At 52.8% G+C, this 57,671-nt stretch carries 46 protein-coding genes and 2 tRNA genes (2 of these 48 only partly in view); 23 read left to right on the top strand and 25 right to left on the bottom strand.

Annotated features, from left to right (window positions below; genetic code table 11):
• Window positions 1-257, top strand: partial view of a hypothetical protein gene (locus GS398_RS18460; protein ID WP_160908281.1) — the end only. 1,813 nt of this gene lie to the left of the window's left edge; 257 of the gene's 2,070 nt are visible here — the last part of the coding sequence; the start codon falls outside the window, past its left edge; the stop codon is at window positions 255-257.
• A gap of 17 nt (window positions 258-274) precedes the next feature.
• Here the strand turns inward: GS398_RS18460 and GS398_RS18455 are convergent, their stop codons facing one another.
• The 5 genes from GS398_RS18455 to carA form a co-directional block, all read right to left on the bottom strand.
• Window positions 275-589, bottom strand: a complete 315-nt coding sequence (locus GS398_RS18455; protein ID WP_160908280.1) for an FtsB family cell division protein — start codon at window positions 587-589, stop codon at window positions 275-277.
• Between the two features lie 88 nt (window positions 590-677).
• Window positions 678-1,973 (bottom strand): phosphopyruvate hydratase, encoded by a 1,296-nt coding sequence (eno, locus tag GS398_RS18450; RefSeq protein WP_160908279.1) that lies wholly within the window; start codon window positions 1,971-1,973, stop codon window positions 678-680.
• Between the two features lie 129 nt (window positions 1,974-2,102).
• Window positions 2,103-3,200, bottom strand: a complete 1,098-nt coding sequence (locus GS398_RS18445; RefSeq protein WP_160908278.1) for an ABC transporter permease — start codon at window positions 3,198-3,200, stop codon at window positions 2,103-2,105.
• Between the two features lie 92 nt (window positions 3,201-3,292).
• The gene (locus GS398_RS18440) at window positions 3,293-4,054 is read right to left on the bottom strand and encodes an ABC transporter ATP-binding protein (RefSeq protein WP_160908277.1); all 762 of its coding nucleotides are present in this window, start codon (window positions 4,052-4,054) and stop codon (window positions 3,293-3,295) included.
• Window positions 4,055-4,159: 105 nt separating this feature from the next.
• Window positions 4,160-5,266 carry a glutamine-hydrolyzing carbamoyl-phosphate synthase small subunit gene (carA, locus tag GS398_RS18435; RefSeq protein WP_160908276.1) on the bottom strand — a complete coding sequence of 369 codons (1,107 nt, stop codon included), beginning with the start codon at window positions 5,264-5,266 and terminating at the stop codon, window positions 4,160-4,162.
• A 460-nt stretch (window positions 5,267-5,726) separates the two neighbouring features.
• On the opposite strand from carA, the gene panB reads away from it, so the two are divergent.
• Both panB and GS398_RS18425 read left to right on the top strand, forming a co-directional pair.
• Window positions 5,727-6,542 (top strand): 3-methyl-2-oxobutanoate hydroxymethyltransferase, encoded by an 816-nt coding sequence (gene panB, locus GS398_RS18430; protein ID WP_160908275.1) that lies wholly within the window; start codon window positions 5,727-5,729, stop codon window positions 6,540-6,542.
• Between the two features lie 9 nt (window positions 6,543-6,551).
• On the top strand, window positions 6,552-7,280 hold the full coding sequence (locus tag GS398_RS18425; protein WP_160908274.1) for an RluA family pseudouridine synthase: 729 nt from the start codon (window positions 6,552-6,554) through the stop codon (window positions 7,278-7,280).
• A gap of 22 nt (window positions 7,281-7,302) precedes the next feature.
• Here GS398_RS18425 and GS398_RS18420 read toward each other — a convergent pair whose 3' ends face one another.
• Genes GS398_RS18420 through ileS form a run of 3 tightly spaced genes read right to left on the bottom strand, consistent with a single transcriptional unit; the run spans window position 7,303 to window position 11,775 of the window.
• Complete coding sequence (locus GS398_RS18420; RefSeq protein WP_160908273.1) at window positions 7,303-7,953, bottom strand: lipoprotein signal peptidase; 651 nt, start codon at window positions 7,951-7,953, stop codon at window positions 7,303-7,305.
• The gene (locus tag GS398_RS18415) at window positions 7,953-8,339 is read right to left on the bottom strand and encodes a TraR/DksA family transcriptional regulator (protein WP_160908272.1); all 387 of its coding nucleotides are present in this window, start codon (window positions 8,337-8,339) and stop codon (window positions 7,953-7,955) included. Before GS398_RS18415 ends, GS398_RS18420 begins: the two co-directional genes overlap by 1 nt.
• 1 nt (window position 8,340) lies before the next feature.
• Window positions 8,341-11,775, bottom strand: a complete 3,435-nt coding sequence (gene ileS / locus GS398_RS18410; RefSeq protein WP_160908365.1) for an isoleucine--tRNA ligase — start codon at window positions 11,773-11,775, stop codon at window positions 8,341-8,343.
• 457 nt (window positions 11,776-12,232) lie between these two features.
• On the opposite strand from ileS, the gene GS398_RS18405 reads away from it, so the two are divergent.
• Complete coding sequence (locus GS398_RS18405; protein WP_237488243.1) at window positions 12,233-14,935, top strand: alpha-L-rhamnosidase; 2,703 nt, start codon at window positions 12,233-12,235, stop codon at window positions 14,933-14,935.
• Between the two features lie 105 nt (window positions 14,936-15,040).
• On the top strand, window positions 15,041-15,757 hold the full coding sequence (locus GS398_RS18400; protein WP_160908271.1) for a carboxypeptidase-like regulatory domain-containing protein: 717 nt from the start codon (window positions 15,041-15,043) through the stop codon (window positions 15,755-15,757).
• 36 nt (window positions 15,758-15,793) lie between these two features.
• On the opposite strand, the gene GS398_RS18395 is transcribed toward GS398_RS18400, so the two are convergent.
• The gene (locus GS398_RS18395; protein ID WP_160908270.1) at window positions 15,794-15,940 is read right to left on the bottom strand and encodes a hypothetical protein; all 147 of its coding nucleotides are present in this window, start codon (window positions 15,938-15,940) and stop codon (window positions 15,794-15,796) included.
• A gap of 246 nt (window positions 15,941-16,186) precedes the next feature.
• On the opposite strand from GS398_RS18395, the gene GS398_RS18390 reads away from it, so the two are divergent.
• Window positions 16,187-16,345: a hypothetical protein gene (locus tag GS398_RS18390; RefSeq protein WP_160908269.1), complete on the top strand. Its 159-nt coding sequence runs from the start codon at window positions 16,187-16,189 to the stop codon at window positions 16,343-16,345.
• A 54-nt stretch (window positions 16,346-16,399) separates the two neighbouring features.
• Here the strand turns inward: GS398_RS18390 and GS398_RS18385 are convergent, their stop codons facing one another.
• Window positions 16,400-17,095, bottom strand: a complete 696-nt coding sequence (locus GS398_RS18385; protein ID WP_160908268.1) for a LytR/AlgR family response regulator transcription factor — start codon at window positions 17,093-17,095, stop codon at window positions 16,400-16,402.
• Window positions 17,096-17,108: 13 nt separating this feature from the next.
• Window positions 17,109-17,513 carry a hypothetical protein gene (locus GS398_RS18380; RefSeq protein WP_160908267.1) on the bottom strand — a complete coding sequence of 135 codons (405 nt, stop codon included), beginning with the start codon at window positions 17,511-17,513 and terminating at the stop codon, window positions 17,109-17,111.
• Between the two features lie 167 nt (window positions 17,514-17,680).
• Between GS398_RS18380 and GS398_RS18375 the strand changes: the two genes are divergently transcribed.
• From GS398_RS18375 to GS398_RS18320, 12 genes are all read left to right on the top strand, one after another.
• The gene (locus tag GS398_RS18375; protein ID WP_160908266.1) at window positions 17,681-18,829 is read left to right on the top strand and encodes a helix-turn-helix domain-containing protein; all 1,149 of its coding nucleotides are present in this window, start codon (window positions 17,681-17,683) and stop codon (window positions 18,827-18,829) included.
• A 104-nt stretch (window positions 18,830-18,933) separates the two neighbouring features.
• Complete coding sequence (locus GS398_RS18370) at window positions 18,934-19,713, top strand: C10 family peptidase (RefSeq protein WP_160908265.1); 780 nt, start codon at window positions 18,934-18,936, stop codon at window positions 19,711-19,713.
• Between the two features lie 184 nt (window positions 19,714-19,897).
• Window positions 19,898-20,956 (top strand): cellulase family glycosylhydrolase, encoded by a 1,059-nt coding sequence (locus tag GS398_RS18365; RefSeq protein WP_160908264.1) that lies wholly within the window; start codon window positions 19,898-19,900, stop codon window positions 20,954-20,956.
• Between the two features lie 97 nt (window positions 20,957-21,053).
• Window positions 21,054-22,772: an arylsulfatase gene (locus GS398_RS18360; RefSeq protein ID WP_160908263.1), complete on the top strand. Its 1,719-nt coding sequence runs from the start codon at window positions 21,054-21,056 to the stop codon at window positions 22,770-22,772.
• A 69-nt stretch (window positions 22,773-22,841) separates the two neighbouring features.
• Window positions 22,842-25,301 carry a glutaminase family protein gene (locus GS398_RS18355; protein WP_160908262.1) on the top strand — a complete coding sequence of 820 codons (2,460 nt, stop codon included), beginning with the start codon at window positions 22,842-22,844 and terminating at the stop codon, window positions 25,299-25,301.
• Between the two features lie 154 nt (window positions 25,302-25,455).
• Complete coding sequence (locus GS398_RS18350) at window positions 25,456-26,277, top strand: 3-keto-disaccharide hydrolase (RefSeq protein WP_160908261.1); 822 nt, start codon at window positions 25,456-25,458, stop codon at window positions 26,275-26,277.
• A gap of 100 nt (window positions 26,278-26,377) precedes the next feature.
• Window positions 26,378-28,075 (top strand): M1 family metallopeptidase, encoded by a 1,698-nt coding sequence (locus tag GS398_RS18345; RefSeq protein WP_160908260.1) that lies wholly within the window; start codon window positions 26,378-26,380, stop codon window positions 28,073-28,075.
• A complete protein-coding gene (locus GS398_RS18340) occupies window positions 28,072-30,246 on the top strand; it encodes a S9 family peptidase (RefSeq protein ID WP_202406124.1) in 2,175 nt (724 codons plus the stop codon). The genes GS398_RS18345 and GS398_RS18340 overlap by 4 nt, the downstream gene beginning before the upstream one ends.
• Before the next feature lie 34 nt (window positions 30,247-30,280).
• Window positions 30,281-31,216 carry a dihydrodipicolinate synthase family protein gene (locus tag GS398_RS18335; protein WP_160908259.1) on the top strand — a complete coding sequence of 312 codons (936 nt, stop codon included), beginning with the start codon at window positions 30,281-30,283 and terminating at the stop codon, window positions 31,214-31,216.
• 9 nt (window positions 31,217-31,225) lie between these two features.
• Window positions 31,226-32,227, top strand: a complete 1,002-nt coding sequence (locus GS398_RS18330; RefSeq protein WP_160908258.1) for a 4-hydroxyproline epimerase — start codon at window positions 31,226-31,228, stop codon at window positions 32,225-32,227.
• Window positions 32,228-32,230: 3 nt separating this feature from the next.
• Complete coding sequence (locus GS398_RS18325) at window positions 32,231-33,472, top strand: NAD(P)/FAD-dependent oxidoreductase (protein WP_160908257.1); 1,242 nt, start codon at window positions 32,231-32,233, stop codon at window positions 33,470-33,472.
• Between the two features lie 88 nt (window positions 33,473-33,560).
• On the top strand, window positions 33,561-34,442 hold the full coding sequence (locus tag GS398_RS18320) for an AraC family transcriptional regulator (protein ID WP_160908256.1): 882 nt from the start codon (window positions 33,561-33,563) through the stop codon (window positions 34,440-34,442).
• Between the two features lie 28 nt (window positions 34,443-34,470).
• Here GS398_RS18320 and GS398_RS18315 read toward each other — a convergent pair whose 3' ends face one another.
• The 11 genes from GS398_RS18315 to GS398_RS18265 all read right to left on the bottom strand — a co-directional run bounded on the left by GS398_RS18315 (window position 34,471) and on the right by GS398_RS18265 (window position 47,607).
• Window positions 34,471-35,262: a carbon-nitrogen hydrolase family protein gene (locus GS398_RS18315; RefSeq protein WP_160908255.1), complete on the bottom strand. Its 792-nt coding sequence runs from the start codon at window positions 35,260-35,262 to the stop codon at window positions 34,471-34,473.
• Window positions 35,263-35,415: 153 nt separating this feature from the next.
• On the bottom strand, window positions 35,416-36,180 hold the full coding sequence (locus GS398_RS18310; protein ID WP_160908254.1) for an SDR family NAD(P)-dependent oxidoreductase: 765 nt from the start codon (window positions 36,178-36,180) through the stop codon (window positions 35,416-35,418).
• A gap of 125 nt (window positions 36,181-36,305) precedes the next feature.
• The gene (locus GS398_RS18305) at window positions 36,306-36,743 is read right to left on the bottom strand and encodes a VOC family protein (RefSeq protein WP_160908253.1); all 438 of its coding nucleotides are present in this window, start codon (window positions 36,741-36,743) and stop codon (window positions 36,306-36,308) included.
• 209 nt (window positions 36,744-36,952) lie between these two features.
• A tRNA-Cys gene (locus GS398_RS18300) sits at window positions 36,953-37,024 on the bottom strand.
• A 13-nt stretch (window positions 37,025-37,037) separates the two neighbouring features.
• Window positions 37,038-37,108 (bottom strand) — tRNA-Cys (locus GS398_RS18295).
• 118 nt (window positions 37,109-37,226) lie between these two features.
• Entirely contained in the window at window positions 37,227-42,029 is a 4,803-nt protein-coding gene (locus tag GS398_RS18290) for an Ig-like domain-containing protein (RefSeq protein ID WP_160908252.1), read from the bottom strand.
• 420 nt (window positions 42,030-42,449) lie between these two features.
• Window positions 42,450-42,944, bottom strand: a complete 495-nt coding sequence (locus GS398_RS18285) for a DinB family protein (protein ID WP_160908251.1) — start codon at window positions 42,942-42,944, stop codon at window positions 42,450-42,452.
• A gap of 12 nt (window positions 42,945-42,956) precedes the next feature.
• On the bottom strand, window positions 42,957-43,976 hold the full coding sequence (locus GS398_RS18280; RefSeq protein WP_160908250.1) for an oxidoreductase: 1,020 nt from the start codon (window positions 43,974-43,976) through the stop codon (window positions 42,957-42,959).
• 59 nt (window positions 43,977-44,035) lie between these two features.
• Window positions 44,036-46,204 (bottom strand): TonB-dependent receptor, encoded by a 2,169-nt coding sequence (locus GS398_RS18275; protein ID WP_160908249.1) that lies wholly within the window; start codon window positions 46,202-46,204, stop codon window positions 44,036-44,038.
• A 161-nt stretch (window positions 46,205-46,365) separates the two neighbouring features.
• Window positions 46,366-46,671 (bottom strand): DUF6660 family protein, encoded by a 306-nt coding sequence (locus GS398_RS18270; RefSeq protein ID WP_160908248.1) that lies wholly within the window; start codon window positions 46,669-46,671, stop codon window positions 46,366-46,368.
• Between the two features lie 75 nt (window positions 46,672-46,746).
• Window positions 46,747-47,607, bottom strand: coding sequence for an SDR family oxidoreductase (locus GS398_RS18265; RefSeq protein ID WP_160908247.1), 861 nt, complete (start codon window positions 47,605-47,607; stop codon window positions 46,747-46,749).
• Between the two features lie 29 nt (window positions 47,608-47,636).
• Here GS398_RS18265 and GS398_RS18260 point away from each other — a divergent pair, with 29 nt between their 5' ends.
• Together GS398_RS18260 and GS398_RS18255 are read left to right on the top strand one after the other, a co-directional pair.
• Window positions 47,637-48,071, top strand: a complete 435-nt coding sequence (locus tag GS398_RS18260; RefSeq protein WP_237488242.1) for a winged helix-turn-helix transcriptional regulator — start codon at window positions 47,637-47,639, stop codon at window positions 48,069-48,071.
• 101 nt (window positions 48,072-48,172) lie between these two features.
• Window positions 48,173-49,438, top strand: a complete 1,266-nt coding sequence (locus tag GS398_RS18255) for a cation:proton antiporter (RefSeq protein WP_160908246.1) — start codon at window positions 48,173-48,175, stop codon at window positions 49,436-49,438.
• A gap of 30 nt (window positions 49,439-49,468) precedes the next feature.
• On the opposite strand, the gene GS398_RS18250 is transcribed toward GS398_RS18255, so the two are convergent.
• Genes GS398_RS18250 through GS398_RS18240 form a run of 3 tightly spaced genes read right to left on the bottom strand, consistent with a single transcriptional unit; the run spans window position 49,469 to window position 52,512 of the window.
• Window positions 49,469-50,032, bottom strand: coding sequence for a helix-turn-helix domain-containing protein (locus tag GS398_RS18250; protein WP_160908245.1), 564 nt, complete (start codon window positions 50,030-50,032; stop codon window positions 49,469-49,471).
• A 10-nt stretch (window positions 50,033-50,042) separates the two neighbouring features.
• Window positions 50,043-50,258, bottom strand: coding sequence for a heavy-metal-associated domain-containing protein (locus GS398_RS18245; RefSeq protein WP_160908244.1), 216 nt, complete (start codon window positions 50,256-50,258; stop codon window positions 50,043-50,045).
• Between the two features lie 10 nt (window positions 50,259-50,268).
• Complete coding sequence (locus tag GS398_RS18240) at window positions 50,269-52,512, bottom strand: heavy metal translocating P-type ATPase (RefSeq protein WP_160908243.1); 2,244 nt, start codon at window positions 52,510-52,512, stop codon at window positions 50,269-50,271.
• A gap of 433 nt (window positions 52,513-52,945) precedes the next feature.
• Here GS398_RS18240 and GS398_RS18235 point away from each other — a divergent pair, with 433 nt between their 5' ends.
• The 3 genes from GS398_RS18235 to GS398_RS18225 all read left to right on the top strand — a co-directional run.
• On the top strand, window positions 52,946-53,311 hold the full coding sequence (locus GS398_RS18235; protein ID WP_160908242.1) for a hypothetical protein: 366 nt from the start codon (window positions 52,946-52,948) through the stop codon (window positions 53,309-53,311).
• Between the two features lie 106 nt (window positions 53,312-53,417).
• Complete coding sequence (locus GS398_RS18230; RefSeq protein WP_160908241.1) at window positions 53,418-54,500, top strand: efflux RND transporter periplasmic adaptor subunit; 1,083 nt, start codon at window positions 53,418-53,420, stop codon at window positions 54,498-54,500.
• 180 nt (window positions 54,501-54,680) lie between these two features.
• Window positions 54,681-57,671, top strand: the 5' portion of a protein-coding gene (locus GS398_RS18225) for an efflux RND transporter permease subunit (protein ID WP_160908240.1). 177 nt of this gene lie beyond the right edge of the window; the window shows 2,991 of its 3,168 coding nt (coding positions 1-2,991); its start codon is at window positions 54,681-54,683; its stop codon lies beyond the right edge, outside the window.

The following is a 57,671-nucleotide window of genomic DNA, read 5'->3' as shown; positions in this document are numbered from 1 at the left end:
AGCAGGCCGAATTCCAGCGTACCACTGCGAATCACCAGCTGCTGTACGAAATGGCGGCGCAGAGTACCGGTAAGATGGTATACCCTAACCAGCTCGATCAATTGCCGGCGATGATCCGCGCCAATGAGCAGGTGAAAACGATCTCTTACGAAAACAAGCGGTACGAGGACCTGATCGACCTGAAAGTATTATTCTTCCTGATCGCCGGACTGTTAACGATCGAGTGGTTTGCAAGAAAACGGAGCGGGGAAGTTTAAAAAGAACCGTTAAAAGGTTAAAACAACGATTTCTCTTCTTTAGGTTTTTCTGAAACGATCACATACACATCTTCATTGTCTTTCTTCATGTGATAGCGTTCGCGGGCAAATCGCTCGAGGCTGGCGCGATTGGTGGTAAGCTCGTCCAGTTCTTTACGTGCCTGGTTTGTTTGGTCTATGTAGAATTGCTTTTCCGCCTTCAGCGTGTTTAATTGCGTATGGTAGTCATACTGCGTCATAAAGTCGTTCCTGTCGAAAAAGAGCATCCAGGTAAGAAATGCCACTGTTGCCAGGAAATATTTATTACGTAACAAGCTGATCAACCGCTTCATAATGTGAAGGTAGGGAAAAAGTTTTGGAAAATGGAATAGCTATTAGCCGATTACCGTCAGCTAATGGCTATTCCGGTATTCCTGTTATTTACTTCTTAACAAATTTAAAGTTCTTGCCGATGAACTTCGCGGCTGAACCCAATTCCTCCTCGACACGCAGTAACTGGTTGTATTTCGCGATCCTGTCTGAACGGGAAGCGGAACCGGTTTTAATCTGCCCGCAATTAAGTGCCACGGCAAGATCGGCGATGGTATAATCTTCGGTTTCACCGGAGCGGTGACTCATTACCGAGGTATAACCATTGGTTTGTGCCAGCGTCACCGCATCGATCGTTTCGGTTAACGACCCGATCTGGTTTACTTTTACCAGGATGGAATTGCCGATCTGGTTGTCGATGCCTTGCTGTAAGCGTTTTACATTAGTTACGAACAGGTCATCGCCTACCAGCTGCACCTTATCGCCCAATTTATCTGTTAATAATTTCCATCCGTCCCAATCATCTTCGGCCATGCCGTCTTCAATAGAAACGATCGGGTATTTGGACACCAGTTCTGCCAGGTATTCTACCTGCTCGGCGCTGGTACGGATGGCACCTTTTGCACCTTCGAACTTGGTGTAGTCGTATTTTCCGTCCTGGTAGAACTCGGAGGCTGCGCAGTCGAATGCGATGTAAATGTCTTCTCCTGGCTTGTAGCCTGCTTTTTCGATGGCCTTCAGGATGGTTTCTACGCCGTCTTCGGTACCTTCGAAGGTAGGAGCGAAACCACCTTCGTCGCCAACCGCCGTAGAAAGACCGCGATCATGCAGGATCTTCTTCAAGGTATGGAATACTTCGGCGCCCCAGCGCAATGCTTCGCTGAACGACGGTGCCCCGATAGGCATGATCATAAACTCCTGGAACGCAATAGGCGCATCCGAATGTGAGCCGCCGTTCACGATGTTCATCATCGGGATCGGCAGGGTATTCGCGTTTACGCCGCCGATGTAACGGTATAACGGCTGACGGCTTTCCTGTGCAGCTGCCTTTGCTACCGCTAAAGAAACTCCCAGGATCGCGTTTGCGCCAATGTTGCCTTTGTTTTCCGTGTCATCAATGCTAAGCATCAATTTATCGATCGCATTCTGCTCGAAAACGTCCATCCCTTTTAATTGGGGAGCTAATTTTTCGTTTACGTTGGCTACGGCTTTCAAAACGCCTTTTCCAAGGTAAACAGATTTGTCGTTATCACGCAGCTCTACGGCTTCGTGCATACCGGTTGAAGCGCCGGAAGGAACAGCAGCCCTTCCTAAAACCCCGTTTTCGGTGATCACATCTACTTCGATCGTAGGGTTACCGCGGGAGTCTAATATTTGTCTGGCGTGAACATCAAGAATTAAGCTCATTTCTTTTTAATTTATGGTTATGTGCGTTGGCTTTTCAAAAGATAGTGTAAACAAAACACTAAGTGTTTATGATCCAAAATTAACATTTTGAAATGAATGCACGAAACGGAAAGCGCTTTTTATGGTCCGTTATTCCCACTTAAATACTTTTACCGCTATAGCATAAACGCCTATGCCCCAGGCAAGGAGGATAAGCAGCTGGTGACCCACGTCTCCCAGTCCCGCACCTTCAAAAGCAACTTTGCGCATCGCATCATTTAAATAAGTGAGCGGAAGCGCCCTGCTGATGGGCTGTAGCCAGGCGGGAAATGCGCTGATGGAGAAGAATGTGCCGGAAAGCAGGAACTGCGGCATAGTGATTATGTTCGCGATAGGTGGCACCGAGCTCTCATTTTTAGCGATGCCGGATACTACGAATCCAAAGCCCATGAACACGATGAGCCCAAGCGTAGACAACACGAGCATGTTCAATACCGTGATGAACCCATGCACCAGTGTGAAGTTGAACAGGAAATGGCCGATCAGGATAATAAACAGCGACCCGATGAGCCCGAAAACGATTCTTGCGATGGCCTCACCCAGCACAATACTGAAACGCTTAACGGGTGTGGCGAAGAACCGCTTGATCACCAGGGTAACACGCAGACCCAGGAACACAAACGCGGTACCGAATACGCCGCTGCTGAGCAGGGAGAATCCCAATTGCCCGGGCAATATAAAATCGATGGTGCGGTAAATCCTGCCTTCTACGGTGGTTTCCCTGAGCCTGGCCATGCGGGGCGTTTGATTGGGCACTGCGTTTAATGCCACCATCATGTTATCGAGGGTTGATTTGAGGAACATCCCGTTCTTAATGGAAGCTTTCGTGTATTTGATGTTCACCGTGTAAGGAGGAACACCCGCATTTTTCCGGATATCCAAAATGGCATCCATCCGTCCCTTGGTGAGGTCGGCCTCCATTTCACGGGCAGACTGCTCCGTAACGAAATTCACTACCCCGCTTTTTTTCAATCCCTGGTAAACCGGGTTGATGGTATCAGATCCGGCGGCTAAGCCTACGTCCACCTTAATGCCCCCGCCGCCGATAAACCCAAAAACGAGGATAAATATCAGCGGGAACGCCAGGCTGAATACCACAGCCGACGGGCTCCGGATAATAGAGCGGAAACTGGCTTTGGCCATCGCCAGGGTGGCTTTGGTGTTGCTGTATGATTGGGTTGGGGTCATGGTGTTAATTGAATAAGGGCTGTTAGTAAATTCACAGGGCGATCAGCTGCCAGCTTTTTTATAGCGCCATAACGGAGCTTACAGCTGATAAGTTAGCTTTCGCGCCATTCTTTCCCGGTGAGGTTAATAAACACATCTTCGAGGTTGGCTTGCTTCACTTGTTTTTTTCGCTCAAAGCCGGAAGCCACGAGGTTATCGATAAACTGGTCCGGCGTATCGATCCCAATCACCCGGCCGGCGTCTATAAAAGCCACGCGATCACAAAGGACTTCCGCCTCATCCATATAATGCGTAGTAAGCACGATGGTGGTGCCGGCGGCGCGGATCCCGAGTATCAGGTCCCAGAGGTTGCGCCGGGCCTGCGGGTCGAGGCCGGTGGTAGGTTCGTCGAGGAAGATGATCCTGGGCTGGTTGATCAGCGTCGTGGCGATGGAGAAGCGCTGTTTCTGTCCGCCGGAAAGGTCCTTGTATTTAGCTTTCGCCTTGTCGGTTAACGCCACTTTTTCGAGGAGATCAAGGGGTTTAATATCGACCCCGTACAGGCCTGAAAACAACTCGATCAGTTCAGACAGGTTCAGGTTCGGGTAATATCCTGCCGCCTGAAGCTGCACCCCGATGATGTGTTTAATGGCTCCCGGGTCTTTGTCCAGGTCGAGCCCGTGGATGGTTACGCTGCCCGAAGTTTTATCGCGAAGCGTTTCCATGATCTCCAGCGTCGTGGTTTTCCCGGCACCGTTCGGACCAAGGAGGCCAAAGATCTCGCCGTTGAGCACTTCAAAGCTGATGTTGTCCACCGCCGTGAAATCGTCATATTTTTTTACCAGTCCTTTTACAGTGATGATTGGTGCTGTCATGCGGTAAAAATGGAACAATTGATCGAAAGAACAATGCTTTTTCGGGCGGGATGCCTAAAAAGGGTGATGAACGGGCAAAAGAGGATGATGAGAGAACAGAAAATCCTATTCCCCCTTTTCCATCGCGTCCACAAACTGATCGAACAAATACCTCGAATCATGCGGCCCGGGCGAAGATTCAGGATGATATTGTACAGAAAACGCGTTCTTGCCTTTTACCCTGATGCCTTCGATGGATTGGTCGTTAAGGTTTACATGCGTAACCTCTACCTTGTCCGACTTCAGGATATCATCTGCCACCACCCCAAAACCATGGTTCTGCGAGGTAACTTCGCAATGGTCGATAATAATGTTCTTCACCGGGTGATTAAGGCCGCGGTGCCCGTTGAACATCTTTTTGGTGCGGATGTCATTGGCAAGCGCCAGTAACTGGTGACCAAGGCAGATGCCGAACAATGGCTTGTCGGCCTCCAGGATCTCTTTTACGGTATCTATTGCATAAGGCATGGCAGCGGGGTCGCCGGGGCCGTTGGAGATGAAATACCCGTTAGGCGCCCATTCTTCCATTTCTTTAAACGTGGTCTTCGCCGGGAATACCTTCGCGTATACATCGCGGTGATCGAAATTGCGGAGAATGTTCTTTTTAACGCCGAGATCAAGCACCGCTACCCGGTTTTTTGCCGATTCGGTACCATAAAAGTAGGGTTCTGTGGTAGATACTTTTGAAGAAAGCTCCAGGCCATCCATGGATGGCACCCCGGCCAGCTTTTCTTTCAAGGTGTCGATATCTAATATTTCCGAAGAAATGATCGCGTTCATGGCCCCTTTATCGCGGATGTGGCGAACCAGTGAACGGGTATCTACATCAGAGATGCCTACGATATTTTCTTCCTGGAAATAGTCCTGGATCGATTTCGCCGCTTGCTTACGGCTGTACATGATGTTGAAGTTCTTGCAAACCAGCCCGGCGATCTTGATGTCGCCCGATTCGATCTCATCTTCATGAATGCCATAATTGCCGATGTGCGCATTGGTGGTTACCATGATCTGGCCAAAGTAGGAGGGATCTGTAAAGATCTCCTGGTAGCCGGTCATGCCGGTGTTAAAGCAAATCTCGCCGGTGGTAGTTCCAATCTTGCCTGCCGCTTTTCCATGGTAAACGGTGCCGTCTTCGAGAAGCAATATGGCGGGCAACTTAATATAATTAGTCATTACACTTAAAATTAAGATCAGGGATAAAAAAGAAAAACTGGCGTGTGATTTCCGGGACGGAGACCAATATTTTTAATGAGACTTGTGAAGCAGATGGATCAATTTTCACAGGGGACAAAGGTAGCTTTTTTAACAGAATATCCCGGGATTTTTTAAAGAAATGATGTCATGCTATTGTTTAAAAACATAAAATGCCCGACGGAGACCGCCCCTGACCACTTTTCATGCCCCCGGGTATTTCAATCCTAATTAAGGCGTTTTACTTAAGCTATTCCTTTGCTCATTGGCGCCATAAAAGAACGGTAGGCGCAGATAACGCAGCTTACCGCCGGGGTGGAACTGCTAAAGCTTCGCGCCAGCATAAGAGCCGGGTAACAGGAGCCTGGTATATCCGGCACCGGTACCGGGCGGGATATATTTTTACAATTTACTTTATACCTTTGAAGACAAAAAACATACCATGTCTGTAACCAGGGAAATCAAACGGGTGACCACTAAAACGCTTCAGGAAATGAAGCAGGGAGGCGAGAAGATCGCGATGCTTACCTCCTACGATTTCTCGATGGCCACCATCGTGGATGATGCCGGGATCGACGTGATCCTGGTAGGCGATTCGGCTTCCAACGTAATGGCCGGCCACGAAACCACGCTGCCCATTACGCTCGACCAGATGATCTATCATGCCTCGTCGGTAGTACGGGGCGCCAGGCGCGCGCTGGTGATCGTCGACCTGCCCTTCGGTTCTTACCAGGGAAATTCCAAGGAGGCGCTGAGCTCCGCCATCCGCATGATGAAGGAGTCGGGCGCACACGGCGTAAAGCTCGAAGGCGGTTCCGAGATCATAGAGTCGGTGAACCGCATCATCGCCGCCGGCATCCCGGTAATGGGGCATCTTGGCTTAACGCCGCAATCGATCTATAAATTCGGTACGTATACGGTTCGTGCAAAGGAAAAGGCAGAAGCCGATAAGCTCCAGGCCGATATCCTGCAACTGGAAGAAGCGGGCTGTTTCGGGGTAGTCCTCGAGAAGATACCCGCGCAATTGGCGGCGGCTGTAACAGCTAGTGTGAAGATCCCTACCATCGGCATCGGCGCAGGCGGCGGTTGCGACGGGCAGGTACTCGTGGTAAACGACATGATCGGCCTCACGAAAGGCTTTAAACCTCGTTTTCTTCGCCAATACCTCGATTTGTACGAAGAGATCAAAGGCGCGGTAAGCACCTATGTGAGCGATGTGAAAGGGAACGATTTCCCGAACGGGAAGGAGCAGTACTGAGCCCCAGGAATGAAGCCCAACCAGTCACACTTTAACTCTGTCTCCGATATCACCGATCGGGATGTGCTTTACGAGGACAATCACCTGATTGCCATTTATAAGAAATCCGGGCAGATTGTACAGGTAGACGAAACCGGGGATGAATCGCTTGACGAAAAAGTAAAGAAATACATTGCCAAAAAGTACGATAAGCCCAATGGTGCTTTTCTTGGCGTAGTGCATCGGCTGGACAGGCCGGTGAGTGGCGTGATCCTCTTCGCCAAAACAAGTAAGGCGCTCGAGCGCGTCAACCTGATGTTCAAGAACCGGGAGATGAAGAAGACTTACTGGGCGGTGGTGCGTCAGCGGCCCCCCCAAGAGGAAGGCACGCTGATCCACTGGCTGATCAAGAATCCCCAGAAAAATGTTACCAAACCTTACGATAACGAAGTTCCCGGCAGCCAGCGCGCGGAATTAAGTTACCGCCTGATCGGTGAGTTAAACGGCTATTACCTGCTGGAGGTCGACCCGTTAACCGGCCGCCCGCACCAGATCCGCGTACAGCTATCGGCTATGGGATGCCCGATCGTTGGCGATAATAAATACGGTTATCCAAGGGGAAGCCTGAAAGGAAGTATTTGCCTTCATGCCAGGAGATTGCGGTTTATCCATCCGGTGAAAAAGGAGCCGGTAGATATTTTTGCCAAGTTGCCGGCAGATGGTTTTTGGGATAAGTTCGAGGGGATGGGGAAAGAATAGGAAATAACTGATATTCCCTGTTTTACTCTTCCACCACCTCGCTGTGATAGCTCGGCTCTTCTTTCCTCTCCTCCTTAAAGTAACGTTTCTGGAAAATGAGGATCAGGATAACACCTATCGAGATCGCGGCATCCGCCACGTTGAATACCGGGCGGAAGAAGATAAATTCCTCGCCCCCCCAAACCGGTACCCACGAAGGGAAAGTGCCCTGCAGCAGCGGGAAGTAAAACATATCTACCACCTTGCCATGAAAGATCCCGGCATATCCCCCGCCTTGCGGCAGTAACTTGGCGGGCTCGAAATAACTGCTTTCGCTGAATAAGAGCCCGTAAAACGTGGAATCGATAATGTTGCCCAGCGCACCCGCGAAGATCATCGATACGTTGAGCGTTAAGCTGCGGTGATACTTTTTCTTTACCAGGTGAACCACCCCGTACCCGATGCCGCACACCGCCACGATCCGGAACAGGGTAAGAAACAATTTTCCCGAGGTACCGCCCAGCTCCATGCCGAACGCCATCCCGTTATTTTCGGTGAAATGGATAAGGAACCAGTTCCCGGCAATATGGAACTCCTGTCCCATATTCATGTGAAGTTTTACCCAAAATTTAAGCAACTGATCTGCAAGAAGGATCAGGGTGACAAGTAGTACCGGCCTGGTATATCCTTTCATTAAGACTGCTTCAGTTTTGCTTCCATGCTGAGGGTGGTATGCGGTACCGCTCTCAGGCGTTCTTTCTGGATCAGTTTACCTGTTTCGCGGCAAATTCCGTAGGTTTTATTCTGGATACGTCCTAAGGCGCTTTCCAGGTTCTCGATGAATTTCTTCTGCCGGGCGGCCAGCTGGTTGATCTGCTCTTTCTCCAGGGTGGCCGAGCCATCCTCCAGCGTTTTGTAAGTACCTGCGGTATCGTCTGTCCCATTCGAATTCGGACTGCTCAGCGATTGGGTCAATGCAGTAAGCTCCTCACGTGCCATTCTCATTTTTTCGAGAATGATCTCTTTAAACTCCTGTAGTTCGGCGTCGGAATACCTCGTCTTTTCGTTTTTGTTGTCCATTTTAAGCTCTCGTTATTAAAATCGTTAATTCAGTGCTCTCTATTGCGACGCTTTCTCCGCCATCCAGGCTGTTCACAAGCTCGAGGGTGTCGGCCAGAATTTCGGCGCAAATATAGGAGAAATTATTTTTTACCGCTTCCGAAATCAGCGGGTGGTCCGTTACGCGCACATGGATCTTATCGGTTACGTCAAACTCCAGGTCCTTACGGAGATTTTGTACCCGGTTTACCAATTCGCGCGAAATGCCTTCCTGTTTCAATTCGGTCGTAAGCGTAACATCTAAAGCAACGGTTAGTTTGCCGAGGTTTGCCACCTGCCATCCCGGAACGTCTTCCGCAATGATCTCTACTTCGCTGTCGAGGACCGTATATTTACCGTCCAGTATGGCGATCTCACCACTGGATTCCAGTTTCCCGATCTCCGACTGCCCCAAAGCGGTTAATGCTTCGCTTACGGCCTTCATGTCTTTACCCGCCTTCGGGCCAAGCGCTTTAAAGTTCGGCTTGATCTTCTTGCGGATAACGCCGGAAGTATCATTAATATACTCAATATTCTTGATGTTGGTTTCTGAGAGAATAAGATCTTTCACTTTTTCTACTTTCTCCTGGAACTTGTTATCGAGCACGGGCAGCAGTATCTTATTCAGCGGCTGCCGTACATTGATCCCTACCTTTTTGCGAAGCGAAAGTACCAGCGAAGAAATATCCTGTGCGATAGACATCCGTTCTTCCAGTGCTTCGTTCACCAGGGCGGCGTGGTATCCGGGGAAATCGGTAAGGTGTACGGATTCCTGGCTTTCCCTGCCGGTGGCGGCATTCAGGTCGAGGAACAGCCTGTCGCTAAAGAACGGAGCCACGGGCGACATCAGTTTCGACACCGTGTTCAGGCAGGTGTACAGCGTCTGGTAGGCCGAGACCTTGTCGTCGGTATAATCGCCCTTCCAGAAACGCCGGCGGCATAGCCGGACATACCAGTTGCTCAGGTGCTCGTCTACGAACTCCTGGATGGCGCGGGTGGCGCGGGTAGGTTCAAAGTCGGTGTAGAACCCGTCCACTTCGCTTGTTAAGGTATTGAGGCGCGAAAGTATCCACTGGTCTATTTCCGGCCGCTGCGCCAGCGGAAGATCGGCTTCGCGGTAGCTGAAACCATCGATATTGGCATACAAGGCGAAAAATGCATAGGTATTGTACAGTGTGCCGAAAAATTTGCGGCGCACCTCATCCAGCCCGTCCTCGTTAAACTTCAGGTTATCCCAGGGAGATGCGTTGCTGATCATATACCAGCGGGCCACATCAGCGCTATATTGATTGATGGTTTCGAACGGATCGATGGCATTGCCGAGCCGTTTCGACATCTTGTTGCCGTTCTTATCGAGCACCAGGCCGTTAGAAACCACGTTCTTAAACGAGATCCCTTCATTGCCGATCTCCGCGTTGATCTTTTTGATCTCCTCGCTGCTTTCGCTCAGCATTACCGCTATCGCGTGAAGCGTGAAGAACCACCCACGGGTTTGATCCACGCCTTCCGCAATGAAATCAGCCGGGTAGGCGTTTTTGAATTTTTCCCTGTTCTCAAACGGGAAGTGCCATTGCGCATAAGGCATGGCGCCCGAGTCGAACCATACGTCGATCAGGTCGGGCTCGCGGAACATCTGTTTACCGGCTTTCGATACCAGGACCACATCGTCTACAAACGGACGATGAAGGTCGCCTTCGCCGGCATCCAGTTTTTGCAGGTACGATCTGATCTTTTCAAGCTGGGCATCGGTATGTACACCCTTCGTATCGAGGCTTTCCCTGAGTTTTGTTTTCAGCTGCTCCACGGAACCGATACAGATTTCCTCAGCATTGTCGGCCGTGCGCCAGATCGGGAGCGGTGTGCCCCAAAAGCGGGAGCGCGACAAGTTCCAGTCTACCAGGTTCTCCAGCCAGTTGCCAAAACGGCCGGTACCGGTGGATTCCGGTTTCCAGTTGATGGTTTTGTTCAGCGCAACAAGCTTATCCTTCACGGCGGTGGTACGGATAAACCAGCTGTCGAGCGGGTAATATAGTACCGGCTTATCTGTGCGCCAGCAATGCGGGTAACTGTGTTCGTATTTCTTAACGTCGAACGCTTTGTTATCTTCTTTCAGCTTGATGGCGATCAGTACGTCCGTTGGTTTAAAGTCCGGATCGGCCCGTTCGGCATCGCTGTAATATTCTTCTTTTACATAACGGCCCGCGAAATCGGTTACCTCGGCAACAAATTGCCCGTGCCGGTCGACCAAAGGAACTTCAACGCCGTTTTCGTCTTTCACCAATACGGAAGGAACGCCATTTGCACGGGCCACCCTAAAGTCGTCTGCGCCGAATATAGAGGCGGTATGTACGATCCCCGTACCGTCTTCGGTGGTCACGAAATCCCCGGCGATCACGCGGAATGCGTTTGCTTCCAGGTCATCGTTCATTACATAAGGCATCAGTTGGTGATACCGGAGCTCCAGCAATTCGCTGCCCGTAAATTCTGCCGCCGGCTGCCAGGGGATCACCTTATCGCCGTTTTTATAATCCTGGAAAGAGGCGTTCTGCCCTTCGGCTTTGAAGTATTTGCCAACCAGGTCTTTTGCCAGCACCACGCTCACCGGCGCATAGGTGTACGGGTTAAAGGTTTTGATCTTTACGTACACCACGTTGGCGCCAACGGCCAGGGCGCAGTTAGATGGCAGTGTCCACGGCGTGGTGGTCCATGCCAGGATCGCAGTATCCTCAAACTCCTCTTCGAACAGCACCGGGATGATGGGGTGTACCTGGTCGCGTTTTACGTGAAACTGGGCAACCACCGACGTGTCTTTCACCATGCGGTATGTGCCCGGCTGGTTTAGCTCATGCGAGCTGAGGCCTGTTCCCGCAGCCGGCGAAAATGGCTGTACGGTATATCCTTTGTACAGCAGTCCTTTATTATAAAACTCCTGCAGGATCCACCAGAGCGATTCGATGTACTCGTTCTCGTAGGTTACGTAAGGGTTTTCAAGGTCTACCCAGTACCCCATTTTTTCGGTGAGGTCGTTCCATACGTCGGTATATTTCATTACCTCCTTGCGGCAGGCGGCATTGTATTCTTCCACGGAAATTTTCTTCCCGATATCGTCCTTGGTAATGCCCAGGGTTTTTTCCACGGCCAGTTCGATCGGCAGGCCATGGGTATCCCATCCGCCTTTGCGCTCTACGCGATAGCCTTTCAGCGTTTTAAAGCGGCAGAAAATATCTTTGATAGAGCGTGCCATGGCATGGTGGATGCCGGGCATCCCGTTAGCCGAAGGCGGACCTTCATAAAAAGTATACGGCTTCGAAACAGGCCTGTTAGACACGCTCTTCTCGAAGATGTTATGCTGCTTCCAGTAATGCAGTATCTCTTTGCCGGTAAGCGGTAGGTCAAGGTATTTATACTCTTTGTACATCAGCGCGTTATCTCCCCATTTTTGAGGATGCGAAGATAAGGAAATAAGCTTAAAGCTGAAAGCGCAAAGCCCGGTATGAGTCATTGCGCGGTTAAATTATCAGGTTCGTGCCGCCGGAGCGGTTTCGGGCGCCGAAGGGAAGCAAACAGAAACTGATATACGTAAAAACCAGTAATTGCGTACAATTTCTTACATAACGGCTTAGGCCATAACCAGATCGGGATCAGGCTGTTTATCGTCCCGTTACGGTTCGGAATCACGTCGCGCGCATTTATGGAAAGCTGCATATCACCTCCAACGCACCGGCGATAACCCGGCGGCGAAGCATAAGTGGTTTTAACGCGGCCGGGGCAGGATTTTACCCGTCGAAATTATTGTTAGATTGCAACGGTTTAGCAACCAGTTCCGACCTGCAATGATGAAATCTTCATGCTCCCGTTTAATGTTGTTGCCTGCCATGCTTTTATTGCCTGGCGGCCTGTTATTTGCTCAATCGCCAGCCAGGGTTACCAGCTTAAGGACCGAGTACCTCGAAAACCCGCTTGGTATCGATGCGCTCAACCCCAGGTTTACCTGGCGCATAGCAGATCCCCGGCGGGGCGCCAGGCAAACGGCTTACCAGGTATTTTTCGGGACGGATTCCGCTAAACTGCTGGACGCTAAAGCCGGCGGCGCCGGCATGGTGCCCTCCGCTTCGCAACTGGTTACTTATAAAGCCGGCCCTTTACGGCCTTTTACCAGATATTACTGGACCGTAGTGGCCTGGGACCGGGACCGCAAACCCTCCGCGAAAGCGAAAATCGCCAGCTTCGAAACCGGTATGCTTGGCAGCGAGAACTGGCAGGGTACCTGGATCAGCGACATTCTTCCCCTCGATTCGAGGCGCGCATCGACGGACCTCGATACCAAACGGGCGCCTTATTTCCGCAAGAAATTCACCGCCGGTAAAAGAATACGGAGCGCGCGGGCCTACATCGCCGCTGCCGGCTTGTACGAGCTCTACCTGAACGGCGCAAAAAGCGGCAACCATCGCCTCGACCCCATGTATACGCGGTTCGACCGCCGCAACCTGTACGTTACTTATGACGTGACGCCGATGCTGCGGCAGGGCGATAACGTGATCGGCGTGCTGCTGGGCAATGGATGGTACAACCACCAGTCTACCGCCGTATGGTTCTTCGATCGTGCGCCATGGCGCAACCGGCCCGCGTTTTGCCTCGATCTGCGCATTACGTACGAAGACGGCACTACGGAAGTAATAAAATCAGGCAACGACTGGAAAACCTCCCTCGGCCCCATCACCTTTAACAGCATTTATACGGCCGAGCACTACGACGGCCGCCTGGAGCAGCCGGGCTGGAATACGGTATCGTTCGACGATTCGAAATGGAAAGCCCCCGGCATCCGCAGCGCGCCTTCGCGGAATGTTGTGGCGCAGGCAATGCACCCCATCCGCGACGTCGAAATCATTCCCGCACGGAGTATGCGGAAATTTAACGACACCACTTATGTGTTCGATCTCGGGAGGAATATTGCAGGGGTAAGCCAGTTCACCGTAAAGGGCGAGGCCGGCACTACCCTCCGCCTTAAACACAGCGAGCGGCTGTACCCGAACGGCCGCGCTGACCTTTCCAACATCGATTACCATTACCGCCCCACAGATAAGCTGGACCCCTTCCAGGTAGATATTTTCATCCTTGGCGGCACGGGCACGGAAACGTTCAAGCCTAAGTTTAACTACAAAGGCTTTCAATACGTAGAGATAACGAGCGATAGACCAATTACTTTATCGCAAAGCGACGTTACCGGCTACTTTATGCATAGCGATGTGCCGCCGGCGGGCGTGGTGAGCTCTGCCAATGCGACCATTGATAAGATCTGGAGCGCCACGAATAATTCTTACTTGTCCAACCTGTTCGGCTATCCTACGGATTGTCCGCAGCGCGAAAAAAACGGCTGGACAGGCGATGCCCACATTGCCATAGAAACCGGCCTGTACAGTTTTGATGCCATTACCGTTTACGAAAAATGGATGGCCGATCACCGCGATGAACAACAGCCGAACGGGGTGCTGCCTTCCATTATCCCTACGGGCGGATGGGGCTATTCGTGGGGCAACGGGCCCGACTGGACGAGCACCATCGCCCTGGTGCCCTGGAACCTTTACCTGTTTTACGGCGACATTAAAGCGCTGCGCGACTGTTACCCTAACATCCGGCGCTACGTGGACCATATCGACCAGGAAAGCCCGTCGGGTCTTACCTCATGGGGACTGGGAGACTGGGTGCCCGTAAAGTCGAAATCGCCGGTAGAGCTTACCTCCTCCATTTACTACTTCACCGATGCCAGCATCCTGGCGAAGGCCGCAAAACTGCTGGGCCACGCGGCCGATGCCGAAAAGTACGCCGCACTGGCCGCAAAGATCAGGAACGCCATTAACGCCAGGTACCTCGACACAGCTACCGGCATTTACGGCAGCGGCATTCAAACCGAGCTCGCGGCGCCGCTTTGCTGGGGCGTAGTACCAGAGGCGATGAAGAGCAAAGTGGCCGCCCAACTGGCGAAACGCGTTGCTGCCGATAACTACCATTTCGATACCGGCATCCTCGGAGCCAAGGCGCTGTTAAATGCGCTGAGCGAAAATGGTTATGCCGATGTGGCCTACCGCGTAGCCGCACAGGAAACATATCCCTCCTGGGGATGGTGGATCGTGAACGGCGCCACCACCCTCTACGAAAACTGGGACATTAACGCGAAACAGGATATTTCTATGAACCACATCATGTTTGGCGAAATAGGCGCCTGGTTATATAAAGCGCCGGGTGGCATCAGGCCGGATCCCGCCAGCCCCGGCTTTAAAAATGTGTTGCTGGAACCGCATTTTGTGGCCGGGCTCGACCGGTTTGAAGCTAAACACGACGGCCCTTACGGATCCATCATATCTGCCTGGAAGCGGAACGGCGACAAGATCTATTATGGAGTCACTATCCCCGCTAACTCATCGGCTACGCTCAAACTGGCGGTGGGCAGCGGCGCAGCGCTATATGAAGGCGGCAAGCTGGTAACAAGCAATACAAAAGGTATTAAGCAATTGGCCGGTAACGGTAACACGCGCAGCTACCAGGTAGAAGCGGGGAATTACGGGTTTGAGATAAAGTAAACGCCAGTTTCAAGTGTTAAAAACCGTTAAACTGCCTGTTAAAGAAAGTTAAACGCTCGCCGGCCCGCGGGTTCCTCCATACTTTCGCGGTAAAATAAGCGAAGTATGAGGCATCTTTTCCTGTTCATGTGTATGATACTGCCGTTTTACGCAGCCGCGCAGTTAATAAGAGGTACGGTAACCGACCAGGAATCGCACCTGCCTGTACAGGGAGCAAATATCGTTTCTGCTTCCGGCACTACAATTACCGATGCGGCCGGCCGGTTTACAGCCAGGGCAAGGTTCCCTGATACGCTCAGGATCTCGTACATCGGTTATAAAAAGATGGTGATGCCGCTGGCGTCCGATCCCGGGACGGAGCTCCGGATCAGGATCACCAGGGGCACCATTACGCTGGATGAGATCTTTGTTGCCGGTACCCGCAATTACCGGAAGGACTCGCTCAGCTACCGTACCCAGTTTAAGAAGGAATTTAGCTACCAGCCGCCAAAGCTTACCGATGCGGTAGGGCCGGCCCGCTCCGGCGGTCGTGGCGCCTCGCTGATCACCATCAACCCGGTAGCCCTATACAGTTACCTTACCCGCAAAAGCGCCCGCGATGCCCGGCTGAAACGGCGCCTGCTGGATGACGAGGCCAATCGCTTTATCGATCACTGGTTTACAACCGGCAAGGTGGAGCAGGTTACCGCCCTCAGCGGCGACTCGCTGACCCTGTTTATGAACCGGTACCGGCCAACCTCAGAGATGGTGCGCAAGCTTAATGAGTATGAGATGATCGATTATATTAAGCGGTCTGCGGTAACGTTCAGGTCGGGGAAATAAATCTCCTGGTCCCGGGAAATGATTAGTAAAGCAAGTTTATTGTTTTCGCTGTTTCCCGATGTATTCGTCGTCGGTTTTACCGTCCCCATCGAAATCGATGATGCCGTTAAACCGGGCGATATTCCCGTTGATGGAGAGCTTGTATTTATAAGTTACGCCCTGTTTGGGAAAAGTGTCGGTCATGATCAGGCTGTCGCCGGTGATGGTCCACCTGTCCGAAGGGTTGAATACGATGCTGTCTTTCAGGTTGCGGTGTTCGGAGTTGTAGGTACCATCGGCCCGGAAAAAAGTGCGGACCGTTTTTGCCTGTAGCTTTTGCTCCCAGTTTTCCCCGGTGGCTTCGATAATATGTGTATCGCTGGCGGCTCCACCGCTTCTCTTTGAAGCTTATTTACCAGGAAATCTTCTACGAGCCTGAACTTTTCGGCTATGCTGCCTGCGGCGATCACCTCCCTGCGTACCTGGCTTCTTTGGCCGGTCCTGCATATCGAGCAGGATATTCACCGTGCCATCCGGCAGCATTTTTTCGATGGGATGTGCCGGGCAGTAATCTTCATAAAAAACGATGCCGGTAAGGTGATCGCCTAACGGCGGAGCAGGAAGGTGCGTTTACAAGATCATGGCAGGTTAAAGATACATTTCCTACAGCAGATCGATCACTTCGCGGTAATTCCGCCCCACAGGCACCTGGTGCGGCCCGACGAGGATACGGTTCCGCTCGATACGTGCGATCTTTTGCTTCGACACGATAAAGGATTTATGCACCCTGACGAACAAATTCGGGGGGAGGCGCTCCAGCACCTGCTTCAGTGAACCTTTAATCACTACTTTTTCTGCGGGTGTATAAATGATCGCGTAGTCTTTCAGCCCCTGGATGTGCGTGATCTCTCCAAAGTAAAGCTTCAGTCGTTTTACGCCGCTTTTTACGAAAATGTATTCCGGGGCAGGGTCGCCCGGTTCCAGCTGCGTGTTTTGAGCGCGGAGGCGGATAAAATCACGGACCTTGTCTATCGCGAGCGAGAATCGCGCAAAAGCGATGGGCTTTAGCAGGAAGTCGATCACCCCGAGCTCGAACCCCTCGAAGGCATAATCCCGGTAAGCGGTGGTAAAGATGGTAAGCGGCGGTACGGCCAGGCTTTTTAAGAACTGGATGCCGGTCATCTCGGGCATCTCGATGTCGAGCAATACCAGGTCGGCCTCTTGTCCCGCCAGGAAAGCGAGTGCTTCGGGCGCGTTGTTGAACTTTCCCAGCAGGGTAACATCCGGCATGCCGGAAACATGGGCTTCCAGCACGTCCTGCGCCAGTGGTTCGTCGTCGATAATTACACACCTGATCATCAATGGTCGGTCGTTAAGGTGAAGGAAAACCGGTTAGCCCGATGCCGCCCTTTTCGTTCCCATCCCTGAAGTCCAGGCGGTTATTTTCGATCCGGGAGGTCAGCGCCGCTGCGCGAATATCGATGGAAACATGCGGGTAAACATCGCTCATCATCCGGGGAATGATCCGCGCCACCACGAAAAACAAAACGGCAACGCACTTTTTCGTTAGCAGGTACCCCGGCATCAGCCAATGGATGTCCAGGTACGATGCCGAGACCGGCAGCATGGCGGGCAACACCGGGCACCCGATAAAATGCGGCGGCCCCGCCTTTTTTACAAGGTACGACCATTCGAACAGGAATACCGGCGTTACCACGATCCGGTAGGCGGGGTGGAGCATCGTTTTGCGGGAAAGCAGCGCCTGCGCTTTAAGCATGTACTAAAGTAGGCATGCCGGCAGGTGAACGCAAATACTTACGTCTATTATTCGGGTGGTTGATCTACTAGTTAATAAGGTGTTTGTCGCTGATTTTAACCGTTGTTAAATTCCGCCGTGCGAAAAATACCCATTGTGCAGCGTGAATATTTTCTTAGCTTTCGCTTATGTCTTTTAACTGGTTCGACCTGGTTGTATTATTTGGCATCCTGCAGGGAGTGATTTGTGCGGTGCTGCTGCTGGGCCGGCGGCCTGTACTGGCCGGCCGCAAGCTGCTGGTAGCCGTGCTGCTGGTTTTTAGTGTGCTCAGTTTTAAGATCCTGCTGCACACAACGGGCCTGTGGAACACTACGGCCCTGCGGTATTTTCCCCTGGCCGTCGACCTGCTGATCCAACCACTTTTGTACCTGTATGTGGCTTCGCTTACGCAGCCGGGATTTAAGATGACCCGAAAAACCTGGCTGCATTTCCTTCCGCCCCTGCTGTTTATGGTGCATGCGGTAGTGGTGTATGTGGCGGTAATGCAGCAGCAGAGCCTCCTGGAAAAGGATGTGGTAGCGGAGCAATGGCGTTTTAACCGCGTAAAAGTGACCGAGGACTTTTTATCCATTCTCAGCACCATCGGCTACGGTTTTCTCGGCCTCAAAAGCATCCTCTATTACCGCCGCTGGATGCAGCAAAATATTTCCGATACCAACTACCTCACGTTCACCTGGATAAAAAACCTGCTGATCGTAACCGGGATCCTGGGCATCGCGCTTTGTGTGAATATCATTCTCGACAATACGCTCGATTTCTCGGACCAGTTTTTACACTGGAAACTCTTTTATATCTACCTCGCAGTAGTGATCTACTATATCGGGCTGCGGGGTTACCTGGCCAGCCGCCACGTAATTAAGCACGGGCAGGATAAATCGTTTGACGAAGAGGCTGCGGCCGACGTCCCGCTCAAGTATAGCGGCGAAGAGCTCGAAAACGCTAAATCCGCCATCCTGCATGCGCTTATTACCAGGAAAGTGTTTCTCGACAGCGAGCTTACGCTGGGCAAACTGGCGGCGGATGTGGGGCTCAGCCCCGTATTGGTTTCGGTAACCATTAACCGCGAGCTGGGCAAAACATTCCGGATGCTGGTAAACGATTACCGCGCCGAGGAAGTGAAACGCAAACTTACCGACAGCAGGTATGCGCATCTTTCCATATTCGGTGTAGCCCTCGAATGCGGGTTCAACTCGGAAGCGAGCTTTTACCGGATCTTTAAATCGGCGACAGGCTTATCGCCGAAGGAATATGCCGAACAGGCGAAACTTCACGGCTAAACACCGCGTATCCCCCGGGATGCCTCCCGCAAATTACTCTCAAAACCTTTTTTGAGAAGTTTGCCGCTCCCCGGATCCATTGCTTTGTCTCAAAATAAAAAGCAATGAGAACAAGTATCAGGATCTTTTTGGGCGGCATACTGTTAACCGGTACCACGTATGTTTTTGCAGCCACCTCGTTCCCGTCATGGGATAAAGACAGTACCCCCCCGGACAGTACCCTCCTGAAAACAAAATGGAAGCAGATGGGCGGTTTTGAACAATATACGCCCGACCACCTGCGGCTGGGCTGCTGGAGCACGGCGCTGGCACAGGTAATGTATTACCACCGGCTGAAACCGTTCGGACACGTTAAATACCTTTCCACCAACGGTTACCAGGTTGATGAAACCATCGACAGCGCCTCCGTCGACCTTAACCTGGTAGTCAACCAGTTGGACAGTGCCACTGGTAAGCAGTATCGGGAGCAAACCGCCAGGTATAACTATTATGCCGCACTGGCTGTGCAAAAGAACTTCGGACGCGATAATTACATGTATAAGCTCGCTCCTGCAAATTTGCTTGAGCGGCATTACGACGTAAAAGTGAACCGGTATATTTCATGGAAAGGCCTGTTCCCGTACGCCACCGGCAAGCTTAAAAAAGTGATCGCAAAAGAAATCGCAGCACAGCGGCCGGTATTCCTGCACTTCGCTGACCTTAAGAACTTCGGCCATTCTGTGGTGATCGACGGCTGTTACCGGGAACATGGCAAGCTGATGGTGCACCTTAACCAGGGCCAGGGCGGACCACAGGATGGCTGGTATGATTTTGACGGAGAAATATTGCATGCTCACGATGACGCGCTGCGGGTAATCTATACGTTTAAACCGCTTGGTAACTAGCGATATATCCCGCGGCATCGGTGAAGGCAAAGCTTAAAGGACGGTGGAAGAAGAGATTAGCAGGCGGAATCCATGCGAACTAATCGGGCGTTCAGAAGCAGGACATTAATTCGTTCAAACATTGTTTCCTTTGCGGAAATTCTTTTCTTAATTTGTAGTGTACTGCTAACTAACCACTAAAAAAATGAAACGTACGCTATTTCTTCTCTCTTTGCTATTCATGGGCGTGGGAGCTTTCGCCCGACAGGGCATGTGGACCGCTCAAAAAGCTACAGCCTGGTATAAAACAGAGCCCTGGATGCGGGGCTGTAATTTTCAGCCTTCGTCGGCCATCAACCAGCTGGAGATGTTCCAGGGAGATACTTTCGACAGGCAAACTATCGACAAGGAACTCGGATGGGCGGAAGGCCTTGGGCTGAATACCATGCGTGTGTTTCTTCACCACGTGGCCTGGACGTCGGACAAGACGGGTTTTAAAAAACGGTTAAACGACTACCTGGCGATTTCTACCCGGCATGGAATTAAAACCATGTTCGTGTTTTTCGACGATTGCTGGAACGACGAGTACCACGCCGGGAAACAACCCGCTCCAAAAACAGGGGTGCATAACAGCGGCTGGGTGCGCGACCCGGGAACGGTTATCCGCAACAATGCCGATAGCCTGAAAATGCTGGAAAGCTATGTAAAAGACATTCTCACTACCTTTAAAAACGACAAACGTATTGTAATGTGGGACTTGTACAACGAGCCCGGTAACAGCCAGTACGTAGATAAGAGCCTCGCCTTGCTAAAATCCATTTTCAGTTGGGCACGCGAGGTGAACCCTTCGCAGCCGCTTACCTCAGGCGTATGGAATTATAGTCCCGCGTTTGATAACCTGAACAAATACCAGTTGGAAAACTCGGATATCATCACTTATCACCATTACGGGTATGTAGATTTCCACCAGGAAAAGATCCGTGAGCTTCGTAAATATAACCGCCCGATCGTTTGTACCGAATACATGGCACGCAGGAACGGCAGCCTTTTCCAGACGGTGATGCCGATGCTGAAACAGGAAAACGTTGGCGCCATAAACTGGGGTTTCGTATCCGGCAAAACCAACACGATCTATGCATGGGATACCCCGCGGCCTGATGGCAAAGAGCCGGAATTGTGGTTCCATGACATCTTCAGGAAAGACGGTTCGGTTTTTAGCGGGAACGAGATTAAGGCGATTAAATCACTTACCGGGAAGAAATAACCGGTTAACAATCATGTTTTTTGCGTGATCCGTTGTGCATAAAGCTAAATCATTTTAGCTTTATGCACTGTTCAACCCGCACAGAAACTGGCAAATTATGAAGAACACACGCAGCTCCCGGCTTTTGGTCACCGGGGTATCGTTATTCACCGGTGTGGTGGTATTCACCGCTTTTAAGCATATTCCTGTGGGCGCAAATGTGCCGGCACCGGGTTCCCGTCCGAACATCGTGGTCATTATGGCCGACGATATGGGTTTTTCTGATGCCGGTTGTTACGGTGGAGAGATCCGGACGCCAAACCTCGATTACCTGGCGAAGAACGGCATCCGGTTCACCAATTTTTACAATACTTCGCGGTGCTGCCCCACGCGTGCATCCTTGCTAACGGGCTTGTATAATCACCAGGCCGGGATCGGGAAAATGAGCGATCCGGAAGATACGCCTGGCTACCTCGGCCGCCTGGGAGACAACACGGTTACGCTGGCGGAGGTATTAAAGGCCGCAGGTTACCACACGGCGATGACCGGGAAGTGGCATGTATCCAATACCCTCGGGCAGAAAGATCCCAGGGACCAGCTTGACTGGCTGAGTCATAAAAAAGATTTCGGGAACTTTTCTCCGTTGGAGCAATACCCAACCAGCCGCGGGTTTGAGCGGTTTTTTGGTACGATATGGGGAGTGATCGATTTTTTCGACCCATTTAGCCTGGTAAGCGGCACTACACCCATCAAATCAGTACCGAAGGATTATTACCATACCGACGCAATTAACGATACGGCCGTGGCCTACATTAATTCGTACCGCGACTCCGGCAGGCCGTTCTTCCTGTACGTGGCCGAAAACGCGCCGCATTGGCCTTTGCAGGCGAAGCCGGAAGATATAGAGAAGTATAAGGACACGTATAAAGCAGGCTGGGATGCCATCCGCGAAGCGCGGTACAAAAAAATGGTGAGCCTCGGGCTGATCGATCCGGTTAAAACCAGGTTTTCCGCACCGGTTAAACGTGATGTAACCTGGGAGAATAATCCCGATAAAGAGTGGGATGCGCGGGCCATGGCGGTACACGCCGCTATGATCGACCGGATGGACCAGGGAATAGGGCGCATTATAGAGGCCTTGCGCAAGACGGGGAAACTGGATAATACCCTTGTTCTTTTTCTTTCGGATAACGGGGCAAGCGCTGAGGTAGCTGCCAATTATGGTCCGGGATTCGACCGTGCCGGCGAAACACGCGACGGTCGTAAAGTGATTTTCGCCACTAAGAAAGAAGTAATGCCTGGGCCGCAAACCTCCTATACGGCCATCGGCCCGCGCTGGGCCAATGTGGCCAATACGCCTTACCAGTATTGGAAAACGGAATCATATGAAGGTGGTTTGCATACGCCGCTGATCGCGTTCTGGCCAAAAGGCATCACCGCCAAAAAAGGCAGCTATAGCGCACAGGTAGGGCACGTGATGGATTTTATGAGAACTTTTACCGACATCTCCGGCGCGAAATACCCGGAGGTATTTAAAGGTAAAGCCATCACACCTACGCCCGGGATCAGCCTGGTGCCCTCCTTTAAAGGGAAGGCGTTTGCGGGTCACCGGGAGCTGTTTAACGAACATTTCGGCGCCCGTTATGTACGGTCGGGAAATTGGAAAATGGTTTCCCTGGCAAGAGATACCGCCTGGCACCTGTATGATATTGCCAACGACAGAACGGAATTGACCGACGTCGCGTCAGCGAATCCCGCCAGGGTGAAGGAGCTGGATAGCTTATGGAAGAAATGGGCGAACGCGAACGGGGTGTTTCCGAAACCGGGGAGAAGATGAGGCATTTTGGATTTATTGAATTGCCGTAAGGTACCGCCCCCGATAATTACAACTGAATGATTTTGACCTATGAAAAGATTTTTTTCCTGCCTGCTGTTGTCCCTGTCGTTAACCGGTTATGCCCAGGTTTCCAGGGCGCCTTCGTACCCGCTGATCACGCATACGCCTTATTTCAGTATCTGGTCGTCTACCGATCAGCTGAACGAATCGATCACCACCCACTGGACCGGGAAAGAGAACTCATTGCTGGGCCTGGTAAAGGTCGATAACGTAGTATACCGCTTTATGGGGACCGGGATCCCGCAGTTTAAGACCATCATTCCCGCGGGAGACGAAGAGGCGTACACTGCGCGGTACGAAATGTCGCAGGCCGGGGACGGCTGGCAGGATGCCGCTTTTAACGATGCCGGTTGGAAATCAGGTACCGCTCCTTTTGGTGACGACCGTATCACTAACGGTACTTCCTGGACAGGGAAAGATCTCTGGATCCGCAGGAAAGTAACGTTGAACGAAATTCCAAAGGGAAGGCTGGCGTTGAAAGTTTACCACGATGATGGCGTAGATGTTTACCTCAACGGGAAACTGCTCTTACATAAGGGCGGCGCTAACGGCGATTACGAGGTGGTTTTTCTCCCCGAAGAAGCCAGGAACATGTTAAAAACCGGGGATAACGTGTTCGCTATTCATTGCAGGAACACCGGCGGCGGCGCATTCCTTGATGCCGGCCTGGTGGAAGAGATCGTTGACCGAAGTACGGCGTCCATCAAACCCGCCGCGCAAACTGCGGTGAACATAACGGCCACACAAACGAACTACGCTTTTACCTGCGGGCCGGTGGCATTAAAAGTAACATTCACTTCACCCCTAATCCTATCTGACCTTAAATTGCTGAGCACCCCGGTATCGTATATTACGTATGCGGTAAAATCGACGGACGGAAAACGGCACCGGGTAAGCCTTTTCCAGGGAGTTTCGTCGCACCTGGCCGTAAACCAGCCGCAGCAGGAAACGCAGGCGATGGCTGCCGCCAATTCCGGGATCACGCTGGTAAAGGCAGGCACCACCGATCAGCCGGTATTGCAGCGCAAAGGCGACAACGTGCGGATTGATTGGGGCTATTTGTATGTAGCGGCGCCGCTGGGGGCGGGAACGAGACAATTTATCACCACCAATAACGCGGCTGCCGGGTCGTTCATCAATGGTGATAAAGGTTCCGCAAAATCCGCGGGTACACAGCTGATGCTGAATACGGTACTTTCATTTGGAAGTGTCGGGTCGGCCGAATTATCCAAATACACCATGCTGGGATATGATGAGCTGGAATCGGTTCAGTATTTTGGCACCAACCTTAAGCCATGGTGGCGTAATTCGCCGGGGGCGACGATGGAGAAGGTGTTGAATACGTCAGCTAAATCCTACCGGGAAGTGCTGATGCGCTGCAGGCAAACCGATACGAAGATCTACAACGATGCCCTGAAGGCGGGCGGCGATAAATATGCGCAGCTGTGCGTGTTGGGGTACCGGCAAAGCATCGCCGCTCACCAGCTGGTAAAAAGCCCGCAGGGCGACATCCTGTTCCTCTCTAAAGAGAACTTTAGTAACGGCTCTATCAATACGGTCGACATAACCTATCCTTCGGCCCCCTTGTTCCTGCTGTATAATCCCTCCCTCCTGAAGGGCATGTTAAACGGGATCTTTTATTACAGCGAGAGCGGTAAGTGGACCAAGCCTTTTGCTGCGCATGACCTGGGTACGTACCCCATCGCCAATGGCCAGACCTACGGTGAAGATATGCCGGTGGAAGAATGCGGAAATATGATCATCCTTACCACCGCTATTGTGATGGCCGATAAAGATCCCGCTTACGCACAAAAACACTGGCAAACGCTTACTACCTGGGCCAACTACCTCGCCGGGGCAGGTATGGATCCAGTTAACCAGCTTTGTACCGATGATTTCGCCGGTCACCTGGCACATAATGCCAACCTTTCTGTGAAAGCGATCGTTGCCATAGGAGGATACGCCCGATTGGCCGAGCTGTCAGGCAAAAAAGACATCGCCGAAAAATACCGGAAGATGGCGCTCGGGATGGCCGCCAGGTGGGAGGAAATGAGCCAGGCAGGCGACCACTATGCGCTTGTTTTCGACAACAAGAACACCTGGAGCCAAAAGTACAACATGGTTTGGGATAAGGTGCTAGATCTCGGGATCTTCCCGCAAAAGATCTATAATACCGAGATCAGCTACTACCTGGGTAAACAAAATGCGTTCGGGCTGCCGCTTGACAGCCGTAAAACTTATACGAAATCCGACTGGATCCTGTGGACCGCGGCGATGTCGGGAACACCGGCCGACTTCCAAAAATTTATTGATCCCGTGTACGAATTCGCGACCAAAACGACCTCCCGTGTACCGCTAACCGATTGGCACGAAACTACCAATGGCAGGCAGGTGGGTTTCCAGGCCAGGAGCGTGGTAGGAGGCTATTTTATGAAGGTGCTAAAGGATAAAATGACAGGAACGCACTAATGCCCGATGTTTCATGGCACCAAGATGCGGTTAATAAGTTATTGACATTCGTGGGCGTTTTGCCGGATTTCGGTATGTTGGTAATTGATATCGTTTTAGCAGGCTGTTTTCTGCCAAAAAAACGCTTTATTTGCTTTCAGCTAACTACTCTTAAATGAACTCACACCACCTTAAATGCCTGTCGGCCGTAGCCGCTGGCCTGTTACTCGCCGTCACGGCAAATGCACAGCAAACACCGGCAGCCTCTCAAACACCGCCCAGGCGCGGTAACCCGGCGGATACCGAAGAATGGGAACCGGTCCCGAAAGTAGTGCTCCCCGGCAAAACGTTTAGCGATGCGCCTTCGGATGCACTGATCCTGTTCGACGGTAAGAATATGGATCAATGGGTAACCACGAAGGACAAATCTGCGGTAAAATGGGATATCGCCAAAGGCGTGCTCACCGTAAACAAGGCGACCGGGGGCGGCAACATCGAAACGAAACAAGCCTTTAAGAATTACCAGCTGCACTTAGAATGGAAAGTCCCCGCAAATGTAACGGGAGAAGGCCAGGGCCGTGGAAACAGCGGGCTTTTCCTGGCGTCGACCGGTGGCGGCGATGCGGGTTATGAGGTGCAGATCATGGATTCGTACAACAACGAAAACAAAACCTATGTGAACGGCATGGCCGGGGCGGTGTATAAGCAATTCATTCCCCTTGCCAACCCGGCGCGTAAAAACGGCGAGTGGAACGTGTACGACGTAGCCTGGACAGCCCCGACTTTTAATGAAGATGGCACGCTGAAAACCGCCGCCCATGTTACGGTATTTTTTAACGGGGTGCTTGTGCAAAATAATGTCGAACTGTTGGGTGAAACCCTGTATATCGGCAAGCCTGTCTATAAGAAATATGATACGGCACCGATAAAGCTCCAGGCACATGGAGATAAGAGTGAGCCGGTTAGTTTTCGCAATATCTGGATAAGAGGATTGTAACCTATAAGGGCATATAAAATCCCTGTTGAGGTTAATATATGGGCAACTCCTGTTAATTAACGGTGAACCGCGGCAAGAGTTGCCCGCTATATTTGTGACTATGGCCAACCTGTTAAAGTCACTTTTTACCGGCGCTCTCCTGGCGCTGGTTTGTTTTGTTCACGGCGGCGCCCGGGCGCAAACAAAACCTAAAACGTATACGCATGCCGACACGCTGCGTGGAAGTCTTAATCCCGAGCGCACCTGGTGGGACGTAATGCGTTACGACCTTTCTTTTAAGCCCGATTTTAACAATAAGCGTATTACCGGATCGAACAAGATCACTTATAAGGTGGTAAAAGCCAGTGCCGGGTTGAAAATGCAGATCGACCTGATGGACCCGCTGGTGATCGACAGCATCGTTTACAATAACAGCTTACCGCTTAAATTCAGCAAGGAAGGCGCGGTGTGGCACGTGGCATCGCCCGCACAAAAGCCCGCGGCGATCAATAACGTTATTATTTATTACCACGGAAAAGTACACGAGGCGATCCGGCCGCCGTGGGATGGCGGGTTCATTTTTGCGAAAGACTCTATCGGTCGCCCGTACATGAGCGTGGCCTGCCAGGGGTTAGGCGCATCGGTCTGGTACCCCAATAAAGATCACCAAAGCGATGAGCCTGATAAAGGCGCTTCACTCACTATGACCGTGCCTGATACGCTGGTAGCTGTGGCAAACGGCCGGATGGAGTTCAAAAAGGACAACGGTGATGGAACCGTAACCTACAAATACGGGGTGGTAAACCCCATCAGTAACTATTGTATTATTCCTTACATCGGGAAATATGTGAACTTTAAAGAAATATATGCGGGAGAGAAGGGACCTCTTACGCTAAACTATTGGGTGCTCGATTACAATCTTGCCAGGGCCAGACCTTATATGCCTCCGCAGGTCCGCCAGATGCTGAAGAGTTTCGAATATTGGTTCGGGCCCTATCCTTTCTACGAGGATGGTTACCAGCTGATAGACGCCGCACATACAGGCATGGAACATCAAAGCGCGGTTTCGTACGGCAATCAATATAAATTCGGGTACCGCGGGAGGGATGGTTCAGGTACCGGCTGGGGAATGAAATGGGACTTTATCATCATCCACGAAAGCGGGCACGAATGGTTTGGTAATAACCTGACTACCAACGACCTGGCGGATATGTGGGTGCACGAGGGATTCACCAATTACAGCGAGACCCTGTTCGTCGATTATATTTTTGGAAAGGAAGCTGCCAACCAGTACAATAAAGGGATCAGGCGCGGCATCAGGAATGATATCACCGTGATCCCCGCATACGGCGTGAACGCCCAGGGCAGCGGCGACATGTACCCCAAGCCTTCAAATATGCTGCACGCCATCAGGCACGGACTGGATAACGACGAACAGTTCCGTGCTATTTTGAGGGGACTGAATAAAACGTTTTATCACCGGACGATTACCAGCGCACAGGTGGAACGCTATATTTCCGCACAAACGAAGTATGATTTCTCGAAAGTTTTTGACCAGTATCTCCGTACCGTTCAAATCCCCAGGCTGGAATATTACTTTAAAGAAAATGGCAGGCAACTCGCTTACCGGTATACAGGTTGCGTAAAAGGCTTTAACCTCCCTATTCTCCTGAAGAAAGCGGGAGCGCCCGTTCTCCGGATCATTCCCGGCGATGAATGGAAAACCCTCGACTTGAAAGCCGGGCAAAAAGAAATGTTCACCGCCGCGGCTGTAGAAGATATGTATTATGTAAAAACATTGGAGGTCACTCAGCCATGAATCGAATCGTAAAAGGCCTGGCGGGAATCACGGGCATCAGTTTATTGTCGCTTGCCGCGTCTGCCCAGTTGAACTGGAATAAAGACGGCAACAGCTATACCATGATGGAAAACGGCGCCATCGTACAGGTTTCCTTGCCAACCATGGCGAAAACACCGGTTGTTTCCGCCGACCAGCTGAAAATGCCGGCCACAACGGGAGGAGGGCGCTTTGGCGGAGCGCGTTACGCTTTTTCGGCCGATCAGCAGATCGTGCTGCTCATGAACACGCACCATCGCGAATATCACAATACTTTTTACACCGCGCAGGTACTCGACCGCACGACCGGGAAAGTAACCGCCATCGGTAAGGGATTGAAGGACGGTTACCTGCTTAACCCGGAACTTTCGCCGAACGGCACAAAAGTCGCCTTCGTTTACGATAATAATATTTACACGCAGGATGTAAAAACCGGTGCGATCGCCAGGTTAACCGCCGATGGTACGGATAAGAAGCTAAATGGCTGGTTTGATTACACCTACAGCGAAGAGCTGTTTTGTACGGACGGCATCAGCTGGAGCCCCGACAGCAAACAGGTCGCCTATTGGCAGATCGATATCTCCAAAGTGAAAACGCTGTACATGATCAATAACACCGACAGCAATTATGCAAAGCTGATCCCGCTGCCTTTCGCTAAACCTGGCGAAGAAATGGCGGCGGCAAAGATGGGCGTGGTAAATGTTGCCACAAAGAAAACGGTGTGGATGAAGATCGCCGGGCTTCCGTCCGCTAACTACCTGACACGCATGGACTGGCTTCCCGATGGCTCACAGCTCATCGTGCAGCAACTGAACCGCATGCAGAACGAAAGCAGGCTTGTGCTTTGTAACCCGTTTACCGGGTTGTCAAAAGTAATTTATAAGGAAAATGATGACGCCTGGATCGACGTCAAATCTTTTTGGAACCGCGGCACGGCAGGCTGGGACTGGATAGAGAACGGGAAAGCGTTTATCTGGGCAAGCGAGAAAGACGGATGGCGGCATTTATACCGTATCGGGCTCGACGGTAAAGAGACATTACTCACACCCGGCAGCTATGATATTACCGGCATCACCGGTGTTGATGAAGCCGCCGGGTGGTTGTACTTTATGGCATCGCCCGATAATGCCACGCAGCGTTACCTGTACCGGGCAAGCCTGAATGGAGCTACGGGAATTTCGCGGGTAAGCCCGGCGTCGTTGCCGGGAACGCATAGTTACACGATGTCGCCTAACGGCAAATGGGCCCAGCACAGCTTTTCGAGCTACCAGTACCTGCCGGCAAGCGAATGGCTCTCCCTGCCGGGAAATACACCGTTAACAGAAGCAGAAAGCATCGGGAAGAAATTAGCCCCCAATCCCGCGGCTAAAACCACCAGCTTTTTTAAAGTCACCACAGACGAGGGCATCGAAATGGACGGTTTTATGGTGAAGCCTGCCAACTTCGACCCAAAGAAAAAATACCCGGTGATATTTACCACGTATTCCGAGCCCTTTTCCACCACGGTGAATGACGGAGCCGGTATCGGCGGCAGAAGAGGCGGTTTCTTTAATGTAGACAGCGGGTACCTCTTTATGGCCGTTGAAGGACGCGGCGCACCAGCGCCGAAAGGCCGCGCATGGCGCAAAGCGATTTACCGGAACCTGGGATGGATAAACGCCAATGACCAGGCCGGTGCCGCTAAAAAAATCATCAGGTGGCCGTTTGTCGACTCTACCCGCATTGCGGTTTATGGTGGCAGTGGCGGCGCATCTACCACCATGCAGCTATTGTTCCGGTACCCGGAGATCTATCAAACCGGGCTTGCCAGTTCCGGCGTTCCTTCGCAATTCCTCTATAACAACGTTTACGAGGAACGTTACATGGGGCTTTTGCCGGAAAATAAAGCGGACTATACCCGGGTATCGCCCGTTACGTATGCCAAAAACCTGCGCGGGCACCTGCTGATCATGCATGGCACCGGCGACCATAACGTACACTACCAGGGCGAAGAAGTGCTGCTGAACGAGCTGATCAGGTACAATAAACAGTTCATGTTTATGCCGTACCCTAACCGCACGCACGGCATTTCTGAGGGCGAAGGCACCGCTTTACATAAAACTACGCTGATGGCTAATTTCTTGAAACAGTACTGTCCGCCCGGCGGAAGATGATGCGTAACAAAAATCGACAGGAAAACTAAATAAAATGAAAATAGACTGGACCGGGATCTTTCCCGCTGTAACGACCAAATTTACGGTTAACGACGAAATTGATTATGCCGCTTTCGACTACAACATTAAGGCGCAGCTCGACGCAGGTATCGACGGAATTATCCTGGGTGGTTCCCTCGGCGAAGCAAGCACCCTTACCGAACAGGAGAAGCTCGACCTGCTCTCACACACGCTCAAACTGGTGGACGGCGCCGTGCCCGTATTAATGAATGTGACCGAGCAGGCCACCAGCGTGGCTGTTTCCTTCGCCCAAAAAGCGGAAAAGCTGGGTGCCGACGGGCTGATGCTCCTTCCGCCGATGCGGTATAAGGCCGATGACGAAGAAACGCTAGCGTTTTTTATCAGCGTGGCTAAAGGTACTTCGCTGCCGATCATGATCTATAATAACCCGGTTGATTACAAGATCGAGGTAACGCCGGATATGTTCGAAAAGATGCTGCCTTATGAAAATATCCAGGCGGTTAAGGATTCCTCCCGGGACGTGAGCAACATTACCCGGATGATCAGCCGTTTCGGCGACCGTTACAAGATCCTCACCGGTGTTGACCCGCTTGCCCTGGAATGCCTCCTGATGGGCGCCTGCGGCTGGGTCGCCGGGCTCGTAAATGCGTTCCCGAAAGAAACCGTAGCTGTTTATCGTCTCGCGAAAGCGGGCAGGCTGGAAGAAGCACTCGCCATTTACCGCTGGTTTTTGCCGGTCCTTGAGCTGGATATCCATCCCAAACTGGTACAGTACATTAAGCTGGCTGAAGTGGTTACCGGCCTTGGGACCGAGAACGTACGGGCACCACGGCTGGCCATTAAAGGCGAAGAACGTGAAAAGGTGCTCCGGGTAGTAGGTGAAGCGCTGGCATCGTACCCGGGATTGCCGGAAGGAAGCTGGGGAATGAGCAAAGTGCTTGAAGTTTAAGAACGATTAATGGCCATTCACCTGTTTAACTGCATCGATGCGCATACGTGCGGTAACCCCGTTCGCCTGGTGGCGGAAGGAGGACCGCAGCTGCATGGCGCCAACATGAGCGAAAAGCGGCAGCATTTTTTAAAGGAATTTGACTGGATAAGGACCGGTTTGATGTTCGAGCCCCGGGGACACGACATGATGTCGGGCAGCATATTATACCCTCCGCATAACCCGGAAAATGACATAGCTGTATTGTTTATCGAAACCAGCGGTTGCTTACCTATGTGCGGCCATGGCACGATCGGTACCATCACCATCGCCATAGAGGAAGGATTGATCATTCCCAAAAAGCCGGGACTGGTACGTATGGAAGCGCCGGCCGGCCTGGTGCTGATCGAATACCAGCAGGAGGGCCGTAAAGTTACTTCCGTAAAGCTGGCGAATGTTCCTTCGTACCTCGCTGCCGAAAACCTGGAAGTGGAATGCCCTGACCTGGGAAAATTAACCGTCGACGTTTCGTATGGCGGTAACTTCTACGCAATTGTCGATCCGCAGGAAAACTTCCCCGGCCTGGAACATTATACGGCCGGGCAACTGGTATCGTGGAGCCGCGAGTTGCGCAAACGCATTAACGGCCTGTATTCATTCGTGCACCCCAATGATCCTACGATCAACGGTTGTTCGCATATCCTATGGGCCGGGGCCACGCTTTCCGCGGATGCGACCGCCCGTAACGCCGTGTTTTATGGCGATAAGGCGATCGACCGCTCGCCCTGCGGCACCGGTACTTCCGCACGGATGGCTCAATGGTTCGCTAAAGGAAGGTTAAAGAAGGGCGACGCCTTTATTCACGAAAGCATTATCGGGAGCAAATTCACCGGCGTGGTGGAAGATGTGGTAAAACTCGGCGAACGTGACGCGATCATCCCGAGTGTGGCGGGTTGGGCGCGTGTATACGGTTACAATAAGATCAGCATTGATACGGAGGATCCGTATGCTTACGGTTTCCAGGTAATTTAACGGATGGCAAAAGTAATCATCATTGGCGGAGGGATCATAGGCCTCAGCTCGTCTTATTACCTGCGGCGCGCCGGGCACGAGGTTACGGTGCTCGATAAAGGGAAGATAGAAGGTAATTGTTCGTACGGAAATGCCGGGATGATCGTACCGAGCCATTTTGTGCCCCTGGCCGCCCCGGGCATGGTACAGCAGGGCATCCGCTGGATGTTTAACCGGAAGAGCCCTTTTTATGTAAAGCCGTCGTTAAATTTCCGGTTGATTTCGTGGGGCTTAAAATTCCTGGCACATGCCAATAGCAGGCACGTGGAGCAATCGGCCGTTCCCTTACGCGATCTTTCACTGCTCAGCAAACGGCTGTATGATGAACTGGCCATGGAACCCGGCTTCGATTTCGGGCTGAAACACCGGGGGATCCTCGCATTTTACAAAACGGAGCAGGCGGCCGAAGAAGAGGCTCACCTGGTGGCAAACGGCAGGGCATTGGGGTTAGACATGGAGATCCTTTCCGCCGCCCGATGCCGCGCGCTGCAGCCGGGGCTGGAACTCGATGTGTTGGGTGCGGCACATTACCGTTGCGACGCACATATTTCCCCCAACCGGCTAATGGCCCTGTTGCAGGAAAACCTGGTGGCAAACGATGTTGTGGTTGTTGAAGAACATGGCGTGTCGGAAGTAATCTCTTCCGGTGGCAGGATCCGGAAAATAATAGCCGGGGGCAGGGAGTTCGAAGCCGATGAATACGTAATAGCCGCCGGCTCGTGGTCGCCGGAAGTTGGCCGCATGTTTGGGCTGAACATCCCGCTGATGCCGGGGAAAGGATACTCATTTATGGAGAAAGACGCAAAGCGACGGCTGCAGATCCCCGCACTTTTGTGTGAGGCACGTGTAGCCGTTACGCCTATGGATGGGAGTATCAGGTACGGCGGGACGATGGAACTGGGTAAACTGAACAGGCAGGTGAACCTGAACCGGGTTCGCGGTATTGCAGAGGCAGTGCCGAAGTACTTCCCGGGATTACGCCCGTTAATGCCGGCGGAAAAAGATATCTGGTACGGATTCAGACCGGCTTCCCCGGACGGACTGCCCTATATCGGGAGAAGTGCCAGGCTAAGTAACCTGGTTATCGCAACCGGGCATGGAATGATGGGGCTAAGCCTTGGTCCCGCAACAGGAAAGCTGGTGAGTGAGGTAATTGCAGGCGAAATAACAGGGATGGATATTGGGGCGTTCTCGCCGGAAAGGTAAAACGAGTCTCGCGCAGAACGCAAAATTTCGCAGGTTCTTATTTGTCGCCATACAATAACCGCGAAACTTTGCGTTCTTTGCGAGAACCATGAAGATCCTCCAATTCACCCTGCCTGTTGCGCACGACAGAACGATCATCATCCAGGAGGAAGTGCTTCCGCATTTTTACCCGTACCTGCACCGGCACCGCGAAGCCCAGCTTACGTGGATTATTGAGGGGACCGGTACGCTGGTGGCCGGTACCAGCATGCACACCTTCGCGGCCAATGAAATTTACCTGCTCGCCGCCAATCAGCCTCACCTGTTTAAAAGTGACCCCGAATATTTCGTCCCGGGCAGCAACAAAACGATCAAAGCGCTGACGGTGTTTTTCGACCCCGATGGTCGCCTGCAATCCCTGCTGGACCTCCCGGAGATGAAAAAACTTCACGCGTTTGTAAACCAGCAGCAGCATGGCTTTAAGGCGCCATCACGGTTAACAGCCAGGTTATCGGCAATGATCAGCGAGGTGGCGCTTCAGAAGGGGCCCTCACAGGTGATCAGCTTTATCCGGCTCCTGGAAACGCTGCAGGCCGCGAGCGAGCACCTGATCACCCTCGCTTTTGAGCGCTCCGGGAACCACGTCAGCGAAAGCGAGGGGATCCGGATCAGCACCATTTACAACTATATTCTTAAAAACTATAATAAGCCGCTGATGCTGGAGGATGTGGCGGCCACCGCGCACATGACGCCCCAGGCATTTTGCCGCTACTTTAAGAAGCATACCGGGCATACCTTTATCAGCTTCCTGAACAATATCCGCATCAACGAGGCCTGTAATAAGCTCACCAACGGCGGGTTTGGAAGCATCTCTACCGTAGCTTACAGCTGCGGATTTAATAGCATTACCAACTTTAACCGTGTTTTTAAAAGTGTGACCGGTAACTCGCCCTCGGTGTTTATGGAGAGTTATGCGCAAAAAGTTAACTGATAACGGTTGGTTTCTTCGCCCGGCCCGGTTAATCCTTAACCAGCAGCGGTTTAAATCTTTCTGCCAGTAATCCTGTTGCCAGCAACGGATCGATTTCTGTTACCAGCACACCCGGCTTCCCATAAGGCTGGTATCCAATACAGCCGCCATCCGGGCCCAGCACGGAAGAGGCCGATTCGGGGTACCTGAAGGCATAATTGGCACTCGCAAAATAGATCGTATTTTCCAGCGCCCGCATCATCATCGCTTTTTCGTAATAGGGGTTGTCCATGCTTCCCCATTGCGTGGGCAGTATACCGGTGCGGTCGCTTCCCGCGAAATGCGGGTGAAATACCACCTTCGCCCCGCGGCGGGCCGCCCATCTTACCGATTCGGGATAACGAAATCCCTCGTGGCAAATGGTAATACCGAATTTAAGGCCATCTGCTTCGAAAATATTGCGTGTAGTTCCCGGGATCCAGCGTGCGTCTTCCGTTGGGTCGAGCTGGTTTTTCGACTGGTAACCCAGCAGCTCGCCCGTGCCGGAAATTACATGGGCGATGTTTAACAAACCTTTGGGCGTGTACCAGTCCATTGGCAAAATGATCGCGATCTTATTTTCCGAGGCAATGGTACAGGCCTGGTTTAATGCGGACTGCAGTTTTTCGGCAGATGCTTCTTCTACCGCATATTCTGCCAACGGATAACCGGGTATGTACGACTCCGGGAAACAAACGATCTTCGCCTGTTGTGCAGCGGCTTCTTTCGAGAGCCGTTCGAGCCACAAAAGCCCGTCGTTAACAGAGGAAGGAACCGGTGGGGAGGCTAACGCGATCTTCATGAAGGTTTTTCGTAAAACTAGGCAAAAATGACGTTCGTGTAAAAAAAAGTACGAATCATCGTGGCCATGCGCTGGTGCATAGCAGGATTGTTTGATGTGCAGCCGGTCTTATTCCAGGCTTGCCGGTTAATGGGTTGCGGTATATTCCATTTATTAACTCCTTAAATAGGATGCCCCATTCAGGTCCGCAATCCCCCCGCTCGTAAACTCCAACCCGTTGCTGGCATAAACCGCCACCAATCCGGCCACTTCTTCCGGCCTGGCCACGCGGCCGAAAGGGCTCTGGTTCTTAATGAGATCGCCCGAAGGACCTTCCAGCGTTTCTGCCGCCATCTCCGTTTCCACAAAACCCGGTGCGATCACGTGCACACTGATGTTGTGCGGCGCCAACGCGATGGCCAGCGACTGGCTCATGGCGTTCAACCCCGCTTTGCTGGCGCCATATGCCGGGTGGTCGGGTTCGCCGCGGAATGCACCGCGCGACGAGATGTTAATGATCTTGCCGCCACCGTGCTCAACCATCAGCCGCGACGCAAAATAACACATGTTGGCGGCGCCGGTAAGGTTGGTCTGCAGGGTATTGTTCCAGTTTTGCAGCCAGTCGTTATAGCCGGTATCGAGTATTTTATGTTCAGTAAAGATGCCTGCGTTATTTACCAGGATATCCGCTTTCTGATAACGCGCCGCAAAGACGGCAAAAAACTGCTGCACACCTGCCGGATCGGCCACATTTAACCGGTACATAGCATGGTTGGCGGCGCCGAGACTGGCAAGGGTCGCTTTGGCCGCCTCCTCGCCGGACCGGTAGGTAAATACCACCGTGGCGCCCCATCGGGCAAATAACCGGGCCGTTGCTGCGCCGATACCGCGCGAGCCGCCGGTAATAAGTACGGTTTTACCGCTGAAATCGAATGTCATTTGCGTGAGGTTGATCACCAAAGATAAGAGAGAAGGGAGCGACACAAAGTAAAAGCGGCACAAAGAGCGCTTAATTAAGCAAACTCTCTGTACTTCCGCGGTAAACCGACGCTTGTTAGCCTGCCTTATTTCTCTCTGCAGTTAAACATCCAGTTAATGCCGTATTTATCGGTGCAGCTGCCAAAGTAGTCGCCCCAAAACATTTCCTGGAGCTCCATGGTTATTTTGCCGTCCTCAGCAAGTGCGTCGAAGAACTGTTTGGTTTCTGCGCGCGTGTCGGGACTCAGGTTGATGTGCATGTTATTGCCTGGCTGTGCCTGCATTCCCCAGGAGCCTACACAATCGGTGCCCATCAGGGAATGAACACCCAGGATGCGCAATTCCACATGCATCACCAGGTTCTTATCCTTCTCCGAAATCTCCGGGGCGCCCTCACAGGCAGGGGTATCGCCCATGCGCATGATCCCCTGGCCGAAAAACTCCCCGCCAAAAATTGATTTGTAGAAATTGAATGCCTCTTCCGTGGTTTCCTGGAAATTGAGGTACGTGCTTACTGATGCCATGATCGTTTGTTTATGTGATTGATGATTCAAAAGTAACCCTATCCGCCATACGGCGACAGGGGCGGAAAAGACAAATTCGGGGTATATCGCGACAAAAGAAACCGGTGATGGGAGCATCACGGACCGGGTAAACTAGTTGGGGAAGCACGAAACTTTTTCATCGTATCCCGGAAATGCTGAATCCCTCCGGCCAATCGGTTAATACAAGGAGGTGTGAGGACGGATTCGAACCGCCGTAGAGGGTTTTGCAGACCCTCGCCTCACCGCTCGGCCACTCCACCTGGTAATATTTTGAGGCCACAGGCGGATTTGAACCGCCGTAAAAGGTTTTGCAGACCTCCACCTCACCGCTCGGTCATGTGGCCGGGTTATCCCCCCGGCAGCTACCGGGGGGATGCGCTCATACGCTGATATATTAATACTAACCGTTGCAAATATAATAATCTATTAATTCTATAGAGTATATATTATTAAATATTTATACTACCTGATCAGCGTGATGTAGCCGGAAAATACCTTGCTCTCAAACCGGGTATCGATCACGTAATAATATACGCCGACAGGCAGCGGCTGCCCGTTGTATTGGCCGTCCCATTTCAGGGTTGCATTTGCCGAGGCGTATACGATCTCCCCGCTCCGGTTAAAGATGCTGATTTTGGTTACCGGGTATTTCGCCAGCTCAGGGATATTCCAGGTATCGTTAATGCCGTCGCCGTTGGGCGTAAAGGTATTGTGGAGGGTAAGCGGATCGAGTACGCGCACAAAAACGGTATCTGTGCTGGTGCAGCCGCGCACATCGGTTACCGTGAGGGTGTACAATTGGTCGGCCACCCCGGTTACGACAGGGTTTTTTACCGTATTGCTGCTCAGGTTCACGTTCGGCGACCAAAGATAGGTAACCTTTTCATCGCTTACTTTTGGCTGAAGCGTCAGCGTTTTATGGAGCGCCAGCAACCTGTTTTCGCCGGCATCTAGCGCAGGCGGGGGCATAAATCTGATCTTTGCCTCATCGTATGACGCGGAACAGAAACCGTTAACCGTAGAGGTAAGCCGCAGTATCACACTTCCCTTCCTGATATCTGCCTGGCTGGGAATGTATGCCGCATTCAAAGCGGTATTAGACGGCTGGAACCTGCCGCTGCCGGTTGACGTCCACACGCCACCCGGCGAATTCGCTATGACGCCGGTAAGCGGAACAGATGTGTTTTGTGAGCATACTTCCTGGTCTCCACCGGCGCGTACTACAGGCGCAGGCTGGAACGTAATTGTGATCGAGGAGGGCGACGATTGGCACCCCAGGTTATTGATCGATGTAAGCGTGAGCACCACCGAGCGCGCCGCGGTATCCGCCTGCGAGGGCCGGTAAACAGCGTTCAGGGTAGTTGCCGACGGCCAGAAGGTGCCGCTTCCGCCAGTGGTCCAAAGGCCTTCGCCGGAGCCGTCTTTCACCGTTCCGGTAAGCTGTACCTCTTTCACGGAGGCGCAAACCTGCTGGTCCGCGCCTGCGTTTGATACCGGGGGTTCCGTTACGGCAAGCACGGTGCTGGCAGTGTTACTGCAGCCATTTACGGTAACGGTCAGCGTATATTTTCCCGCATTGGCGGAAGTTGTGTTATTAATCGTGATCTGCCGGGAAGTAGCGGTAAATCCACCGGGGCCGGTCCACGAATAGGCGGCATCGGCCACTTCCGGGACTGTAAATACCGCTTGGTTGCCATGGCAAACCGGGGAGTTGCTTACGATTACGGGTATACGCGGCTGTGGTTTAACGGTCACCCGGTAGTGGAATTCGCGCACCACGCACCCGTAGGCGGTTGCTGTAAAGCGGTAGTCGACGATGACCGGTTCATCGGTGGTGTTAACCAGCGCCTCGGTAAGGTGCGCAGACCGCTGGTTGTTTACTGCCGGGTTGCTGATGCCGGCAACACGTTCGCGGCTCCAGGTAAAAATGGCAGAATCGACATTAGATTTCGCGAAGTAACTTTGCGGCTCGCCGCTGCAGATCGTTCCTGTTAAGGCGCTGAGTATCTGGTGCGAAGGGTTTACGGTCACGATATAGGGCAGCAACGTGCTTCCGCAGGCGGCCGTATTTACACGGACCAGGTATTTTACGGCCACCGGTGCATTCGAAATGTTTAACAACTGTTCCCGGATCACCCGCGCTTTTTGATCGTTGAGTGAAGGGTTGGCAATACCGGGCACCGCGGCGCGGCTCCAGCTAAAATCTACTTCCCCCACGTTAAGCCTGATCGCGTAGTTAGGGGCCACGTCATTGCATAAGGTGGCTGCCACATCCGAGGTAAGTGCGGGCATCGGCCCTACCGTAACAAAAACTTCCGAAGGCAGCCCGGGACATCCGTTCACCACCGGGGTTACACGGTACACCACGCGTACATTCTGGTTAGTGGTGTTGATCAGCGCCTCGTCGATCAGCGCGCCTGTTTGATCGGTTACCGCTTCGTTGCTGATGCCTGTCACCGCCGCACGGCTCCACATAAAGCCGGCGTCAGCCACATTGGCCGTAAGCTTATAGTTTAGCGGCTGTCCGCTGCAGGTCACAGCGGTTTCGCCGCTGGTAATGACCGATCGCGGAAACACCGTAACGGCAACAGGGACCCGCGGGCTTTGACAGCCATCTGTGGCTCCTTCTACGTAATAAGTTATGGTGGTACTTAGCTTGGGGGTAACGTAGACATCGCTGGTAGAAATAAGGTTGCCGCCTGCAGCCGCATCGTACCACTTATATGTGCCGGCGCCGGTGGCCCTAAGCGTTGCGGTTTGGCCATAGCAAACAGAAACGGGTGATACAGATGGGGTTGCGGCCTGCGATTGCACTTTTACCGTTACTTTCGTTCGCGGGCTGGTTACGCCAAAAAGCACCGATTCTACGAAGTAATCCTGGTCGGCTGTGAGTTCCGGCGTAACGAAATCCGTACCGGTATAAAATGCCGTACCTCCCGTGGGAGCGGTAAACCATCGTATCGTTCCGCGTTGTGAATCTGCGTGGAGCGCCGCCCGGTTGCCGTAGCAGGTGATAACGTCAGGTACTGCCGGTGGAAGGCTGATGTTTATTATCACCGTGTCGGTTAGCGGACCGCATACGCCGCGGGCGCTGGTGGTGGTAAGATAAAGTATGGCGATCTTTTCCGTAGCTGAGGGGGTATATACGGGGTTAAGCGATGATATACCCGAAAAAGCACCCTGTCCGCCGGACCATTGTACCGGCGTTCCGGTTACACTTACGGTCCCATGAAGCGTAACGGCGGCTCCTGGAATGACGGTAACGTCGACCCCCGCATTTACCGCTACACGCGGAAGTATAGTTACGGTGGTTACCGTAAAGGCATGGGGTATGTTATTGGTAATGGTATACGTTCCGGGGGCGCTTCTGTTAAGGTCGATCTCCCCGCTGAACGGGTCTATCACCAGCCCGGCCGGAGCAGCTGATATCGCCCCGCGAATGCCGTCTTCCAGGGCGGCTTCGGCCTTGCCGCCATACTGGCAAAGCGGGCTCGCATAGGTGAGCTTGCCGGGCGGCAGGTTGATGGCGATCATCTGCTCACGCGTAAACGTGCACCCATCGTAGGTAACGGTATAAGTAACCGCGTGGTCGCCGGTGGCGGAAGCGCCTATGTTAATTCTGCCGGTAGCAGGATCGATCACCAGGCCGGGCGAAGTGGTAGAAAACGTTCCACCCGGTATATTGATCACCGGTACGGGGTTTGCGCCCCCTGTAAAATAATACCGTGGCGAGTAAAGGAACAACGGACCTCCCGGCGCGGTCTTTATGGTTACCGTTGCGGGGGTTCTCGGGCTGCTGCAGGAGATCCCGGAAACCTGTGCGTAATACGTTTTGTTGCTTTCGAGCGGCGGCACGTTAAATACCGCCCCCGTTGCGATGGGGGAGCCGCCCGCGGCTGTTTCAAACCACTCGATGGTACCGCCGCTGCCGGTGGCGGTTAAGGTAGCGGCCGTGTTGGCGCAAACAGAAATATTGCTTGCCTGGGGCGCCGCGGGCGGCGATAGCAGCGATACGGTAACCGGAACTCTGTCGCTTTGGCAGTCGCCGGTTACGGCCGACACATAATAGGTTATGGCAGCCGACAACGGCGGCGTGGTAAAGCTGGCGCCACGGCCCAGCGGTGTGCCTCCCGAAGCGGAGTTGTACCACAGGTAGTTCCCCGTAGATCCGGCAGCAGTGAAGGTGGCTGCGCTTCCGGTACAGACCGATACAGGAGCCGCCTGCGGCAAAGGAACTGTCCCTGTCACGGTAACTGTCACCGGCTCGCGCGAGCTGATACAGCCATTAACGGCGGTTTGTACATAATAGGTGGTAGTTTCGGTGAGTACGCCGGTAGAAAATGCCTGGCCTGTGGCGATTGGCGTGCCGCCTGAAAGCGTGGTAAACCATTGGCAGGTCCCTCCCGGCGCGACAGCCCTGAGCGTGGCGCTGGTGCCTGTGCAGATAATAGCTCCCGCCACGGTTGGCGGCGATGGTGTGGCATTAACCGTTACTGTTACCGGTACCAATTCGCTTGCGCATCCGTTTAACAGCGTTTGCACATAATAAGTAGTACTTTTTGTTAATAAAGAGGTGGTAATGCTTTCCCCGGTGCCAGCCAGGTCGCCGAGCGCATTCAGCCAATGGATCGTTCCAGACGATGCGGTGGCCGTTAAAGTAGCGGCAGCACCCTCGCAGATGGTTACTCCCGCTGCTTGCGGAAGCGGTGGCACCGGGTTTACAGTTACCGTTACCGTTTTGCGGGCGCTCGTGCAACTGCCAAGCGTAGTTTGCACATAATAAATGGTTGTGGCAGTAAGCGCAGGCGTAGTAAAATCGGGACTACGGATAAACGGCGACCCGCCGGTCGGGGTGGTAAACCATTCGTAAGTTCCGCCCGGACCTTTGGCGCTCAGGCTCACGCTCGAACCGCTGCAAATAGTTACGTCGTTTACGTCGGGAAGCGCCGGCGGCGTATTAACGGTAACCGTAACAGGCACGCGCTGGCTGGTACAGCTGTCGCTTACTGCTTCTACATAAAACGTGGTAGTTTCGGTTAACGGTGCGGTGTTGTAGTTTTTGGTACGCGCCAGCACATTACCCCCGGCCGGCGAATCATACCATGCGAACGCATCGCCAGTGCTGGTTACCGCAATGGTTGCGCTGTTTCCCTGGCAAATGCTGGCCCCCCTGGTAGCAGGGGCCGGTATTTGACATTGCCCAAATGAATTAATGGCTGTTAATACGAGCGGCCCACAAATCAGTCTCCTCCAAAATCTCCTCATATCGATCCTGTATAAACTTAGTTTCGGTATTTTTATTGTTGGGCAACAACAAAAATACCGAAACTAATTGCCTGGTTAAGCGGGAGGACGATCAAGCGTAAAAGTTTGGGAGCTATTAGCTTTCAGCAATCAACTTTGATTGCACTGTCAAACCCGGAATACTACTCAGGAAATATCAATTATTTATCTTATCAGGTATACTTCACAGGCTGAGTGCTGTAGCTGAGAGACCGGGTTATTTACGCACATTCCCCCTTGGTCCGCTGGTATTACCGATATTTGACAGACAACGCAAAATAGCGAACCATGAAATTACCAACCATACACGGCACTTACCCGGATCCCCGTAAAGGTTAACCTATTCGTACTGGCGTAAGCTTACCCGGTTGCCATTGGCCGGTTACCGCATGACGGTTTAAGTTAATCGTATTTTAAAGCGGCATAACCCAGCAGCCTTCGCCAAAGGGCAAGCTGACCGATAATGCTGGCTTCGCGGTAGATGGTGAACGAGATCAGTTCGTAATAAGTTATCTTCATGCCGCCCATATCGAAGTCGCTGTCGAGCTTTTCGTCGCTGATAGTCGCCAGTGCCTCGCGGGCCATAGGGGAGATGCGGTCCCAATCTGCCTGGTATTCGGCAATGGTGGGGTAAGTGGCGCTATCCTGTATGCCGCGGTGATCTTTAAACAGTTCCTCACCAGCCTGGTGGAGCCCGGGGTGCGTTTCCGACGCCATCATGATCCGTTGCTGCACCAGCGAACCGGTTAGCCAGCCCATGTGGTTGGCCTGGGTGTCGAGCCGGTTGTACATATCTTTTTCAGCCACCCCTTCGAGCGCTCTTGCAAAAAAGGTGGTGTGCATGTCGAACAGTGACAAGAACCCCTGCATGCGGGTGGTTGCTGTTTTCGTTGTCATGGTAATTTAAGGTTAGCGGTTATTTGTTTTATCAAAGTTAGGGATTCTCCCGCTAAGCTCCCACAACCTCTCCGCATTCCCCTCATCCACCGCGTACCACGCCACCCCCTCCAATCTTCCCATGGCCCCACTTACCCAGCTCTCAAATTCTTCTTCCGTAACCACCGGCGATACATTACAATTTTCACAATATACCCCACCGATACCCGCTAACTGCGGACTCGTTGCACACCATACACCCGTGGCGGCACCCTGCGCCGCATTTTTCATTTGCCTCGATGCATCGAGGATGGCGTTGCCCTTGGCGTCGATCGCGCCCATGCGCTGAAGATCTTCCTGTGCTACGTGTTTGGCGAGACCGGTGTCAGCGATCGTGCCGGGATGTACGGCAAAAGCACGGATATTTTCCGCTTTTCCGCGTCGGTCTAATGCTACCGCGAAAAGGACATTGGCCGTTTTCGATTGCCCGTACGCTTTCCAGCGGTCGTATTCCCGGTGTATAAAATTCACGTCGTCGAATACCATCGGCGAGAACCGATGGCCGCGGGAGGCAACGGAAACCACGCGTGCGCCGTTGGCCTGCTGCAGCGCCGGCCATAGCTTGTTCACCAGGCGGAAATGTCCGAGATGGTTGGTCGCGAATTGCGATTCGTTACCGTCCGCGTCCCGCGTGAGCGGGTTGGCCATAATGCCGGCACTGTTTACCAGGATATGCAGCGGACTGCCCGTTGCCAGGAACCGTTCTGTAAAGGCATCGATCGAAGCGGCATCTATAAGGTCGAGCGGCTCGATGGCTACACCGTTAAGCCCGGCAAGGGATTTTTCGGCCTTTGCGGTATCGCGCGCGGGCACGATCACTGCCGCACCCGCGGAATGCAGGGCGCGGACGGTTTCGAGACCGATACCGGAATAACCGCCGGTAACGATGGCGGTTTTCCCGGTAAGGTTTATGTGCCCGATAACTTCTGCGGCGGTAGCTGCCGCGCTGAAGATCGGCTGGAGGGGGTGCTGCTGAGAAGAATGTCCGTTCATGCGAAATATGGATGTTTGCCGCACAAAGGAAGGGAAATCACAGCGATTGCAGGTTATGCTTACAATTTTATTTTGATACCTCCATTTACTACAAACCCGTCGAGCGGGGCATAGATATCCCGGAAAACCGGGGTAGCGAGGCTTCCTGTGAAGATGCTGTCGAACCGGGTCTGGCGCGTATCGGTCAAATTCTCGAAGTTGATAAATAAAGAAAACTTGTTCCACAACCGCTCCGCCATAAAACCGGTGATCCAGTAAGGACGGCCGGTAGTGCCATCGTTCAGCAGCTGGCGGCTATAGTAATAAGCTTCGAGGCCCAGTTTCCATTTTTCGGCGGCCTCGTACATCAATACGTTATTGAGGCGGTGTTTCGCCGTAAGCGGATTTGGCGCATCGGCCTCCGCGGTGTGCAGCCGGGCATCGGTGAAGGTGTAACCGATAAATAGCTTCAGGTCCTGGTAGGTGATCTTTATGTTCGTTTCAGTTCCCCGGCTATCAAAATGACCGTTCACGTTCTCGAACCGGAATGTACTCCCTGCCGCGGTCTGCATAATGAGCGGGTTGTTTAACCGGGTATAAAAGAACAGCTGGTTGATACTGACCCCAAGATCGTCCGTGATGGCCGTACGGAAGTTCACGTCCCAGTTCACGCCGGCACTCCGTTCCAGCTTATTTGCGGATGGCGAGATGCCAAGCACTTGCCGGTACTGGATCCGTTCACTTTCTTCGGTAAAGATGGTGGGTGTTTTATAGCCCAGCCCGGCGCCGAAACGGGAGCTCAGCTTTGGTGTGAGCTTAAACAGCGCGGAAAACCGCGGAAGAAGGACGAAGCCGTAGTCGGCTACATAGTCGCTGCGCAAGCCGGTTTCCAGTTCAAAAAAGGAGGCTACCTGGAGACTGTTCTGGATAAATCCGCCAAGGGTGGTCTGCCGGTAATTACGGAGGGCGACGGAGGTTTGCAGGTTTTCGTTAAACCGGTCGGTAACCAGGTTGATACCTGTTACCCATTCCGCTTTTTCCTGTCGCACCGCATAGCTGATCTCGGTGAATGTACCGTATTGCGAGCCATTGAAGTTATAGCCCGGCGTAGCGATCTTGCGATTGAAATAGCTGGTACTATTCCTGAAGGTGAGCTGGCGGTGTGCGGATAACGCGTTGCTAAGCGAGAACTGTGATGACAGCCGTTTAGTGTTATTCTTCTCGAAATAGCTGTGGGTGGCATCGCCATTCTTTTTTATGAAGTGGAGGTCGCCGCCCGTGCGGTTTTCGAAATTGGTATTAATGCCGGCGGTGATAGTGGTGCGATCGCCTGCTTTGTAATACAGCCGCGGGTTAAAGGTGTAGCGCGTGAATTTGGGGATGGCCGTTAGGTCGACAGGCCCCGGAGCGTATGGCGCCTGGCTGTTTCGGGCGGCGAAAACAGTGATCCCGGTTGGTCCGGACTGTTTACCATAATACCCGCTAAGGTCGAGACCGCCGGCCGAGGTCACATTGCCCAGCACGTTCAGTTCGGGTTCCTGGCGCGGGGTTTTGCTCACCAGGTTCACCAGTCCGGCAATGGCGCCGCCGCCGTAGAGCGTAGACGCCGATCCTTTGATCACCTCCACCTGTTTAAGGTCGAGCGGCGGTGTTTGCAGCAAGCCCAGTCCGCTGGCCGCGCCGGAATAAACGGGGAAGCCATCTTTCAGGATCTGCGTGTAGCGCCCGTCGAGACCCTGTATGCGGATCGAGGCGTTTGCGCTGGTGGCGGAAGTTTGTTGTGTCTGGATCCCCGTGCTTTCGCTCAGCACCATGCGGATATCGCCGGGCTTCATGTTGCCTTTTTCGTCGAGCTCTTCACCGGCAATTACTTCCACCCGGGTGGGGATGGCAGAAATGGTGCGCGAGCTGCGGGTGGTAGAAATCACCACTTCATCGAGGTTCTCTCCTGCCGAGGCGGTAAGCAGCACATCGAGCACCCCGGTGAAGGGAAGGTAAACCGAATCTGTTTTGGTCTCATAACCGAGATAAAGTACCCGGATAAGGTGTTTTCCATCGGCTATGCCGGATAAAACCGCTTTGCCGTCGCTTCCCGACGATACCGATCTGCCTGAAGCGGGTAGCGAAACCGTAGCGCCGGCGAGCGGCTCTTGTGTTTTTGAGTCTTTAACAAGTATCGAGAGACCGGTTTGTGCGCTTGCTGCAAGGCAGACCAGGCAAGCTGCGGCCAGTAAAAAAAGTCGTTTCATTTTATATTAATAGAAGGTGATCAGTGTTCAGTTGCAGGGAATCGCCGTATCCTTCCTCCCGGGGGAGAAAAGGTCATTTAATTAAAAAGGTATTGATATCAGTTAATTAACTGCGATCTTTCCTCCTTTGGAGGACGTGCCCAGGGCGAAGGAGAAAATGTTTAAGAAACTTTCGGCGGCTGCCATACAGGGATCGTTACCTGCAACGGAGATCCCCCGGGTACAATACGTCGCTGGAAGGGAAGGGCATGGGGAATGTGGAGAACAGGCGCGCTTTGCGGCAGCACGGCCGAAAAAGTACAGCACGTGCAATAGCAGAAAGGCGTACAGCTCCCGGGTTGCGCGTTATCATCCGTATGCGCCTGTTCTATCCGGGTGGTGGCGGCAGTTCCTGGCCCGTCATTACATACATCCGCGAAATTAAGCGCGAACATAAAAAAGGCGAGAAGGGTTGCTACGATCCTCATTGGGAGGCAAAGGTAGCAGAAAAAAGAAAATCCATACCGGGGTAATAACCCGGTATGATATTTCTATGGCATAAGTTATTTATACACCGCTGCGATCACTTCTTTAAGCGATTTCGGTTCGCGACCCAGTAGTTGCCGCAGGTCGCCGGAGGGTGTGTCGAGCTCGTTGGCTTTGATGGCGGCGATAAACCCGACGCTTACTGCGATGGCTTCCTCTGGGAGGTGGATGCTTTCCAGGAAGGCTTTGAAGGCATCGGCGGGAATATCGGTATAACTTACTTCTTTGCCTGATACTTCGGAAAGGAGTTTCGCCACCTCCGCGAATGAATAACTTACCGGAAGGCCGATGTTGTACTCCTTGTTTTCGTGTGCTGCACCGGTTATTACGTTCGCGGCGGCTTCGGCCATGTCGGTCCTTGCTGCGAAGGGTACCGCGCCATTTCCTGCCGGGAGGCGGATGCCCGTATCGGCCGCCTTTGGCCCGGTAAATACCGGCAGGAAATCGGCATACAGGGTGTGATGCAGCAGGGCGTAGGTGATTCCCGACTCGCGGATGGCCTGGTCTGTATCAAAGTGGTCATCAAGGAACCATTGGAAAGCAGAACCGCTGGTTTTAGTGGTAGCCACGCCTGTGTAAGCAATAAATTTTACACCTGCTTGCTGCGCCGCGCTTACCACGTTGAGGTGTTGGGCTTTTCGTCCGTTGAGGGCGCTGGAAGAAATAAATAACAGCTTCTCTACGCCGTTAAAAGCAGTTACGAGCGAGTCTTTGTCGAGGTAATCGCCTGTGCGTACGGTAATCCCTTTTTCTTTAAAGGCGGTGCCTTTTTCTTCTGAGCGTACCAATACGGCCAGCTGCGAAGCCGGAACTTTTTGTAAAAGGAAATCAATGACTGCGCTTCCCAAATGTCCGGAAGCTCCTGTAACGAGTATCATATTGTTAAGAATTAAATAAGTAAAAATCGATGATGCAAATCTCAGTCATCCGCTTTACTTTTGAAAGTAGTTTCCAAAATGAAACCGATTTCCCCGCAGAAACCATGACCGCAAAAGCCATTAAGCACGAAAAATCTATCGCCTGCCGAAGCCAGCTCCGCGCCATCCACGATACCCTCGAACTTATTAACGGGAAATGGAAGATCTCGGTGATCGCCTCGCTCAGTTTCCTTGGTAAGTGCAGGTTTATGGAGCTGCAGCGGGAAGTGGATGGCGTAGGTGCAAAGATGCTTTCGCAGGTGCTGAAGGAACTGGAAGAGAACCAATTGATTAACCGGCAGGTATTTGATACCAAGCCGGTGACCGTGGAGTATTCGCTGACGGACTATGGCCGCACTTTACAGCGGGTAATTAACGAAATGGCGGAGTGGGGCGCGAATCACCGGAAGAAGATCCTGGAGTGAGCCGGGGCAGGCGTCCGATCCATATTTAAAATTCCTGGCATGGTGCATCCGCCAGGCGGACGCTGAGGCGCCTCACCATATATTTTGCCTAATATTGCCTTATGAAGATGGCCCTGTTACACCCGGTATTGAGTCCCCTCGGCCTGCTCCTGCTGCAGATCATCGCCATTCTCGTAGTGGCCAGGATCTTCGGCGCCCTCATCGCCCGGATAGGGCAGCCGCCGGTGATCGGCGAGATGATCGCCGGGATCGTTTTAGGGCCCTCGCTGCTGGGACGCCTGTTGCCGGGGCTTTCCGGCCTGCTTTTTCCCGCCGGCTCATTGGGGAATCTCCAATTCCTGAGTGAGATCGGCCTGATCCTGTTTATGTTTATTACAGGTATGGAGCTCGATTTAGGCAAGCTGAAAGATAAAGCCCGCCACGCAATCGTTATTAGTTATACCAGTATCATTTTTCCCTATTTGCTGGGAGTAGGGGCGGCGTATTTTATCTACCGCGGCTTAGCGCCTGCGGGTGTCGGGTTCCTGGCGTTCGCGTTGTTTATGGGGATCGCGTTAAGCATTACCGCTTTCCCGGTACTTGCGCGGATCCTTCAGGCCCGCGGGTTAACAAAAACGAGCGTGGGCACCCTGGTGCTCGCGTGTGCGGCGTTCGACGATGTAACCGCGTGGTGTATCCTCGCCGTAGTAGTGGCCGTGGCCAAAGTCACATCAGCAACGGGCGTATTGGTTACACTGGTACTTTCGGCATCGTTCGTCCTGGTGATGTTTTATGTGGTCGGCCCGGGGATCAGGAGATTTGCCGATAAGCATGCCACATCGTCCGGCATCCTGAAGCAGGTAGTGGTAATGAGTGCCTTTTTCGTGCTGCTGGTATCCGCGTTTGCCACCGAAGCGATAGGGGTCCACGCATTATTCGGCGCATTTCTCGCCGGGGTGATCATGCCCCGGAAATCGGGTATCCGCGAACAGCTGCCCGGCAAGATTGCCGATGTGAGCCAATTGTTGCTGCTACCGCTTTTCTTCGCTTTAACGGGATTGAAAACACAGATCGGGTTGCTGAACGATGCCTCCCACTGGCTAATTTGCGCGGCGCTGGTGCTGGTGGCCATCATCGGTAAATTCGGGGGAAGCACGCTTGCGGCGAAACTCACCGGCCAGTCATGGCATGATTCGCTGACCATTGGCGCCTTAATGAATACCCGCGGGCTGATGGAGCTCATCGTGCTGAATATCGGCTACAGCATGGGCATCCTGTCGCCGGTATTATTTGCCATGCTGGTGCTGATGGCGCTTACCACCACCTTTATGACCGCGCCGCTGCTCGACCTCGTCGCGTGGTCCGGCAGGAAACCACAGCTGCCATGAACGCGAACTGATCGCGGAAGACTTTTAGCCTCAAATTTTATCAATAGGTTTCCGGTCCTTCTCCACGGACGTTTTGTAGGCGGTCACTGAATTGCCCGTAACTGCCTTAAACTGGCTTGAGAGGTGGGAAGTGCTGCTGTAGCCGAGGCGGTAGGCGATCTCCGTCAGCGTAAGCTCGCCGTATTGCAGCAGTTCTTTTACTTTCTCTATTTTTTGCTGGATGATGAATTTCTCCAGGGTGATCTCCTGGTTTTCGGAGAACAGCCGGCTCAGCCAGGTGTAATCGCGGTTTAGCTGATCGCTGAGCACTTGTGAGAAGTTTATGTTCAGCTCTTCCGCTTCACTATGGTGGATCAGCCCGATCACGATGTTTTTGATGCGCGCTATAATTTTGTCTTTCCCGGTATCGATCAGTTCGAAACCCAGGATCTTTAAGGACGACGCAATTTCTGCCACCTGCGCATCGTCGGGCTCCGGCGCGATTTCAACTACGCCCAGCGAGATCTTGTGTACGGTAAGATCCAGGTGCTCCAGCTGCTGGCGGACGACCATGATGCACCGGTCGCAAACCATGTTTTTAATTGTCAGGACCATCTTGTATCAATTAATCGACCTGTTCTGCACTATAGCCCGCTTTTTGGAGCGCTTCCTTTACGGATCCGGCAGCGAGGCCTTCCCATGCGGACACGGACAGTATTTTGTTTGCGCTTTCGAGGTCAACCGTCCAGCTTTCCACTTCAGGGAGACTGTTTAGCCCGGGAGTAACGGCTGCCACACAGCCGGAACATTTAATATTGGTTTTAAATTTCAGCGTTTCCATGGTACAGGTGTTAGTTAAGGTTTGTAATTTTTAATCGCAGGCTATTGGCTACTACAGATACCGAGCTGAGCGCCATAGCCGCCCCGGCGATCATGGGGTTTAGCAGGAAGCCGTTTACCGGGTAAAGTATCCCCGCTGCGATGGGGATGCCCACCAGGTTGTAAATGAATGCCCAGAACAGGTTCTGCCGGATGGTGCGGACGGTGGCTTTCGATAGCTTTAAGGCCCGTGGTACCTGCGCCAGGTCTGAGGCCACCAGGGTGATCTTCGCCACATCCATCGCGATATCCGACCCGCGGCCCATCGCGATAGACACGTCGGCTTGTGCCAGCGCCTGGCTATCGTTAATTCCATCGCCGATCATGGCTACGGTTTTGCCTTCGAGCTGCAGTTTTTTCACGAATGCTGCTTTCTCCGACGGCAGTACTTCTGCCTGGTAATGGGCGATGCCGGTTTGCTGCGCTACCGCCGCGGCTGTTTGTTCACCGTCGCCGGTAAGCATGTATACCTCGATTCCAAGGCGTTGCAGCTGGTTCACCGCCTCGCGGGAGGCAGGCCTGATCACGTCGGCGATGGCCGCTACCGCAAGAAGCTGCTGCTCTGAAAAGAAATAGATCACCGTTTTCGCCTGCTGGCGCAGCTGGCTTATCCTGGCAGTAATATCTGCGGGCACGGGGACGTTCTGCGCCGACAATAATTGACGGCTGCCTGCAAAATAAACGCGGCCGTCTGCCCAAGCCGTTACACCCTTGCCGGTGAGGCTTTCGAAGGCCGTGATGGGTGCCGGTGTCCTGTTTTCCGCTTCCAGCGAATGGACGATGGCTTCTGCCAGCGGGTGTTCTGAGCGTTGTTCAAGCGCGAGCAGGATTCCCGCCAGGTGATCTGCATCATTATTGGCCTCCTCCAACCATAACAGCTCGGTCACTTCGGGTTTCCCCGCGGTAATGGTCCCGGTTTTATCCAGTACAATGGCATTTACCTTGTAACCAAGCTCCAGTGCCTGGGCATCTTTAACCAGGATGCCATGGCCGGCGCCCTTCCCGATACCCACCATAATGGCTGTTGGCGTGGCAAGGCCCAATGCGCAGGGACAGGCAATTACCAGCACGGTGACCATAGCGAGCAGCCCCTGTGTAAGCGCTTGTTCGCCGCCCAGCAGGAGCCAGCCGGCAAGTGTGAGCATCGCGATGATCAATACCACCGGCACGAAGATCCCGGCAATCTTATCCACCAGTTTTTGTACCGGCGCCCTGGAGCCCTGGGCCTCCTGCACCAAACGAATGATCTGTGCCAGCATCGTTTCACTGCCGACTTTACCCGCTTCGAACCGGAAGCTTCCTTTCTGGTTGATGGTGCCGGCGAACACTCGCCCGCCATTCCTCTTGGCAACGGCTACCGGTTCACCGGTGATCATGCTTTCGTCGACGTAAGATTCCCCTTCGTACACGATGCCGTCTACCGGGATCTTTTCGCCGGGGCGGACCAGGACCTTATCGCCTACGCGCACCTCCGTTACGGGTACTTCCGTTTCGCCGGCAGGGGTAACCAGTCTTACGGTTTTCGGCTGCAGCCCGATCAGTTTCCTGATGGCCGAAGAGGTGTTGGACCTGGCATGTTCTTCCAGTAGCTTGCCCAGCAGGATGAACACGATCACCACCGCCGCGGCCTCGTAATAAACATGCGGATGAAATCCCCGCCGATGCCAGAACCCGGTATTAAAAGTGTTAAATACGCTGAAAATATAGGCGATACCGGTGCTTAGCGCCACCAGGGTATCCATGTTCGCCCGGTTGTGGGCGGCTTGTTTCCAGGCATTGAGGAAGAAGCTCCGCCCGAAAACAAACACCACGGGCGTAGTGAGCACGAGCATGTAATAATTGGCGTACGGGAGGTCCATCAGGAACATTCCAAGGATCACTACCGGTATGGTGAGCAGCGACGCCGCGATGGTTCTGCGCTTCAGCAATTGGTAACGCCGCGCCTGGTCTTCTTCCTGTTGCGCCCTGCCGTTCCCGGATTCATCTATGATCAGGTCGTAACCAATGCCCTGGACCACTCTTTTAAATTCCTCCGGGCTGATCACCGACGGATAGTAGCTTACCCTGGCAGACTGCGTGGCATAATTCACCGCTGCCTGTGCTACGCCTTTTTGCGCGCCCAGCATGGATTGTACGCTGCCTGCGCAGGAAGCGCATGACATGCCGGTAACCGGGAAAGTGGCCGTCTTTGATTCGTTCGCGGAGGTAGTTTTCATTGCTGGTACAAAAGTACGCCCAATGGAAACGATAATCGATATATCATTCTGAGGAAATGATGCAGAATTATGATGCGCGTGCTTTATTCTTTTTCGTATATGGCCACCTGGTACCGCAGGGTAGGTTTTGCCGAGAGGCCTGTTTGTCACCCTAAGCGGAACAGGTATGCCTGGATGAGACCTGCTGCCATCCGTTTTTGAAAAATAACCCGGAAAAAGAGCGCATATATGGGCCGGCCATCGCTTTTGGCGGCCGGTTGGAGCGGAATCCCCTCCCGGATCCGCCTTTTTTGTGGTTAGGCGCCCAAACCAGATGAATATTGTATGAACTTTTTAAGAAGAGGGCATCAGAATTGATTCTGCTCTCAAACTTTTGCTATTTTTGGGGCCGTAGATGAAAGTTGCAATTATATTTTTCCGATCCCTGTTTATTTTGCTGTTAATTGGGTCAGGCCAGCTACATGCGGGTGCTCATCACAAGCCTGTTCCGCGCTTCCCGGTCGTTTCTGCCGGCTATAACCGGCAAACCGGCTTTAACGAGGTAAGCCAGGGAATTATCATCTCCAAAACCAGCAGCTTAACAAAGGATAACGCGTACCTCGTTAATGTAGAAGAGGAGGAAGAAGAGCTGCTGCTCGGCCGGAAATATGTGCTGCTGGCCAAGTATCTTTTTACGCTTTCGTACCTGTTTATTTTAAGTTATTTTTTTAGCTATTTCAAAAATCGCCTGCCTTCCTGCTGGCTTTTATCGGGAACACCTGCCGGTAAATACATCCTTCAACGCGTTTTAAGGATCTGATAAGATCCGCTTTCTCCCTCCCCTTACGCAGAATACCAGTAATCTATCGATTCACTGCCAGGAAGCCTTACGCTTTCCACTCACTTTAATCACTCCCATTAACACCATGAAGAGAATTGTAATCCTCTCAGGCGCGCTTGCCATACTGTGCTACGCAAGCTGCACGTCTAAAAAAGAAATAAAAGAAGAAACCGGTAAGTATACGGTCACCAGCGCTTTGAAGATCGACACGTCGTTTACCAAAGAATACGTTTCGCAGATCCGGTCTGTACGAAACATCGAGCTGCGCGCACAGGAAAAAGGCTACCTCCAAAACATCTACGTAGATGAGGGGCAGTTCGTGAAGGCCGGTCAGCTGTTATTCAGGATCATGCCAAAACTTTATGAGGCTGAGCTGTTAAAGGCCGAAGCCGAGCAAAAGGCCGCGGAGATCGAGTTGCAGAACACTAAAACGCTTGCCGATAAAAACGTGGTTTCGAAAAATGAGTTCGCACTGGCACAGGTCAAGGTAGAACAGGCAAAGGCCGAAGTGGCGCTGGCGAAACTGCACCTTTCGTTTACCGAGATCAGGGCGCCGTTCGCCGGAACGATAGACCGTATTCCGCTGAAGCTCGGAAGTCTCGTTGACGAAGGCGAGCTGTTAACGAGCTTATCAGATAACAGCCAGGTATTTGCGTACTTCAATGTATCTGAGCCTGAGTACCTCGACTACCAAACCAACGTTAAGAACCGCGCCAACAACAAGGTAGGGTTGCTGCTGGCCAATAACCAGCCGCTGCCCTATAAAGGCGATGTTGAAACCATTGAAAGCGAGTTCGACAGCGAAACCGGCAACATTGCCTTCCGGGCTAAATTCCCCAACCCCGACAAACTGCTAAAACATGGCGAAACCGGCAAAGTACAGATGACCGTGCCGCTGCGCAATGCGCTGATCATCCCGCAAAAGGCTACCTACGAGATCCAGGACAAAATCTATGTCTTCGTGGTCGGTGCCGATAAAAAGGCCAAGTCGCGCGAGATCACCATTACCAGTAAAATGCCCGATCTCTACGTGGTCGAAAGCGGTATCTCCGGAACGGATAAGATCCTCCTCGACGGCGTACAGAAGGTAAAAGAGGACGACAGGATCGAGTTCGAATACCTGGCGCCCAGGGAAGTAGTGGCGCATTTGAGGTTAAAAGCGGAGTAGTTATCAGTTGCCGGTAACTAGTTATCAGTTGTCAGTTGTCAGTGATCAGTTCCTATCCCATAGCTACAGGCGATTGAACTGGTAACTGGCAACTGATAACTGGCAACTGGCAACTGATAACTGACAACTGATCACTCATCACCGGCAACCATTCCATCATCATTTACACAACTCACTCACATGTTCAATAAATTCATTCACAGACCGGTTCTGTCTATCGTGATATCGCTCATTATCACCTTCTTAGGGGTGCTTGCGATCACACAGATGCCGGTTACGCAATTCCCGTCTATTTCCCCGCCGAAGGTGAATATTACGGCAGAATACCCTGGCGCCAACGGGGAGCTCATGACCAAGGCGGTACTTATCCCGCTTGAACGGGCTATTAACGGCGTGCCCGGCATGAAGTACATGGCTTCCGATGCGGGTAACGACGGCGAAGCTACCATCCAGGTGGTATTTAACCTGGGAACCGACCCTAACCAGGCCTCGGTAAATATCCAGAACCGCGTAGCTTCGGTGGTAAACAAGCTGCCGCCGCTGGTGGTACGCGAAGGGGTGAAGATCACCCGCGAGGAATCCAACATGCTGATGTACATTAACCTGTACAGTAAGGATCCGCATATGGACGAAAAGTTCCTCTTCAATTTCGCCGATATCAACATCCTTTCCGAGCTGAAAAGGGTAGATGGCGTAGGTGTTGCCGATATCCTGGGTAACCGCGAGTATGCTATGCGCATCTGGCTAAAACCCGACCGGATGCTGGCGTATAAGATTTCGGCCGAAGAGGTAATGAAAGCGCTGGACGAGCAGAGCCTCGAAGCGTCGCCCGGTAAAACCGGGGAGAGCTCGGGTAAACGCTCACAGGCCTTTGAATATGTGCTTAAGTATCCCGGGCGGTTTAATACCAAAGAAGGGTATGAGAACATCATCCTCCGGTCTACTTCCAAAGGGGAGATCCTGCGGTTGAAAGACGTGGCGCAGATCGAGTTCGGCAGTTCTATGTATGACCTTTATTCCAACCTGAACGGGCGGTCGTCTGCCGCCATCACCGTAAAGCAGTCTTACGGTAGTAATGCGAGCCAGGTGATCAGGAACATCAAGGTAAAAATGGCGGAGATCAAAGCCAGCTCCTTCCCCAAGGGATTGGATTACGAGATCAGTTATGATGTTTCCAAGTTCCTCGATGCCTCTATCGAAAAAGTGGTGCACACGCTGGTAGAAGCGTTCATCCTGGTGGGCCTGGTGGTGTTCCTGTTCCTGGGCGACTGGCGCTCTACGCTGATCCCCGCCATTGCGGTGCCGGTATCGCTTATCGGTACCTTCGTGTTCATGAGCTATTTCGGGATCACGCTGAACCTCATCACCTTGTTCGCGCTGGTGCTGGCTATCGGGATCGTGGTCGATAACGCCATCGTGGTGATCGAGGCGGTGCACGCAAAAATGGAAATGAAACATCTTTCGCCGCTTAAGGCCACGGAAGAAGCGATGCACGAGATCAGCGGAGCCATTATCGCCATCACGTTCGTAATGGCAGCGGTATTTATCCCGGTCGCCTTTATGTCGGGGCCGGTAGGGATCTTTTACCGGCAGTTCTCCATCACCATGGCGACCTCCATTATCCTTTCGGGAGTAGTTGCGTTAACGCTAACGCCGGCCCTTTGCGCCATGATGCTTAAGAATACACACGGAAAACCTAAAAAGAAAACGGTCCTTAACAAAGGCGTCGACGGCTTTAACCGCTGGTTTAATAACCTTACCGGCAGGTACCGGCGGCTGCTGGGCGCGATCGTTAACCGCCGGGTAGTCACTTTCGTGATGCTGATCGCGTTTTGCGCCGGTACGTGGCTGCTCAACAACAGCCTGCCTTCCGGGTTCATCCCGAACGAAGACCAGGGGATGTTCTACGCCGTGATCCAGACACCGCCGGGATCATCGCTGGAGCGCACCAACCAGGTCGCCGAGAAGCTGCAGAAGATCGCAGAAGACGTTGAAGGCGTGCAATCCGTGTCCTCCCTGGCCGGGTATGAGATCCTTACGGAAGGCACGGGCGCCAACTCGGGAACCTGCCTGATCAACCTCAAAAGCTGGGATGAGCGCAAGCACTCCGTACAGGAGGTAATTAAGGAGCTGGAAGAGAAGTCGAAGGACATTACGGGTGCCACCATCGAATTTTTCCAGCCGCCGGCCGTGCCGGGATATGGGGCTGCGGGCGGTTTCGAGCTGCGTTTGCTGGACAAAGCCGGGTCGGGCGACTATAAAAAGATGGAAACCGTAAGCCGCGATTTCGTGCGCGAACTGGAAAAGCGGCCCGAATTATCGTCGGTGTTCACCTTTTACAGCGCCAGTTTCCCGCAATATATGCTGCGCATCGATAACGACATCGCCCAGCAGAAAGGGATAACTATAGAAAATGCCATGAATACGCTCTCCACCCTGGTGGGAAGTAATTATGAAACCAACTTTATTAAATACGATCGCCAGTACAAGGTAATGGTACAGGCGCTGCCGCAATACCGGGCGCTGCCGGAAGACATCCTGAAATTGTATGTTAAAAACGACAAGGAGGAGATGGTGCCTTTTTCTGCCTTCATGAAGATAGAAAAGGTATACGGTTTGTCGGAGATCACCCGCCATAATATGTACAACGCTTCGGAGATCAGCGGTGCTGCGGCGCCGGGTTACAGCAGCGGTTCTGCCATCCAGGCGGTTAACGAAGTGGCAAAGGCGAAGCTCCCCCGCGGCTTTGGCATCGACTGGGCGGGGATCTCGGCGGATGAGGTGGCCCGCGGTAACCAGGCGGTTTATATTTTCCTGATCTGTCTCGGGTTTGTGTACCTGATCCTCGCCGCGCAATACGAGAGCTTTGTGCTGCCGTTCCCTGTAATCCTGTCGCTCCCGGCCGGGATCTTCGGTGCCTTCCTGCTGCTTAAGATCTTCGGGCTGGAGAATAACATCTATGCCCAGGTGGCCATGGTGATGCTGATCGGCCTGCTGGGCAAAAATGCGGTGCTTATCGTGGAGTTCGCCGTGCAGCGGCACCGTGCGGGGGATTCGGTATTAAAAGCCGCCATTGAGGGTTCGGCGGTGAGGTTCCGCCCGATCCTGATGACGTCGTTCGCCTTTATCGCCGGGCTTATCCCGCTGGTATTCGCTTCGGGTCCCGGCGCT

It is taken from the genome of Hufsiella ginkgonis (assembly GCF_009834915.1).
GTDB classification, from domain to species: Bacteria; Bacteroidota; Bacteroidia; order Sphingobacteriales; family Sphingobacteriaceae; genus Hufsiella; species Hufsiella ginkgonis.
This window is presented reverse-complemented; position numbering and strand designations above follow the sequence as displayed.

Excerpts from the sequence above, each read along its gene's own strand:
- GS398_RS18455 (WP_160908280.1), bottom strand. The coding sequence starts at position 589 with ATGAAGCGGTTGATCAGCTTGTTACGTAATAAATATTTCCTGGCAACA.
- eno (WP_160908279.1), bottom strand. The coding sequence starts at position 1,973 with ATGAGCTTAATTCTTGATGTTCACGCCAGACAAATATTAGACTCCCGC.
- GS398_RS18445 (WP_160908278.1), bottom strand. The coding sequence starts at position 3,200 with ATGACCCCAACCCAATCATACAGCAACACCAAAGCCACCCTGGCGATG.
- GS398_RS18440 (WP_160908277.1), bottom strand. The coding sequence starts at position 4,054 with ATGACAGCACCAATCATCACTGTAAAAGGACTGGTAAAAAAATATGAC.
- carA (WP_160908276.1), bottom strand. The coding sequence starts at position 5,266 with ATGACTAATTATATTAAGTTGCCCGCCATATTGCTTCTCGAAGACGGC.
- panB (WP_160908275.1), top strand. The coding sequence starts at position 5,727 with ATGTCTGTAACCAGGGAAATCAAACGGGTGACCACTAAAACGCTTCAG.
- GS398_RS18425 (WP_160908274.1), top strand. The coding sequence starts at position 6,552 with ATGAAGCCCAACCAGTCACACTTTAACTCTGTCTCCGATATCACCGAT.
- GS398_RS18420 (WP_160908273.1), bottom strand. The coding sequence starts at position 7,953 with ATGAAAGGATATACCAGGCCGGTACTACTTGTCACCCTGATCCTTCTT.
- GS398_RS18415 (WP_160908272.1), bottom strand. The coding sequence starts at position 8,339 with ATGGACAACAAAAACGAAAAGACGAGGTATTCCGACGCCGAACTACAG.
- ileS (WP_160908365.1), bottom strand. The coding sequence starts at position 11,775 with ATGTACAAAGAGTATAAATACCTTGACCTACCGCTTACCGGCAAAGAG.
- GS398_RS18405 (WP_237488243.1), top strand. The coding sequence starts at position 12,233 with ATGCTTTTATTGCCTGGCGGCCTGTTATTTGCTCAATCGCCAGCCAGG.
- GS398_RS18400 (WP_160908271.1), top strand. The coding sequence starts at position 15,041 with ATGAGGCATCTTTTCCTGTTCATGTGTATGATACTGCCGTTTTACGCA.
- GS398_RS18395 (WP_160908270.1), bottom strand. The coding sequence starts at position 15,940 with ATGACCGACACTTTTCCCAAACAGGGCGTAACTTATAAATACAAGCTC.
- GS398_RS18390 (WP_160908269.1), top strand. The coding sequence starts at position 16,187 with ATGCTGCCTGCGGCGATCACCTCCCTGCGTACCTGGCTTCTTTGGCCG.
- GS398_RS18385 (WP_160908268.1), bottom strand. The coding sequence starts at position 17,095 with ATGATCAGGTGTGTAATTATCGACGACGAACCACTGGCGCAGGACGTG.
- GS398_RS18380 (WP_160908267.1), bottom strand. The coding sequence starts at position 17,513 with ATGCTTAAAGCGCAGGCGCTGCTTTCCCGCAAAACGATGCTCCACCCC.
- GS398_RS18375 (WP_160908266.1), top strand. The coding sequence starts at position 17,681 with ATGTCTTTTAACTGGTTCGACCTGGTTGTATTATTTGGCATCCTGCAG.
- GS398_RS18370 (WP_160908265.1), top strand. The coding sequence starts at position 18,934 with ATGAGAACAAGTATCAGGATCTTTTTGGGCGGCATACTGTTAACCGGT.
- GS398_RS18365 (WP_160908264.1), top strand. The coding sequence starts at position 19,898 with ATGAAACGTACGCTATTTCTTCTCTCTTTGCTATTCATGGGCGTGGGA.
- GS398_RS18360 (WP_160908263.1), top strand. The coding sequence starts at position 21,054 with ATGAAGAACACACGCAGCTCCCGGCTTTTGGTCACCGGGGTATCGTTA.
- GS398_RS18355 (WP_160908262.1), top strand. The coding sequence starts at position 22,842 with ATGAAAAGATTTTTTTCCTGCCTGCTGTTGTCCCTGTCGTTAACCGGT.
- GS398_RS18350 (WP_160908261.1), top strand. The coding sequence starts at position 25,456 with ATGAACTCACACCACCTTAAATGCCTGTCGGCCGTAGCCGCTGGCCTG.
- GS398_RS18345 (WP_160908260.1), top strand. The coding sequence starts at position 26,378 with ATGGCCAACCTGTTAAAGTCACTTTTTACCGGCGCTCTCCTGGCGCTG.
- GS398_RS18340 (WP_202406124.1), top strand. The coding sequence starts at position 28,072 with ATGAATCGAATCGTAAAAGGCCTGGCGGGAATCACGGGCATCAGTTTA.
- GS398_RS18335 (WP_160908259.1), top strand. The coding sequence starts at position 30,281 with ATGAAAATAGACTGGACCGGGATCTTTCCCGCTGTAACGACCAAATTT.
- GS398_RS18330 (WP_160908258.1), top strand. The coding sequence starts at position 31,226 with ATGGCCATTCACCTGTTTAACTGCATCGATGCGCATACGTGCGGTAAC.
- GS398_RS18325 (WP_160908257.1), top strand. The coding sequence starts at position 32,231 with ATGGCAAAAGTAATCATCATTGGCGGAGGGATCATAGGCCTCAGCTCG.
- GS398_RS18320 (WP_160908256.1), top strand. The coding sequence starts at position 33,561 with ATGAAGATCCTCCAATTCACCCTGCCTGTTGCGCACGACAGAACGATC.
- GS398_RS18315 (WP_160908255.1), bottom strand. The coding sequence starts at position 35,262 with ATGAAGATCGCGTTAGCCTCCCCACCGGTTCCTTCCTCTGTTAACGAC.
- GS398_RS18310 (WP_160908254.1), bottom strand. The coding sequence starts at position 36,180 with ATGACATTCGATTTCAGCGGTAAAACCGTACTTATTACCGGCGGCTCG.
- GS398_RS18305 (WP_160908253.1), bottom strand. The coding sequence starts at position 36,743 with ATGGCATCAGTAAGCACGTACCTCAATTTCCAGGAAACCACGGAAGAG.
- GS398_RS18290 (WP_160908252.1), bottom strand. The coding sequence starts at position 42,029 with ATGAGGAGATTTTGGAGGAGACTGATTTGTGGGCCGCTCGTATTAACA.
- GS398_RS18285 (WP_160908251.1), bottom strand. The coding sequence starts at position 42,944 with ATGACAACGAAAACAGCAACCACCCGCATGCAGGGGTTCTTGTCACTG.
- GS398_RS18280 (WP_160908250.1), bottom strand. The coding sequence starts at position 43,976 with ATGAACGGACATTCTTCTCAGCAGCACCCCCTCCAGCCGATCTTCAGC.
- GS398_RS18275 (WP_160908249.1), bottom strand. The coding sequence starts at position 46,204 with ATGAAACGACTTTTTTTACTGGCCGCAGCTTGCCTGGTCTGCCTTGCA.
- GS398_RS18270 (WP_160908248.1), bottom strand. The coding sequence starts at position 46,671 with ATGAGGATCGTAGCAACCCTTCTCGCCTTTTTTATGTTCGCGCTTAAT.
- GS398_RS18265 (WP_160908247.1), bottom strand. The coding sequence starts at position 47,607 with ATGATACTCGTTACAGGAGCTTCCGGACATTTGGGAAGCGCAGTCATT.
- GS398_RS18260 (WP_237488242.1), top strand. The coding sequence starts at position 47,637 with ATGATGCAAATCTCAGTCATCCGCTTTACTTTTGAAAGTAGTTTCCAA.
- GS398_RS18255 (WP_160908246.1), top strand. The coding sequence starts at position 48,173 with ATGAAGATGGCCCTGTTACACCCGGTATTGAGTCCCCTCGGCCTGCTC.
- GS398_RS18250 (WP_160908245.1), bottom strand. The coding sequence starts at position 50,032 with ATGGTCCTGACAATTAAAAACATGGTTTGCGACCGGTGCATCATGGTC.
- GS398_RS18245 (WP_160908244.1), bottom strand. The coding sequence starts at position 50,258 with ATGGAAACGCTGAAATTTAAAACCAATATTAAATGTTCCGGCTGTGTG.
- GS398_RS18240 (WP_160908243.1), bottom strand. The coding sequence starts at position 52,512 with ATGAAAACTACCTCCGCGAACGAATCAAAGACGGCCACTTTCCCGGTT.
- GS398_RS18230 (WP_160908241.1), top strand. The coding sequence starts at position 53,418 with ATGAAGAGAATTGTAATCCTCTCAGGCGCGCTTGCCATACTGTGCTAC.